The 56149-nt window shown below is 72.7% G+C and carries 47 protein-coding genes, 4 pseudogenes and 1 riboswitch (1 of these 52 cut by a window edge); of the genes and pseudogenes, 27 read left to right on the top strand and 24 right to left on the bottom strand.

Annotation, left to right across the window (positions count from 1 at the left end):
• The 3 genes from ABZ318_RS11420 to ABZ318_RS11410 form a co-directional block, all read right to left on the bottom strand.
• A protein-coding gene (locus tag ABZ318_RS11420) for a glycoside hydrolase domain-containing protein (RefSeq protein ID WP_356902244.1) crosses the window boundary here: on the bottom strand, positions 1-1718 show its 5' portion. Its footprint begins 34 nt before the window's first position; the window shows 1718 of its 1752 coding nt (coding positions 1-1718); it begins with the start codon at positions 1716-1718; the stop codon falls past the left edge of the window.
• A gap of 187 nt (positions 1719-1905) precedes the next feature.
• Positions 1906-2640 carry a D-Ala-D-Ala carboxypeptidase family metallohydrolase gene (locus ABZ318_RS11415; protein ID WP_356902243.1) on the bottom strand — a complete coding sequence of 245 codons (735 nt, stop codon included), beginning with the start codon at positions 2638-2640 and terminating at the stop codon, positions 1906-1908.
• Between the two features lie 128 nt (positions 2641-2768).
• Positions 2769-3041 carry a hypothetical protein gene (locus ABZ318_RS11410; protein WP_356902256.1) on the bottom strand — a complete coding sequence of 91 codons (273 nt, stop codon included), beginning with the start codon at positions 3039-3041 and terminating at the stop codon, positions 2769-2771.
• Between the two features lie 695 nt (positions 3042-3736).
• On the opposite strand from ABZ318_RS11410, the pseudogene ABZ318_RS11405 reads away from it, so the two are divergent.
• Positions 3737-3901, top strand: a pseudogene (locus ABZ318_RS11405) (IS5/IS1182 family transposase); the annotation flags it as partial.
• A gap of 1703 nt (positions 3902-5604) precedes the next feature.
• Positions 5605-5751: pseudogene (locus ABZ318_RS11400) on the top strand (HNH endonuclease); the annotation flags it as partial.
• A 433-nt stretch (positions 5752-6184) separates the two neighbouring features.
• On the opposite strand, the gene ABZ318_RS11395 reads toward ABZ318_RS11400, so the two are convergent.
• The 3 genes from ABZ318_RS11395 to ABZ318_RS11385 all read right to left on the bottom strand — a co-directional run bounded on the left by ABZ318_RS11395 (position 6185) and on the right by ABZ318_RS11385 (position 11060).
• Positions 6185-8605, bottom strand: coding sequence for an ABC transporter substrate-binding protein (locus ABZ318_RS11395; protein ID WP_356902242.1), 2421 nt, complete (start codon positions 8603-8605; stop codon positions 6185-6187).
• Between the two features lie 221 nt (positions 8606-8826).
• The gene (locus ABZ318_RS11390) at positions 8827-10047 is read right to left on the bottom strand and encodes a metallophosphoesterase (RefSeq protein ID WP_356902241.1); all 1221 of its coding nucleotides are present in this window, start codon (positions 10045-10047) and stop codon (positions 8827-8829) included.
• A 374-nt stretch (positions 10048-10421) separates the two neighbouring features.
• A complete protein-coding gene (locus ABZ318_RS11385) occupies positions 10422-11060 on the bottom strand; it encodes a TetR/AcrR family transcriptional regulator (RefSeq protein ID WP_356902240.1) in 639 nt (212 codons plus the stop codon).
• Between the two features lie 71 nt (positions 11061-11131).
• Between ABZ318_RS11385 and ABZ318_RS11380 the strand changes: the two genes are divergently transcribed.
• Positions 11132-12727 (top strand): FAD-binding oxidoreductase, encoded by a 1596-nt coding sequence (locus ABZ318_RS11380; RefSeq protein WP_356902239.1) that lies wholly within the window; start codon positions 11132-11134, stop codon positions 12725-12727.
• 337 nt (positions 12728-13064) lie between these two features.
• Here the strand turns inward: ABZ318_RS11380 and ABZ318_RS11375 are convergent, their stop codons facing one another.
• Complete coding sequence (locus ABZ318_RS11375; protein ID WP_356902238.1) at positions 13065-13475, bottom strand: hypothetical protein; 411 nt, start codon at positions 13473-13475, stop codon at positions 13065-13067.
• On the bottom strand, positions 13472-14059 hold the full coding sequence (locus tag ABZ318_RS11370) for a hypothetical protein (protein WP_356902237.1): 588 nt from the start codon (positions 14057-14059) through the stop codon (positions 13472-13474). Before ABZ318_RS11370 ends, ABZ318_RS11375 begins: the two co-directional genes overlap by 4 nt.
• A gap of 1042 nt (positions 14060-15101) precedes the next feature.
• Here ABZ318_RS11370 and ABZ318_RS11365 point away from each other — a divergent pair.
• From ABZ318_RS11365 to ABZ318_RS11355, 3 genes and pseudogenes are all read left to right on the top strand, one after another.
• Positions 15102-15229: pseudogene (locus ABZ318_RS11365) on the top strand (IS5/IS1182 family transposase); the annotation flags it as partial.
• Positions 15230-15318: 89 nt separating this feature from the next.
• Positions 15319-16317 (top strand): annotated as a pseudogene (locus ABZ318_RS11360) (HAMP domain-containing sensor histidine kinase); the annotation flags it as partial.
• On the top strand, positions 16314-16844 hold the full coding sequence (locus tag ABZ318_RS11355) for a hypothetical protein (RefSeq protein ID WP_356902236.1): 531 nt from the start codon (positions 16314-16316) through the stop codon (positions 16842-16844). The pseudogene ABZ318_RS11360 and the gene ABZ318_RS11355, both read left to right, overlap by 4 nt.
• A gap of 1517 nt (positions 16845-18361) precedes the next feature.
• On the opposite strand, the gene ABZ318_RS11350 is transcribed toward ABZ318_RS11355, so the two are convergent.
• Positions 18362-19885: an aldehyde dehydrogenase family protein gene (locus tag ABZ318_RS11350; RefSeq protein ID WP_356902235.1), complete on the bottom strand. Its 1524-nt coding sequence runs from the start codon at positions 19883-19885 to the stop codon at positions 18362-18364.
• A 44-nt stretch (positions 19886-19929) separates the two neighbouring features.
• Positions 19930-21279, bottom strand: coding sequence for a GAF domain-containing protein (locus ABZ318_RS11345; RefSeq protein WP_356902234.1), 1350 nt, complete (start codon positions 21277-21279; stop codon positions 19930-19932).
• A gap of 233 nt (positions 21280-21512) precedes the next feature.
• Positions 21513-21620: riboswitch (ZMP/ZTP riboswitch) on the top strand.
• A 28-nt stretch (positions 21621-21648) separates the two neighbouring features.
• Here ABZ318_RS11345 and ABZ318_RS11340 point away from each other — a divergent pair.
• A complete protein-coding gene (locus ABZ318_RS11340; protein ID WP_356902233.1) occupies positions 21649-22503 on the top strand; it encodes a tetrahydrofolate dehydrogenase/cyclohydrolase catalytic domain-containing protein in 855 nt (284 codons plus the stop codon).
• Positions 22504-22823: 320 nt separating this feature from the next.
• Positions 22824-23744, top strand: a complete 921-nt coding sequence (locus ABZ318_RS11335; RefSeq protein ID WP_356902232.1) for a hypothetical protein — start codon at positions 22824-22826, stop codon at positions 23742-23744.
• Here ABZ318_RS11335 and ABZ318_RS11330 read toward each other — a convergent pair.
• Together ABZ318_RS11330 and ABZ318_RS11325 are read right to left on the bottom strand one after the other, a co-directional pair.
• Positions 23725-25131, bottom strand: a complete 1407-nt coding sequence (locus ABZ318_RS11330) for an SWF or SNF family helicase (protein ID WP_356902231.1) — start codon at positions 25129-25131, stop codon at positions 23725-23727. The genes ABZ318_RS11335 and ABZ318_RS11330 overlap by 20 nt on opposite strands.
• Positions 25128-28160 carry a DEAD/DEAH box helicase gene (locus ABZ318_RS11325; RefSeq protein ID WP_356902230.1) on the bottom strand — a complete coding sequence of 1011 codons (3033 nt, stop codon included), beginning with the start codon at positions 28158-28160 and terminating at the stop codon, positions 25128-25130. The genes ABZ318_RS11330 and ABZ318_RS11325 overlap by 4 nt, the downstream gene beginning before the upstream one ends.
• Positions 28161-28410: 250 nt before the next feature.
• Here ABZ318_RS11325 and ABZ318_RS11320 point away from each other — a divergent pair, with 250 nt between their 5' ends.
• The gene (locus tag ABZ318_RS11320; RefSeq protein ID WP_356902229.1) at positions 28411-29499 is read left to right on the top strand and encodes an acyl-CoA desaturase; all 1089 of its coding nucleotides are present in this window, start codon (positions 28411-28413) and stop codon (positions 29497-29499) included.
• An 89-nt stretch (positions 29500-29588) separates the two neighbouring features.
• Positions 29589-30134: an MOSC domain-containing protein gene (locus tag ABZ318_RS11315; protein WP_356902228.1), complete on the top strand. Its 546-nt coding sequence runs from the start codon at positions 29589-29591 to the stop codon at positions 30132-30134.
• A gap of 172 nt (positions 30135-30306) precedes the next feature.
• On the opposite strand, the gene ABZ318_RS11310 is transcribed toward ABZ318_RS11315, so the two are convergent.
• The 3 genes from ABZ318_RS11310 to ABZ318_RS11300 form a co-directional block, all read right to left on the bottom strand.
• Entirely contained in the window at positions 30307-31119 is an 813-nt protein-coding gene (locus tag ABZ318_RS11310) for a hypothetical protein (protein ID WP_356902227.1), read from the bottom strand.
• A gap of 98 nt (positions 31120-31217) precedes the next feature.
• Positions 31218-31553 (bottom strand): hypothetical protein, encoded by a 336-nt coding sequence (locus ABZ318_RS11305; RefSeq protein WP_356902226.1) that lies wholly within the window; start codon positions 31551-31553, stop codon positions 31218-31220.
• 227 nt (positions 31554-31780) lie between these two features.
• The gene (locus ABZ318_RS11300) at positions 31781-32386 is read right to left on the bottom strand and encodes a methyltransferase domain-containing protein (RefSeq protein ID WP_356902225.1); all 606 of its coding nucleotides are present in this window, start codon (positions 32384-32386) and stop codon (positions 31781-31783) included.
• Between the two features lie 161 nt (positions 32387-32547).
• On the opposite strand from ABZ318_RS11300, the gene ABZ318_RS11295 reads away from it, so the two are divergent.
• The 10 genes from ABZ318_RS11295 (at position 32548) to ABZ318_RS11250 (ending at position 43035) form a co-directional block, all read left to right on the top strand.
• Positions 32548-33381, top strand: a complete 834-nt coding sequence (locus ABZ318_RS11295; RefSeq protein WP_356902224.1) for an MHYT domain-containing protein — start codon at positions 32548-32550, stop codon at positions 33379-33381.
• Between the two features lie 71 nt (positions 33382-33452).
• The gene (locus ABZ318_RS11290) at positions 33453-36578 is read left to right on the top strand and encodes a nitrate- and nitrite sensing domain-containing protein (RefSeq protein WP_356902223.1); all 3126 of its coding nucleotides are present in this window, start codon (positions 33453-33455) and stop codon (positions 36576-36578) included.
• Entirely contained in the window at positions 36575-37009 is a 435-nt protein-coding gene (locus ABZ318_RS11285; protein WP_030690181.1) for a roadblock/LC7 domain-containing protein, read from the top strand. Before ABZ318_RS11290 ends, ABZ318_RS11285 begins: the two co-directional genes overlap by 4 nt.
• A 13-nt stretch (positions 37010-37022) precedes the next feature.
• A complete protein-coding gene (locus tag ABZ318_RS11280; RefSeq protein WP_123458101.1) occupies positions 37023-37439 on the top strand; it encodes a DUF742 domain-containing protein in 417 nt (138 codons plus the stop codon).
• Complete coding sequence (locus tag ABZ318_RS11275) at positions 37420-38037, top strand: ATP/GTP-binding protein (RefSeq protein WP_030690179.1); 618 nt, start codon at positions 37420-37422, stop codon at positions 38035-38037. The genes ABZ318_RS11280 and ABZ318_RS11275 overlap by 20 nt, the downstream gene beginning before the upstream one ends.
• A gap of 174 nt (positions 38038-38211) precedes the next feature.
• Positions 38212-38625, top strand: a complete 414-nt coding sequence (locus ABZ318_RS11270; protein ID WP_356902222.1) for a roadblock/LC7 domain-containing protein — start codon at positions 38212-38214, stop codon at positions 38623-38625.
• 139 nt (positions 38626-38764) lie between these two features.
• Complete coding sequence (locus ABZ318_RS11265; RefSeq protein ID WP_356902221.1) at positions 38765-39967, top strand: DUF6397 family protein; 1203 nt, start codon at positions 38765-38767, stop codon at positions 39965-39967.
• Positions 39968-40016: 49 nt separating this feature from the next.
• Positions 40017-41564 (top strand): ATP-dependent DNA ligase, encoded by a 1548-nt coding sequence (locus ABZ318_RS11260; protein ID WP_356902220.1) that lies wholly within the window; start codon positions 40017-40019, stop codon positions 41562-41564.
• A 117-nt stretch (positions 41565-41681) separates the two neighbouring features.
• Positions 41682-42059: a hypothetical protein gene (locus tag ABZ318_RS11255; RefSeq protein WP_356902219.1), complete on the top strand. Its 378-nt coding sequence runs from the start codon at positions 41682-41684 to the stop codon at positions 42057-42059.
• Positions 42060-42249: 190 nt separating this feature from the next.
• Entirely contained in the window at positions 42250-43035 is a 786-nt protein-coding gene (locus tag ABZ318_RS11250; protein ID WP_356902218.1) for a polysaccharide deacetylase family protein, read from the top strand.
• A 324-nt stretch (positions 43036-43359) separates the two neighbouring features.
• On the opposite strand, the gene ABZ318_RS11245 is transcribed toward ABZ318_RS11250, so the two are convergent.
• The 3 genes from ABZ318_RS11245 to ABZ318_RS11235 all read right to left on the bottom strand — a co-directional run bounded on the left by ABZ318_RS11245 (position 43360) and on the right by ABZ318_RS11235 (position 45564).
• Positions 43360-44547 carry a globin domain-containing protein gene (locus ABZ318_RS11245; protein ID WP_356902217.1) on the bottom strand — a complete coding sequence of 396 codons (1188 nt, stop codon included), beginning with the start codon at positions 44545-44547 and terminating at the stop codon, positions 43360-43362.
• Positions 44548-44619: 72 nt separating this feature from the next.
• Positions 44620-45069, bottom strand: a complete 450-nt coding sequence (locus tag ABZ318_RS11240; RefSeq protein ID WP_356902216.1) for an Rrf2 family transcriptional regulator — start codon at positions 45067-45069, stop codon at positions 44620-44622.
• 93 nt (positions 45070-45162) lie between these two features.
• Positions 45163-45564 carry an SHOCT domain-containing protein gene (locus ABZ318_RS11235; RefSeq protein WP_356902215.1) on the bottom strand — a complete coding sequence of 134 codons (402 nt, stop codon included), beginning with the start codon at positions 45562-45564 and terminating at the stop codon, positions 45163-45165.
• Between the two features lie 79 nt (positions 45565-45643).
• Between ABZ318_RS11235 and ABZ318_RS11230 the strand changes: the two genes are divergently transcribed.
• Both ABZ318_RS11230 and ABZ318_RS11225 read left to right on the top strand, forming a co-directional pair.
• Positions 45644-45937 carry a hypothetical protein gene (locus ABZ318_RS11230; RefSeq protein WP_356902214.1) on the top strand — a complete coding sequence of 98 codons (294 nt, stop codon included), beginning with the start codon at positions 45644-45646 and terminating at the stop codon, positions 45935-45937.
• A complete protein-coding gene (locus ABZ318_RS11225; RefSeq protein WP_356902213.1) occupies positions 45937-46110 on the top strand; it encodes a hypothetical protein in 174 nt (57 codons plus the stop codon). The genes ABZ318_RS11230 and ABZ318_RS11225 overlap by 1 nt, the downstream gene beginning before the upstream one ends.
• A gap of 226 nt (positions 46111-46336) precedes the next feature.
• Here ABZ318_RS11225 and ABZ318_RS11220 read toward each other — a convergent pair whose 3' ends face one another.
• Entirely contained in the window at positions 46337-46786 is a 450-nt protein-coding gene (locus ABZ318_RS11220) for a peroxiredoxin (protein ID WP_356902212.1), read from the bottom strand.
• 62 nt (positions 46787-46848) lie between these two features.
• Positions 46849-47451: a PadR family transcriptional regulator gene (locus tag ABZ318_RS11215; protein ID WP_356902211.1), complete on the bottom strand. Its 603-nt coding sequence runs from the start codon at positions 47449-47451 to the stop codon at positions 46849-46851.
• Between the two features lie 159 nt (positions 47452-47610).
• Between ABZ318_RS11215 and ABZ318_RS11210 the strand changes: the two genes are divergently transcribed.
• The 3 genes from ABZ318_RS11210 (at position 47611) to ABZ318_RS11200 (ending at position 50035) form a co-directional block, all read left to right on the top strand.
• Positions 47611-48096, top strand: coding sequence for an SRPBCC family protein (locus ABZ318_RS11210; protein WP_356902210.1), 486 nt, complete (start codon positions 47611-47613; stop codon positions 48094-48096).
• Between the two features lie 135 nt (positions 48097-48231).
• Positions 48232-49584, top strand: coding sequence for an Ig-like domain-containing protein (locus tag ABZ318_RS11205; RefSeq protein ID WP_356902209.1), 1353 nt, complete (start codon positions 48232-48234; stop codon positions 49582-49584).
• A gap of 79 nt (positions 49585-49663) precedes the next feature.
• The gene (locus tag ABZ318_RS11200; protein WP_356902208.1) at positions 49664-50035 is read left to right on the top strand and encodes a CU044_2847 family protein; all 372 of its coding nucleotides are present in this window, start codon (positions 49664-49666) and stop codon (positions 50033-50035) included.
• Positions 50036-50060: 25 nt separating this feature from the next.
• Here the strand turns inward: ABZ318_RS11200 and ABZ318_RS11195 are convergent, their stop codons facing one another.
• Genes ABZ318_RS11195 through ABZ318_RS11180 form a run of 4 tightly spaced genes read right to left on the bottom strand, consistent with a single transcriptional unit; the run spans position 50061 to position 54113 of the window.
• Complete coding sequence (locus ABZ318_RS11195; RefSeq protein WP_356902207.1) at positions 50061-50876, bottom strand: ABC transporter permease; 816 nt, start codon at positions 50874-50876, stop codon at positions 50061-50063.
• Between the two features lie 22 nt (positions 50877-50898).
• Entirely contained in the window at positions 50899-51822 is a 924-nt protein-coding gene (locus ABZ318_RS11190; protein WP_356902206.1) for an ABC transporter permease, read from the bottom strand.
• 10 nt (positions 51823-51832) lie between these two features.
• Complete coding sequence (locus ABZ318_RS11185; RefSeq protein WP_356902205.1) at positions 51833-53032, bottom strand: ABC transporter substrate-binding protein; 1200 nt, start codon at positions 53030-53032, stop codon at positions 51833-51835.
• A 43-nt stretch (positions 53033-53075) separates the two neighbouring features.
• Positions 53076-54113: an ABC transporter ATP-binding protein gene (locus ABZ318_RS11180; protein WP_356902204.1), complete on the bottom strand. Its 1038-nt coding sequence runs from the start codon at positions 54111-54113 to the stop codon at positions 53076-53078.
• 131 nt (positions 54114-54244) lie between these two features.
• Between ABZ318_RS11180 and ABZ318_RS11175 the strand changes: the two genes are divergently transcribed.
• Both ABZ318_RS11175 and ABZ318_RS11170 read left to right on the top strand, forming a co-directional pair.
• Positions 54245-55090 carry a GntR family transcriptional regulator gene (locus ABZ318_RS11175; protein WP_356902203.1) on the top strand — a complete coding sequence of 282 codons (846 nt, stop codon included), beginning with the start codon at positions 54245-54247 and terminating at the stop codon, positions 55088-55090.
• Positions 55044-55829: a cache domain-containing protein gene (locus tag ABZ318_RS11170; RefSeq protein ID WP_356902202.1), complete on the top strand. Its 786-nt coding sequence runs from the start codon at positions 55044-55046 to the stop codon at positions 55827-55829. Before ABZ318_RS11175 ends, ABZ318_RS11170 begins: the two co-directional genes overlap by 47 nt.
• Positions 55830-56149 lie beyond the last annotated feature (320 nt).

The following is a 56149-nucleotide window of genomic DNA, read 5'->3' as shown; positions in this document are numbered from 1 at the left end:
GAGCCGACGATGCCGTCGGCCGTCAGAGCGCGTGAGGACTGGTAGTCGCGCACGGCCTGGTCGGTGCCTCGACCGAAGGCGCCGTCGATGGCCACCGTCCGGCCGAGCGCGGCGGTCAGGGCGCGCTGGAGCCTGGTGACGGCTTCTCCCGTCGAGCCGCTCTGGACGGTGGGGGTGGTTCCGCGGGACAACAGGGCGGTCCAGGTCTTCGGCCCGATCACCCCGTCCGCGGTGAGCCCCGTGCCGCTCTGGAAGTTCTGGGTGGCGGTGGTCGTGGCGGCGCCGAACGTCCCGTCCGGGGTCCCCGGGTCGTATCCGGCGGCTTCGAGCAGGCACTGGGCCGCCTTGACCTGGTCGCCGGTCGAGCCGCTCCGGAGAGCGGGGTACGAGGTGAAGTCGAGGTTCGCTCCGGAGCAGGTGGGCGTGGACGGGGTGCCGGTGCCCACGTCCAGGTGGTCGCGGTCGATGTTGATCGAGTAGCCGCCGTAGGACTCGGTGACCTCACCTGCGTACTGGTGGATGCGCTGGTGGCCGGCCCAGTAGGTGGACGGGACGTAGGAACCGGTGTCGGTGTCGGCGGCGCCGTTCCACCAGGCGTAGAAGATGTGGTCGACCCGCGTGTAGGCGCTGTTGCCGTACTCGCTCGCGGCGTCCTTGATGCCGGAGGACGCGCTGGAGTAGAAGCCCGACAGGTAGCCGCCGCTGTGCAGCCGCTCGGTCCAGCCGGACAGGTACGACAGCACGGCCGCCTTGCAGGAGGCCGTGGAGGCGTATCCCTCGATGTCGCTGTAGACGGCGCTGCCCGCGGGGATGCCGAGGTTCGCCGCGGCGGTGAGGGCGGCTGCCGCCGCCGCGACGCCCTGGGACTTGGCCGTGGCGGGGTCGGTCGACATCTTCAGGGAGAAGCCCGTGCACGGGGCCTGGCGGCCGACGTCGATGGGGATCAGCCGCCAGCCGTTGCCGGTCTGACCGGTCACCCAGCTCGCGGTCAGGTTCGGCTGCGCACAGCCGCGGAAGGAGCCGCTGATGTAGACGCCGACCGCGCTGTACGGTGAGCCGGCCTGCCAGGCGTTCATGGCGGCCTGGGAGGGCGCGGCGCAGGTGTCGAAACCCTTGCCCAGGTAGCTGCCGGGTTGCGGCCCGGCAGCGGTCAGGGGAGTGGCGTCGGGCCGCTGGACCGCGCGGGGCAGCTCGGTGCGCCTGGCGCCCGGGGTGAGTTCGGCCGAGGCCAGAACGCCCCGCACCAGGCTCTCGGTCGCCGGGGTGTGGGCGGCGGTGACGAGTACACCGGCGTCCTCGACCGCGATCTGGATGGTGTCGTTGCTGGACACGGCGGTCGGAGCGGTGGCCTTGCCGCGTGGGGTCCGTGCGGTCGCCGCCGTCGCCTGTCCGGCGGAGTGGGCGGTGAGGGGCTCCACGACGATGCCTGCCGTACGGCCCACGAGGTGTGCGGGGCAGTCGTTCTGCTCGGCGGGCTCGCCCAGGTAGACGGCGGGTCGGTCGAATCGGAGGCAGGCCTGGGGCCTTTCGGCCAGATCGACGACTTGCCAGTCGGCGGGGACCTCGATGCGGTAGCCGTGGTAGGTGACGGACTGTCGGCCCGTCCCGGGTGGGGAGGCGGCCGTGGCGGATCCGGGCGCGGCGAACGCCCCGATACCGGCGAGCACCGCCAGCGTGGCCGTTCCGGCACGGACGCGCCATGGGATGCGGGAGGACATCAGGGCACTCCTACTCGATGCGGGGAGGGGAGAGGGGGGTGCGGCAGATCTGTTCGCGGCAGGGATGGGCGGTGCCCGTCCGGAGGGCCGGAGTCTTGCCGGCCTCGCGCCTCGCGGGCGGTGCGGGCTCTCCCCCGGGCCGGAGCCGGCCCGGGGGAGAGCCCGTTGCCCGTGTCGTACGTAGGGGTCAGATGCCGCAGTTGGGCGCGGACCAGGATCGGCTGGTGCGTCCGTCCACGTGGGTGTGGTCGCCGTGGTCGGGGTAGCCGGGGCCGAAGATTCCGCCGAAGCCGTGGTAGCGGGCCCGCTGGGCCAGCGTGCACAGCGACGGGCTGCCGGTCAGGTCGGCGGCGTCACCGTACAGGTGCCGACTGTTCGAGGCGCCGCCCACCGCGCTGTTGCAGGCGTACGAGCGGAATCCGCTGGTCACGGTCAGCGGCACGTCACCCAGGGCGTGTCGCATGGCCTCCAGCTTCCACATCGTGCGCAGGCCGTTGGCCTTGGCCGTCAAGGTGCTGACCGCGCCGCCGGACCAGTCCGAGTTGCACTTGTTCAGCTCGGCGTAGGTGAAGTGGATCGGGGTGCAGTCCGGGTCCTGCAGGGCGTAGATCTTGCTGAACGTCTGGGAACCCGCGACGCCGTCCGCGGGCAGACCGTACGCCTGCTGGAATCGGGTCACCGCGGCCTTCGTGGCCGGGCCGAAGGCACCGTCGATGGCGATGACCTCGCCGTACGCCGCGTGTCCGGCCACGCGGATCTGCAGCTGCGTCACATCGGAGCCCGACATGCCCTCGGACAGGGTGCGGCCCCAGGTGTAGCACTCGTCGGCCTGGGCGGACCCGGCCGTGGACAGCATCCCACCCAGGGTTGCCATCATGAGCATGACAATAGAGAGGGTGAGTCGGATCGTGCGTCGAAGCATCGCGCCTCCGTCCTGAGTTCTGATTCCCCGTCGAGGGGCTGCGGCGAGTGTGATGCGCGTGAGCGGTGTGTGTCCATACCGTCACCATCCGCCACAGGACCAGACCTTCGAAACAACCCTTCTGGAGGTCACGGCCGTGGTGACGCCGGTCGCCCACCGGCCCGGACGCGCGCCGTTCCGCGGAATCTGACGCACGCTCGGCCCGGTGTGTCGCACCGGGCCCGGTGCTGCATCAGCTTCAGTTCCGCGCGCACCGCCTCCGCGACGGCCGCCGTCGCGTGCGCCGCGAACAGGCTCGTGTAGTGGTTGGTGTCGTCGACCCGGCGGCTGGTGATCCTCTCCGGGGAGAGACCGCCCGCGGCCAGCCGCCCCTCGTCGTAGAGCCCCTGGGGCTCGTTCATCCCTCCTCGCTCCGCCCACAGCAGGGTGCCGCGCACCTCCGGCCGGTGGCCGACGAGCAGTGCCTGACGCAGACCCAAGTGATCGAGGAGGGCGAGGACGTCCTCGACGTGCGCGTGGTCATGCGGACCTCTCCCATCTGATCGGTCTCCTGATGCCCGGCGCGGCGACACCGCCCGCGGCCATGGAGACGGCCGGCACGAAGAGCGTCCCGAGAACGGGCACGGGTTCAAGACCTCGGCCCCGGGCCGGCAGCCACGGGCCGAGGCGGGTGCGGATCACGCCGCCGAAGACCGGGCTCGGCATGCCACGCGTCGAGATCCGCCCGGTCACCAAACTCCGCTCCACCGCGGGCACCGGGTTCACCCATGCGACGCTCGCGGCCCAGCCGACGGACGCGAGCCGCTGGTCGGGGGCCGTGGTGGTCCTCGGCCGCGAAACCGCAGTCCCCGGAAGGGCTCCCTCGGTTCCGTCGCCGTCGGTCCGATGGAAGCCGCGTTCCGCTCGTGGGCCGGACAGGCTCGGGCGGGCGACGGGCCGCTGGCCTCGGTTCACTTCTCCGGTCAGAGTACGGGCCATTGGTCCCTCGGCCGGAGGAGCAGTGGCCCCTGCTCCGTACGACCCCCTGAACACGACTCTGGAATCGGGTTCCCCGACTCAGGAGGAGCGGAACGTGCGCACCCTCACCGTAGGACGTCTCAACCGCCTCGACGACGCCGGCCTGCTCGACCTGCCCCGGGCCGTCCTCGGCTCCGCCCATGTGAGGGCGAAGGGGGGCGAACTTACAGGACCGAGCCCCGTGGACCGGGGCAAGGCGGGTTCCAAGATGCACATCCTGTCGGACGCGAACGGCCTGCCGCTCCTTGACGAAGGCAGTGCTCTGCACGAGTCGAACGTACTGGTCCATCGGACAGCACAGGCGCCTGGTGCGTCTCGCCGAACGCGCTCAGAAGAAGCCGAGCTTCTTCGGGGAGTGGCTGACCAGCAGGTTCTTCGTCTGCTGGTGGTACAGCAGTTGCACCCACGCTCACCTGTGGAAAGGGCGGTTGGGGCGCCCGATGGCGGGGGCTGGTCCGGGAATGGTCCGGATCTTCGTCCGGCAGGGAGTTCAGCACTACGCCGACGCAACCGGGAAGGCGCTGCCCTGGCTCTGATCGGAGACGGTCGACGGAAACCGGCGGCTGCGCCTCATGGGCTACGACATCCACCGCTTCGCGGCCACGAGCTCGCTCGTCGTGATGCTTCCCGTTCTGCGCTCCTTCCGGCGCTGCACTCGGCTGTCCGGTCGGCTCCGGAGCGGTCTCGACGACGCTCCTCCCGCTGACACGGAGCCGCCGGCCGGTGTCAGCGGTGTGAGGAAGAATCCGCAGCCGTACGGCAAGCGCCGCAGAACGGAGCCGAGATGGGGGCGAAGCGGTGACGGAGAATGACATCCTCTACCGGGGGCCACTGGGGGATATGGCGCAGACCGAAGCAGGCGCCGCAGGAGTCCATCCCGCAGACCTCTACATGGCGGCGGTCAGCTGGTGGTCTGCGGCCGTGACCCCTGTGGTCTCGATCGTTTCGTGGCCGGACGCCCCGGTGACGGTATGGACGTCTGTGGTGCGGCGAGATGGTTCCGGGGGCGACTCGCTGCATGGTCTCCTGCACCGGCTTCTCAGCGAGTCGGCTCCATTGGCAGTCCACCACGATGTGACGAACCGCAGGCTGCTGGATGCGGCCTGCCACGCAACCCGCCGTGCCGAGAGGGCCGGCGTCGGAGCGCCCAGCTTCCTTCTGACGGGTTCACCGTTCACTACGGGTCGTGCGGGCTCCGGCATCAGCATGTCGCTGGAAGGTCCCATACGGCAGGCGTGGGACGGTCGGCACAGTCTGCAGACGCGTGGCGTCGGCCGCTACCGCACGGCGAGCAGACCCGAACCGCCACTGTTCGGATCGCTGTGGGAGGTGTCAGCACGGGAGTGGCGCGGCTTCCTGGCCACCGACGCGGCCACCTGCTCCCGCCTCCTGCACTTCTCCCGCCGGTCAGTGCCTGCCCGGTGCGCGGACCCGGAGCCGGGCAGCTGGCGTCACGAGCTGGCAACGGCATACGGCTGGGCCTTCAACACCCGGCCCGAACTGACCTACACCCGCCGTGCACTCCGGCAGTGGCAGACGATCCGCACGGCCGTACACCACTGGCAAGACCTTCCCGAGCAGCACGCCGACTTCTTCGTCCGGATCGGCGATCACGTCTCCCGCATCGCGGGAACACTCGCGGCCACCGAACGCACGGCCCTCCACAGTGCCCACGTGGAGTCCGCCTGGTCGCTGACCCGTCGTGCCGTCTTGGACACCGCGGACCTCGCCGCGATGGACCGCAGCGCGGTGGACCGGTTCGTCAGGGGCCTGGACGGGATGCTGTCCGACGTCGAACCGGAGGAAGGGCAAGCCGTGCCGATCCGCCCGGTCGAACTTGCACACAGCTCCTCGCGGCCACGGGGGAGCGGCCGGCACAGAGGGGAGACGGCGACCGGCAGCAGCACGGTGCGCAAACTCAAGGAGTGGTACCAGGACCAGTGCCAGATGTGCGGAGCTGTGTTGGCATTGCCCTCACCTCGGCATCGCTACAGCGAAGCCGCCCACATCCGGGCGAGGGAGGACGACGGCCCCGACGTGGTCGAGAACCTGCTGTGCCTCTGTCCCAACTGCCACGTCCTCTTCGACGCAGGGGCACGGATCCTCACCGACGACCTCACGGTCGTCGACACCGTGACGGGCCGGCTCGGGAATCGGATCAGGCTCCACCGGTGGCATTTCATCGACCTCGAGTTCGTGCGGCACCATCGTCGTCGCTGGATCGGCGAAGAGTCCCACGACGCTTTTCTGGCGCCCGCCCAAGACGTCGTACGGAGATGAGGGCAGCATCTCGTTACGGGCGATGTCGGTGCGCCAGCTGGTGCGCTTGCGCCGATCCCGGGGACGCGGGAGATCGTCAACCGGCGGACCTGGCCCGGAAGGCGGCGCGATCGGGGGAGCCGGCCGAGCGGTCCCAGACGGCGAAGGCGACGCGGACGAACGGGGCGAAGTCGAGGACGGCGAGGTGTTCGACGCCTTCGTCGATGAGGCGGCGGGCGGGCCCCAGCGGTGGCCGAGGAGCGCCCCGTCATGGGGTGGAAGATCCGGTCGTCCTGGCCTGCCAGCTTCCGCCGTCCACCTGGTACACCGTCAGTCGGCGGTTGACGATGTCGCCGCCGTCGAAGGCGACGGGGCCGGTGACGCCGTCGAAGGCCAGGTGCTCGACGGCCTGCGGCAGTTTCGCGCGGGTGTCGCCGGCAAGGGTGCCGCCGTTCGACTTCGCGACGGCCCTCACCGCCTCGATGAGGGCCCAGGTCGCGTCGTAGGCGTAGGGGCCGTACCAGCCGGGCGGCTGCGCGTAGCCCGCCTTCTCGTACCGGGCGAGGAAGTCGCGTCCTGCCGCCGACTCCGTGGCCGGTACGCCGATCTGGGTCGCGAGGTCGCCGTCGGCCCGGGGGTTCCCGGTGAGGTACGCCTGGTCGAAGATGCCGTCGCCGCCCATGAGGGGGATGGTCACGCCCGCCTGCTTGAGCTGCTGGGACAGCGGTGCAGCGGTGTCGTAGTAGCCACCGAAGTAGACGGCTTCGGCTCCCGAGGACCGTACCCTGAGGGCGAGGCCCGCGAAGTCGCGTTCCGCGGGATCGACCTGCTCGGTGCCGACGACGGTCCCCCCGAGCTTCTTCCATTCGGCGGTGAGACCGGAGGTGACGGCGGTTCCGTGGGGGCTCGCGTCGTCGACCACGTAGAGCTTGGTCTTCCCGGCGCCGTGCAGGTACCGGGCGGCGAACGGCCCCTGGTCGACATCCGTGCCGACCGTCCGGAAGTAGGTGGAGTACGGCCGGACGCGGGTGCCCGTGGCCCAGTCGGGGCCCAGGGTCAGGGCGGGGTCGGTGTTGCCCGGCGACACGTTGACCACGCCCGCGCGGGAGAGCACGGGCACCAGGGTGCGGGCGACGGCGGAGTTGAGCGGGCCGACGACGCCGACCAGCTTGCCGTCGGACACGAACCGGGTGGCGTTGGCCGCGCCCTTGGAGGGGTCGGCCCCGTCGTCCACGGCCGTGAGCTCGAAGGTCACACCGGGAACGTGTCCGGTCTCGTTGGCGGTCCGGACCGCGAGTTCGGCGGAGTTCCGGACACCGGTGCCCATCGAGGAGAGTCCGCCGCTGAGGGGCGCGTCCACCCCGATCCGCACCGTGACGGAGGAAGCCGTCGACCCGCTGCCGCCCGCCCCGCCGCCCGGCGGGTCGTCGTCGCGGGTGAGGGACCAGGTCAGGAGGGAGCCCGTGGCGAGCACGGCGAGCGCCGTCCCCAGGACCGCGGAGCGTCGGGTGAGGCCCCGCGGCCCCGTGGACGCCCGGTCGCCCTGCTCCGACGGAGTCGTCGCACCGAGTGCGGGCGGCGGCTCGTCCGGGGCCGCGACGACCGGCGGGGCGGTCGGCCGGTCGGGCACGCGGTGACGCGCGGGGCCCGCGCCGCCCCCGGAGGAGTCGGGGACGGTGGGGGTCGGCACGGACGGTGTCGACGAAGGGGCCCGCTTGGGCATGGTCGGGGCGGAGGAGGGTTCCACCGGCGCATCCGGCGTCGAAGCCGCCTTCGGACCGAGGGTGGGTTCCGGTCCCGGACCATCGCCCGGTTCGGCTTCCCGCGCGGGGCCGGGCACGCGGTCCGGGCCGGCGGGGGAGGGGGTGGAGCCCAGTACGGCCCCGAGCATCTCGGCCGCCTCCACGGCGCCCACGCGCTCAGCCGGGTCCTTGGTGAGCAGCGCGTCCAGCAGCGGGGCGAGCGGGCCCGCGTGGACCGGCGGCCGGTGCGGACGGGTGAACACGGCCACGGCGAGGGCGTGGAGGCCCTCCGCCTCGAACGGGGGGTGCCCCTCGACGGCGTGGTACAAGGTGGCGCCGAGCGCCCATAGGTCGTTGGCCGGAGTCGGGCGCTTGCCGTCGAGTTGTTCCGGCGGCATGTACTGCGGGGTGCCGATGACGATCCCGCTGTGGCTCAGCCTGGTCGTGGCGTCGGCGAGGTGGGCGATGCCGAAGTCGGTCAGGACGACTCGGTCCTTGGCCAGGAGCACGTTGTCCGGCTTGATGTCGCGGTGGACGATCCGCGCCGCGTGCGCCTCGGTCAGCGCGTCGAGCACGGCGGCGCCGATCTCCGCCACCCGCCGTACGGGCAGCCGGCCGTGGCTGCGGATCTCGGCGGCCAGGGACCGGCCGCGGACCAGCTCCATGACGATGACGGGGGCGCCGCGATGCTCCACGACGTCATGGACGGTGATGACTCCCGGGTGGCTGAGAGTGACCGCTGCGCGTGCCTCGCCGGTGAACCGCCTGAGCAGCGCCTCGCGGTCGGCCTCGTCCATGCCCGGAGGGAAGAGGATTTCCTTGATGGCGACTTCGCGTCCGAAGAGTTGCCGGTCAAGGCCGCGCCAGACCCTGCCCATGCCGCCTTGGCCGATACGTTCGACCAGTTGGTAGCGGCCGGCGATGAGTGCGTGGTTCTCCTCGGTCACGCGCACACTCTAGATCCTGATGAGCCGACCAGGTGACGGAAAGACGGCTTGATCACGCCCCCGGTGACGAGGAGGCGAAGGGCCGGCAGGAGGCGACCACGGTCGTGGCCGCCTCGTCGTCGAGACCCGGCTCCACGTGCCGCGCATCGGACGACGAGTGGCCGCCGGGCTTCGGCGTCGGATCACCGTCCACGCGGCGGAAAGGATCCCGGGAGGACGACTTACGGCGAGGTGGACCGCTCCGGGGAGCGGAGCACGAGCAAGGTGATCTCGCTGGGGGCGAAGACCCGGAAGGGCGGGCCCCAGAAGCCGGTGCCGCGGCTGGTGTAGAGGAGGGTGCGAGCGCCGTGGTGGCTGAGGCCGGCGACGGTGGGTTGGTCGAGGCGGACCAAGTGGTGGAAGGGCCAGATCTGGCCCCCGTGGGTGTGGCCGGAGAGCTGGAGGTCGATTCCGTGGGCCGCCGCCCGGTCGACGAACTTGGGCTGGTGAGCGAGCAGGAGGACGGGCAGGTCGGGATCGGCGCCCTGGAGGGCTCCGGCGAGGTGGGCTCGGTGACCCGCCAGTCCGGAGGACTCGGCGGTGACGTCGTCGACACCTGCGACCACGAGGGTGTCACCGCCGCGTTCGAGCAGCAGATGCCGGTTGCGCAGCGGCTCCCAGCCAAGCTCGTCCATCAGGTCGACCCAGCCCTGAGCCTCGCTGTAGTACTCGTGGTTGCCGGTGACGTAGACCAGGGCCCGCGTCGCCCGCACGGTGCCCAGGGGAGCGGCCTGGGCGCGACGGCGTTCGGCCGTGCCGTCCGCGATGTCACCGGTGTGGCACACCAGATCGGCTTCCAGGCTGTTGACCGTCTCGCAGACCCGTTCCGACCAGCGGGCGCGGTCGAGCGGACCGTAGTGGGTGTCGGTGATCAGAACGACTCGGGTGCCGTCCAGCCCGGCTCCCAGGCGCGGGAGCGGCACGTCGAGGCGGCGCACGCGTGGCACGCGTCGGGCCTCGGCGTACCCCCATGCGAGCAGTACGGCGGTTGTGCAGAGGACGGTCCAGGTGACGATGCGCGCCCGGCCCTGTCCGTCACCCACACCGGCCACGGTCAGGACAAGCCGCAGTGGGACACCGAGCAGAAGGGACCAGGTGAACAGGACCCAGATGCCGCCCAGCAGCGTGTCACCGACGATCGCCGCCCGGTCCTGCTGGCGGCGACCGTGGCCGCGTGCCATCGCGAGCGGCATTCCGGTCAGGCCGAGGGCGAAGAGCGCCGTGCCGGTCAGTGTGACGGGGAGCGGCCAGCGCTGACCGGTGTGCAGGAGGACCCAGCACGGCACGGCCCACAGCAGGAGGGGGGCGATCAGGGGGATGTAGCGCATCAGACGCCGCAGCCGGCCCGGTGATCTCCCCTGTGCCTCCTGGCCGGTTGATCGGGTGTCGCTGGTCTCTGTCACGCTTCCCCTCCTGAGGTCCTGTCCGGCGGACCGTGTGACGGCAGCGGCACGTTCGTCGCGCTGTCCGTCCGCCGGTGGCCTCGACACGAGCCGCCGCCCACGCCCTGATTCTGCTCCGACCTTGTTTGCCGGAGTCTCTCGGAGAGCCCATTGTCCGCCGTGGGGGAACGGGCTGCCCTCCAGACTTCGACGGGGCCGCTCGGGACGGCCGCCGAGCCGGCGGCCGTGTCGCTTCGACCGCGAGGACCGCCGGTGACGCCGCCCCGGGTTCGGGGTTCGGGACCTGGGTGTCGTCGCCTCCTGCATGACGAAACGGTGTCCGCGGCCGGATACGGGGTGGTCGAGGTGCTTTCCAGGTGGCGGGGCGGTCTGGCTCACGTGTTGTCGCCGCCGGCGGCGAAGATGATGTGGGCGGCCTCGGTGAGCCGGGCGCAGCGCCGGGTCATGGCCTCGGGCGACTGGTCGGGATGGCCGATCCACCAGCGGACCAGGGCGGTGCACAGGCCGCGCCAGGCGTGTTTGAGGGCGTCGGCGTCCAGGGGGTCGGCGGTTCCGGCCGTGCGCAGGAGTTCGGCGGTGCCGGTCGCGGCGAGGCCGTCGATGGCGTCGCGGTAGTGCACGGCGCGCTGGGCGGCGTCGCTGCCGGGCGGCAGCGTGGGGTCGTAGAGGACGAACCAGGCCTCGCGCTGCCCGTCGAGTGCGGTGAAGAGGGCGTTCAGGACGCGCAGGGGAGTGGGCGGCGCGTCGGTGCCGTGTCCGGCCATGGCGGTGCGGAGGGCGTTCAGCAGCCGGTCGCCGATCGGGTCGAGGCAGGCGAGGTAGAGGCCCTGCTTGCTGCCGAAGTACTGGTGCAGCAGCGGCTTGGTGACGCCGACCCTCACGGCGATGGCGGCCACGGTGGTCGCCTCGTAGCCGTGGCGGCCGAACTCCTCGGTGGCCGCGGCCAGGATCTGTTGTTCGCGGTCGGCTCTCGGCACGCCCTTGGTGCCGGCCTTGGAGGAGGGCGTTGTCATGGAAACGAATCTTACCCTAAGGTAATTTACCACTGGGTAAGTTCAATCGGACCCCAACTGGGAGCACTCTCATGTCTGCGATCCCATCTGTGCCCCGCTCCGCCCGGACCCGTTCCTGGTGGGGCTGGGGCTATACCGACGCCCACCCCGACGACGCCGAATGCGCTGCGATGGGGGCCCTGCTTCCGGGCACCCTGGCCCGCCCGCTGCCGATACCCCGCATTGCCGACCTGCCCATCGCCCGGCCCGCCGTGACGCCCCCACCTTCCCTGGCGCATCTGGTCACCGGCGACCCGCGGGCGCGCGCCGCCCACGCCATGGGCAAGGCCTACCGCGACGTCATCCGGGCCCTTCGCGCCCGTCCCGGCCGGATCCCCGACCTCGTCGCCCACCCCACCGGCGACCGGGAGGTGGCCGACCTGCTGGACTGGGCCGGCGAGCACGACGTGGCCGTCATTCCCTTCGGTGGCGGCTCCTCGGTGGTCGGCGGCGTGGAGTACCGCGGCGATGCCCACCGCGCCGTGCTGTCTCTCGACCTGACCTCGATGGGCCGCGTTCTGGAGGTCGACACCGCCGGCCGCTCGGCCCGCATCCAGGCAGGAGCTCTCGGCCCCGTGCTGGAAGCGCAGTTGCGGCCCCACGGCCTGACCCTGCGCCACTTCCCGCAGAGCTTCGAGTTCTCCACCCTCGGCGGTTGGCTGGCCACTCGGGCCGGTGGCCACTACGCCACCGTCCGCACCCACATCGACGACTTCGTGCAGTCCCTGCGGGTGATCACACCCGCCGGAGCCGGTACGTCCTGGCGCCTGCCCGCCTCCGGCGCCGGTCCGTCGCCCGACCGGCTCTTCCTCGGGTCCGAGGGCGCGCTCGGCGTCATCACCGAGGCATGGATGCGCTTGCAGGAACGCCCCTGCCACAAAGCCTCCGCGTCCGTGGCCTTCACCGACTTCCACCGCGCGCTGGACGCCGTGCGCGCCATCGCCCAGTCCGACCTCGCCCCGGCCAACTGCCGCCTGCTCGACGCCGGCGAAGCCCTCCTCTCCGGCGCCTCCCACGACGGCTCCTCCGTCCTGGTCCTGGGCTTCGAATCCGCCACCGGACCCGTCGGGGACCGCCTCGCGAGCGCGGTGGACCTGGCCCGCGCCCACAGCGGCCGAGCCGAGACGCCCACGGCGGACCGTGACGCCTCGGCCGTGAGCGCCTGGCGTTCGGCGTTCCTGCGCATGCCCTACCTGCGTGACGGTCTGGCCCGCATGGGCGCCGTCGTCGAGACCTTCGAGACCGCCGCCACCTGGGACAGGATCCCCGCCTTGATCGACGCCGTCCGCACCGAGGTCGGCGCCGCCGCTCTGAAGATCACAGGACGCCCGGCCACCGTCAACTGCCGCCTGACCCACGTCTACCCCGACGGGGCCGCCCCCTACTTCACCGTGGCCGTCGCCGGCCGACCCGGCGACGAGGTCGAGGTCTGGGACGACATCAAGGCCGTCGCCGGCGAGATCCTGCACCGCAACCGCGCCACGATCACGCACCACCACGCCGTCGGCCGCGACCACCGCGCCGGCTACGACCTCCAGCGCCCGGAGCCCTTCGCGCTGGCGCTGCGCGCAGCCAAGGACGCCCTGGACCCTCACCGCATCCTGAACCCCGGCGTCCTGCTCGACTGACCGCACCGGTGGTGGGACGGCGGTGGGGCCGTGCTGCCACGTGTGCTTCGCCTTCGTGGTGCGGGGCCTCCGCGAGGGCGGGTGGCCGGCACTCGACGCCGCAGTTCGCCGTCGTGCATCCGCCCCGGACGTTGGAGTGGCGCGGGGGAGGACGGGCGGCGTGGTTCCCGTGTCTTCCGGCGCCACTTCCCATGGTCGGCGCAGGCACGGCAAAACACCACGATCCGGCGCCTTCGGTCTTGGCCGCTCCGGGGCCGGTCGTCCGAAGGCACGGGCAAGGGCGGCCCACCCGCCGAGGGCCGGGGCGGGTGGGCCGTGGAGGGGCTCCGACAGGGATTCAGTTCCGGGCGTTCAGTTCCGCGACGATCGAAGCCGGTGCGTGGCCGCTGCCGTCGGACACCCGGTGGAAGTCGACCGAGACGAAGTTCGGATCGCGACCGCCGGCCGCCGGTCGGCACTGCCGGTCGATGCGGTCGCGCAGCCTGCTTCCGTTGTCGAGGGCGGCGTTGATGACCGTGGGTACGTTCCGATGGTGGCTCATGGTGAAGAGCCGCCGGAAGCCCGGCTCCTCACGGTCCAACGGCACGTCGGGCCACCGGCTGACGCAGGAGAGGTCGTTGCCGAGGTCTCCGAGGCTCCAGAAGTTGCTGACGGTCCAGGCCCTGTCGTACATGACACCCAGGTATTCACGGTCGGGCTCGTCGCTGAAGATCAGCAGGCGCTTTCCGGAGCCGACGAGGTCGCTCATCCTCGGCCACCCCTGCCGGCGTACGTTCCATGCGTCGGGCCGGAAGAGCAGCTGGTCGAGGCCGCGTACCCGGCCGAGCGGTTGCCGAGCTGCTGGGCGCTGACGTAGTCCTCCAGGAAGACGGTCACGACTTCTTGGGGGTTCGCTGCGAGGAAGTCCACCACGGTCTGCATGCTGCTCCGGAGGGACTGTCGGGGCAGTGTGTACGTGACCCCGGCGAAGGTCTTGCACTCGCCGGGGCAGAGGTGGACGTCGCTCGGGTGGCAGTCGCTGCCGAAGCTGACGACGCAGAGCCACGTGCTGCGCTCGTACCAATGGGTGTCCAGGCTGAGGGCGCGCACTCCGTTGTCGAGCTGGTGACGTACGGACTCGGACTGGGCCGCTGAACTCCAACGGGAGTCCTCGTAGTTGGTGAACGCGTTGTGGGCACCGAGGAAGGGGACCTCGTCGAGCCGCCGGTCGCCCCAGCGTGCCCGGGCCCGGGCCACGGCCGTGTCGTTCGCGTTCGACGCCACCACGAACGTGCGGGTCGATGCGGAGAGCGGCGCGGCACTGGCCAGGGCCGGTATTCCGAGGAGGCTCACCAGAAGGAGGAGGACCACGGAAAGTCGTCCGGCTCTCCGCGACGAAGCGGTCCCGACCGAGCGCGGTCCGAAAGTGCCGAGCCTGGGCGAGCGTCCTGGGATGGCATGTCCACGATTGACATGCGGGGAGCGTGACGGTTCGACGGTTGATTCGACCCTGTTGGGAACATAATAGTCGGCATTGCGTGACGTGCTCGTGCTTCATCGTGGCCGACGAGTGGCCGCGCGGCCGACCCGCGTCGAGTCTCGTGGAGTGACTTCTTTTTGGAATGCCGTCGAAATTGTCGGACGGGTTTGCTCAGGCCGTGCACGGCCAGGGCGTGTCCCTTCGGTCATCGAGCGCCGACCAGGAAGACGGGCCCGGCGGGGCGGCCGTGACCGTCCGGTCTACGATTTCCGCTTCGGACCAGGCGGTGCGTCGGCGAGGGAGGCGGGGCGAGTGACCGAGGCGGATGTCCCCGGGCGGAAGCCGATCTGGTCGGTGGCGGCGAACGTCGTGGCCTGGCGTCGGTGCGGAGTCGGCGGCCAGGAACTGCGCCCGGGGACGAAGTGCTTCAAGGGCGGGGCGAAGGTCTACGTGGCCGGCGTGTACTGGGGTCCGGGGGATGATCGGGTCACGGTGGTCGGACGCGAGCGGCACACCAGCCGGTGGATCGTCATCGATACGGCGACACGCCATCTTCACGGCTTCCGGCCGAAACTCGTCCACACCCCACGCCTCTTGGAGCGGCTGTGTGAAACAGGACGCGGAGGCGGGCTCGGCGCGGACTACGCGGCGGACGTCTCCGCGACGCTGGAACGGAACGCACGCCGGTACCGCGTCGAGATCGCGCCGTACCGTCCGCATCCGGACCGCTGCCTGTGCCACGCCTGCCTCACCGGCGAATCAGGGGGAAGCGTGTCCCTTCGACGGGCCACTCAGCTCGTTCCGGACCGCGCGCAGACGGCTGATCAGACGGGCCGTCGACGGGACCTGGGAACGGATCCTCGCAGCAGTCCGGCCGCGGTGGACGCCGACGGGGACATCGACTGGACCGTATCGGTCGACTCCACCGCCGTCAGAGCCCATCAGCATGCCGCCGGAACACTGGAAGAGGGGCGGTCGGACGCCGCGAACCTGCCGATCACGCCCTCGGGCGCTCTCGCGGCGGCCTCAGTGCCAAGGCGCACCCGGCGGCCGTCCGCCCGGCTTGGATCGTGAGGTCTACGAGAAGTACGCCGGGGTCCCGGGCGGCTTCGGCGCGGAACCCCCCGCGCCGTCGGGCCTGACGGTCTACGCCTCCTTCCGGCTCGACGACGACGAGGCGGACATCGCGGCCCTGCTCACCGCCGCCCGGGCGGCGGCCGTCCCCGCTCTCGTCCTCGCCCTCGTGCCCGCCCTCGTCGCGGCCCGCCGTGTGCTGCGACCCGTGCGCCGGCTGCACGACGGCGCCGAACGCATCGCAGCCGGCGAACTCGGCACCCGCCTGGAGGCGGAGAGAGGCGACGAACTCGCCGACCTGACGAGGACGTTCAACACGATGGCGGCAGCCCTGGAACGCGACGACGCCGAACTGCGCCGCATGGAGGCGGGCGCACGCCGCTTCGCCGCCGTCGTCGCCCATGAACTCCGCACTCCGCTCGCCGCCATGACCGCGGTCACCGAGGTCCTCGACGAGGACGCGGCCTCCGGGACCCTGCCGCCCGACACCGCCGACGCCGTACGCCTCATCAGCGACGAGACGCGCACCCTCGCCCGCATGGTCGAGGACCTGATGGAGGTCTCCCGCTTCGATGCCAAGACCGCGCCGCTGCGCGCCGAGGACGTCGACCTGTGCATCCTCGTCGCCAAGACCCTCCACCTGCGCGGTTGGGACGACGACGAGAGCGTCACCGTCGATCTCGCCGGGCCTGTTCCCGTCCACGCCGACCCGAGGCGCGTCGACGTGATCCTCGCCAACCTCGTGGGCAACGCCCTCCGCCACGGCCGCCCGCCGGTCACGGTCCGCGCACGAGCGGAGGACGGCACGGCCGTCCTCACCGTGACCGATCATGGCCCCGGCATTCCCGACCATGCCCTGCCCCACGTCTTCGACCGCTTCTACAAGGTCGACACCGCCCGCACCCGCTCCGAGGGCAGCGGCCTCGGCCTCGCCCTCGCCCACGAGAACGCGCTGCTGTACGGCGCCACCCTGACCGCCGCCAACGCCCCGGGGGCCGGAGCCGTGTTCACCCTCACCCTCCCGCTCGCCACCTCACCCCCGTCGGAACCACGATGACCCGCCACAACACCGCACGTACCGCCGCAACCGCACTGCTCACCGTCCTGACGGCCGGCGGCTGCGGGATCACCCCGACCGACACGGTTCCGGCCGGAGCCCCGGCCTCCGGCATCCAGCGACCGGGGACGGAAGCCCGGACGGTGCAGCTCTACTTCGCCGGCCCGTACGGCATCCGTGCGGTCGACCGTCCCACCGACCGACCGCTCAGCCCCCAACAGGCCCTCGACCTGCTCCTGGAGGGCCCCACCCCCGCCGAACGGGAACGCGGCCTGGTCACCCAGGTCCCGCCGATGGCCGGCCGACTCACCGCGACCGCCACCGACGGTGCCGTCGACCTCTACGTGCCCCGCGCCGTCGGCAGCGGCGACCTCGACGTCACGGCCGTCACCCAACGGCCTGCACCGCCGCCCACGCCCACGTGCCGGGAGCCCGCGCCGCGACACGGGTCGACATCCGCATCCACGAGAACCTCACACCCTCCGGGAGCCCGTGGACCGTCCGCTGCGGCCCGAACGGCACGGTGACCCCGGTGACCGGCTGACCGCCCCCCTGCCGGCAGGCGCCGGTGGCATCGGCCGTCGGTTTGCCGAAGGCCATGTCACCTCTGAGAGGAGCGGTCAGAAGAATCCGAGCTTCTTGGGGCTGTAGCTCTGGAGGACGTTCTTGGTGTGCTGGTGGTACAGCCTCGCATGGCCGCTGACCAGCGGAAACGGCCACGATTCGGCCAAGCTGCAGGCGGCTGGTCCGCGTATGGCCCGGATCTTGGTCGGTACGGAGTGGGCCCCTGATCGACGGCCCGGAGGGGGCGAGCCGGCACACAAACGAGTGGCGGTGCCGACAGAGCTCCACGGAGCATGCCTCGATCCAACGCTGAGGCTGATGCCCTGGTGGCCTTCGCGCGCGAAAGATCAGACCTCCGTGACCACGCCACTGCCACGTGCTTCTACAGCGTGGCCGCCGCTGCGAAGCACTCGAAAGGTCCCAAGCGGATGTCATGGCACAGCGAAGGACGAGGTCACCATCAGGGCGCCGCGGACCTGGCACACGCAGCAGCGGCGGCCGGAAATAGCCGCGCCCTGCACGGGCTCGCTCAACTGGGATTCTTCAAAGGCGAGCGTCTCAACCGTGCCGCTGCACTTGCAGGGTCAGCAACAGCCCGGGAGCGGCTGATTCGTAGGGGGCCCAGCCATGAGTTATGTCGTCGTTGTCAATGACGTCTGGCATGCTGAGAGCGGAAGCTGCTATTCGCCGTGCCCAGCTGGACTGGTCAGTCACCTGCTGTGCCATCAGATCCAGGCGGCCTCGCCTACTCACGACCTCGGCACATACGTCATGAAGTTGTCTACCGGGATGCCCTGACCTGCGGTGATGGGATCATCGCTGTCTCTGACCTGCGCAGACGAACCTTTCGGTGTCTTTCAGGGCTGCCTGCTTCGTGTAGCCGATTCTCCCCAGGCGCTCCCCAGAGCCGCTCGTACTCCCCAGATTCTCCCAGCAAGACATTGAGATCGAGAGCCCCGCAATGCCGTGGCCGACCCAGCAAGTGCGCGCGAATGTTACAGAGGGCTACCGAGTCGATCGCCGAGTACCTACATGAGCATGGTGGCTTCGATCCTTGGCAGCCTTCACGGGTGACCGCCGAGTTGACTTTGTTCGCAGTCCTGCGTGATCAGGGTATTGGGACCCTCAGTCACTCCAGCGAGTGACGGCATCTGGGCCAGGATGACGCGATCCCAGGAACATCCCCACTCGCGTGGGGACCAACCTTGCGGGTAGCGCACGGAACACCCTCGCTCGCGCGGGGACCACGGGGAGGTTCGGGGCGAAGACGCCGCGCTGTGGAAGCTGCACCGTCCCGCTACATCTGCTACCACGCCTGTCAGAGGGTTGCCGGCTGGCTCGCCGGACGGAAATCTGGTCCGTGACTGGTCCGCAGGTGTGAGCTGGGCGGCCGATTCGACTACGTGACGTGACGAACCAGAGCAGTTATCTCGGCCGGCCCTGGTGAGCAATTTCCGTGTCGGCATCCAGACTTGGGACGCTAGAAGAACCCCACTGCCTTCGGGGAGTAGCTACAAAAGATGTTCTTCGTCTGCTGGTAGTGCTCCAGCATCATCTTGTGGGTCTCGCGGCCGATGCCCGACTGCTTGTAGCCGCCGAAGGCAGCGTGGGCCGGGTAGGCGTGGTAGCAGTTCGTCCAGACGCGGCCCGCCTGGATCGCGCGGCCCGCGCGGTAGGCGGTGTTCGTGTCGCGGGTCCAGACGCCGGCGCCGAGGCCGTAGAGCGTGTCGTTGGCCGTGTGGATCGCGTCGTCGAAGTCGGTGAAGGAGGTCACCGCCACCACCGGGCCGAAGATCTCCTCCTGGAAGATCCGCATGCGGTTGTCGCCCTCGAATACGGTCGGCTGTACGTAGTAGCCGCCCGCCAACTCGCCACCGTGTTCGACGATCTGGCCGCCCGTCAGGATCTTCGCGCCCTCCTTCTGGCCGATCTCCAGGTAGGAGAGGATCTTGCGGAGCTGGTCGGCGGAGGCCTGCGCGCCGATCATCGTGTCGGTGTCCAGGGGGTGGCCCGGGACGATCTTCTCCGTGCGGGCGATCGCCGCTTCCAGGAAGTCGGCATAGTGGCCGCGCTGGACGAGGGCGCGCGAGGGGCAGGTGCAGACCTCGCCCTGGTTGAGGGCGAACATCGTGAAGCCTTCGAGGGCCTTGTCGCGGAAGTCGTCGTCGGCCGACGAGACGTCGTCGAAGAAGATGTTGGGTGATTTGCCGCCGAGTTCGAGCGTGACCGGCTTCAGGTTCTCGGAGGCGTACTGCATGATCAGTCGGCCTGTCGTCGTCTCGCCCGTGAAGGCGATCTTCGCCACGCGCGGGCTGGATGCCAGCGGCTTGCCGGCCTCCTCCCCGAAGCCGTTGACGACGTTCAGTACACCCGGCGGCAGCAGGTCCGCGACCAGGCTCAGCCAGAAGTGCACCGAGGCCGGGGTCTGTTCGGCCGGCTTGAGGACCACCGCGTTGCCCGCGGCCAGCGCCGGGGCCAGCTTCCAGACCGCCATCAGGATCGGGAAGTTCCACGGGATGATCTGCGCGACGACGCCCAGCGGCTCGTGGAAGTGGTACGCCACGGTGTCGTCGTCGATCTCGCTCAGCGCGCCCTCCTGGGCCCGCAGCGCCCCCGCGAAGTAGCGGAAGTGGTCGATCGCGAGCGGGATGTCCGCGGCGAGCGTCTCCCGGACCGGCTTGCCGTTGTCCCACGTTTCGGCGACCGCCAGCGCCTCGAGGTTGCTCTCCATGCGGTCCGCGATCCGCAGCAGGACGGCCGCCCGCTCCGCCGGCGCGGTCCGCCCCCATGCCGGGGCCGCCGCGTGCGCCGCGTCGAGGGCGCGTTCCACGTCCTCGGCGGTGCCGCGCGCGACCTCCGTGAAGGGGCGGCCGTCGATCGGGCTGGGGTTCTCGAAGTAGCGGCCGCCCGCCGGGGCGACGTACTCGCCGCCGATCCAGTGGTCGTAGCGGGCCTGGTACGACATGAGCGCGCCCTCGGTACCGGGTGCGGCGTAACGGGTCATGGGCATGGCCTCCCTCGGACGCGCCGGCCGTCCCTGACCGGCGTTCACGTCCGAGTGTGATGAACCGTACGTTGCAAGTCCGTTGCACCGGCGGACAGTTCCGCCTCCAGGGAGTCGAGCCTCGCCCGTACGGGAGGAAGCTGCGGCGCCGGCACCGCCGCGCACAGCGCCCGCCAGACCACCACGTCGTCCTCGCCCCACGCGCTGTACGCCCAGTCGGCGAGCAGCCCGGGATCGGCCCGGTCCACCAGCGCCGCCCGCAGCCGGTCCGCGAGCCGCTCCCGCAGCCGTACGACCCCGGGCGCGGTCGACGCGGGGAGCAACGGGCCCGCGTACTCCCCGGCCGCCGCCGCGACGGCCCCCGACGCGAGCTTCCGGTCGACCGTCGCGAAGTCCGCGTCCACGGGCGCGGCGAGCCGGTACGGCCGCGATCGCAGCACGTCGGGACCGAGCAGCGCGCGCAGCCGGGACAGCTCCGCCCGCAGCGTCACCGGCGTGACCGACCCGTCCTCGTACAGGAGGGTGAGGAGTTCGTCGCCGCCCACCCCCTCCGGCCGGTGTGCGAGGACCACCAGGATCTCGCTGTGACGACGGCTCAGCCGCAGCCGCCGCCCGCCCACCGAGAGCACCGCCTCGTCCCGGCCGAGCGCCGACAGCCTGACCCGCTCCGGGTCCGGGGCCGGTCCGAGCAGGGCCAGCTGGGACTCGGCCGCGCGGGCCACCGCCTGGACGAAACCGAGGCTGTGCGGGTGCGCGAGTCGCTCCCCGCCGGTGATGTCGACCGCGCCGATCACGCGCCCGCTGTGCGGGTCGTGCACGGGGGCCGCGGCACAGGTCCACGCCCGCACCGGACGCCGGAAGTGCTCGGAGGCGACGACCTGCACCGGCCGGTCGACGGCCAGGGCGGTGCCCGGCGCGTTCGTCCCGGCCGCCGCCTCCGACCAGCGGGCCCCGGCGACGAAGTTCATCCCCCGGGCCCTGCGCAGGGTGCCCGGGTGCCCTTCGACCCAGAGCATGCGTCCGGCGGCGTCGCAGACCGCGAGAAGATGCTCGCCGTCCGTCGCGTACGCCCCCATCAGCTCCCGGATCACCGGCATCGCCGCGGAGAGGGGATGGGCTTCCCGGCACGCGGCGAGCTCGTCCTCGTCCAGTTCCACCCGCGCCGCCCCGTCAGGGCTCACGCGCGCGCGTACGGACCGGCGCCAGGACGCGGCCACCAGCGGGCGGGCCTGCCGGACGGGCAGGTCCGCGTCCGTGCCCCGGTGGGCGTCCGTGCGTGTGCCCCCGTTGGCGCCCGTGCGTTCGTCGGCGCCTCGGCCGGTGCCCGCGTGTCCGTCGGAGCCTCGGCCGGTGCCCGTGCCCCGGTCTGCCGGTGCACTCCCGGTGGTCGTCACACCCCGGCCCACCTTCGGGCGGGGAGTCGCTTCCGCTCCCGGACCCGCCGCCGGTGCCCGTTCCGGCCGTGGCTCCACGGCCATCCACGCATCGCTCAACTCGGCCTCCTCGTCGAGGTCGTCCCGGCCCGTCGCGCTCATCGTGGTGCGCCCGCGGGCGCCCGACAAGCCACCTCGCACCACGGCATGCGCACCCTGTCCGGGACCGGCCCCCCGCCGCTCACGTAGAGTGGGGTCCGGGCCGTGACTGGCGCTTGAGGTGGATCACCACCGGGGAGCGGCCCGGCGGAGCGTGCCGCAACGGCGCGACCGTGCCGATGCCGTGCGCCTGGGCGAACCACCGGTCAGAGACGACGCCCAGGAGTTTCCATGTCCACCAGCACCGCCACCCTCATGGACGGCACGGCCCTCGCCCGCCGTACGGTCGAGGAGACCGCCGCCCGAGCCGCCGAGATCACCCGCCGCACCGGCGTCACGCCGTGCCTCGCGACCGTCCTGGTCGGCGCGGACCCGGCCTCCGTCACGTACGTGAAGATGAAGCAGAACCGCTGCGCGAAGGCCGGAATCCGCTCCAAGCACGTCGAACTGCCCGCCGAGACGACGACCGAGGAGCTCGTCGCCGCGGTCACCGCCCTGTCCGAGGACCCCGAGGTCCACGGCATCCTGCTCCAGCACCCGGTCGGCCCCCACATCGACGAGCGCGCCGCCTTCGAGGCCATCGCCCCGGAGAAGGACGTCGACGGCGTCACCATGGCCTCCTTCGCCGCCATGGGCTTCGGGCTGCCCGGCTTCGTCTCCTGCACGCCCGGCGGCATCATGCGCCTCCTCGACGCCTACGACGTCGAACTCAGCGGCAAGCGCGCCGTCGTCGTGGGCCGCAGCGCCATCCTGGGCAAGCCGGCCGGACTGCTCCTCCTCGGCCGCGACGCCACCGTCACCTACTGCCACTCCCGCACCCAGGACCTCTCCTCGGTGGTCCGTGGGGCCGACGTCCTCGTCGCCGCCGTCGGGAAGCCGAACTTCATCAAGGGCGAGGACATCAAGCCGGGCGCCGTCGTCATCGACGCCGGCTACAACCCGGGCAACATCGGCGACGTCGACTTCGCGTCGGCCGCCGAGCGCGCCTCCCTCATCACCCCGGTCCCCGGCGGTGTCGGCCCCATGACCATCGCCGTGCTCCTCGCCCAGACGGTCGAGGGCGCGGAGCGCCAGCTCGGCCTGTAGACGGCTGTGACCGGGCGGTGGCGATGACGGTGGAGCGGTGGGGGTGCGAGCGCGCGCGGTCGGCGATCGTCACGATTCTGTACAGGTCGAGCCCGGCGGCCGGTGAAAGCTGGCCGCGCCGCCGCCGAACGGCGAACCTGATCCCTGTGTCCCACCCGCCGACCGCCACTCCGCCGCCCGGACCGGGCAGCCCGGGCCCGTCCCGTCCCACCGATACCGATACGGGCTCGTCGACTTCCACCGATACGGATCCGACTGAGACGGATCCGACTGAGACGGATCCGACTGGGATGGATCCGACTGACCCGGGTCCCACTGGCATGGTCTCTTCGACGAGTCCGAACCCGACCGGCTCGACCGCACCCGGCTCGACCGCACCCGACTCCGCCCTGCGCCGTCCGATCGAGTCCCTCGCGGTCGAGCGCCTCGCGACCGCTGCCGAGTCCGCGTGGTCGGCCCGCTTCGTGCGGCTCGGCGCGGCCCGGCCGGGACCGGCGGCGCGGCGCGCCCGCTGGTTCGGCGTGCCGCTCGTGCCGCTGCTCACGGCCGCCCTGGTGGCCGGCGCATTCCTGACCGCACGGGGCGGGGCGGCAGGCGGCGGACTCGCCGACGGCCCACCGGGCGGGGACCCGGTCGGCACGCCGTCCCCCGTCGTCACCGGCGAGCCGGGACAGTCCGCCCCCACCGCGACGGCCGGAGCGGGGGAGGCCGACACGCCGAGCGTTGGAACGCCCGCGAACTCCACGACGACGAGCGCCACGCCGCAGCGAACGGCAGCCGGGGACCGAGCCAGGCATCAGCAGGGCAGTACGTCACCGGTCCCTTCCCGGTCCCGGAGCACCGCCCCCGCCCCCGGCGCCACCCCGTCCGGTCGCCCGACGGGCGCTCCGGCGCCCGAGCGACCCGTCTCCTACGAGGCGCTGCGCGTCGGCGACTGCTTCGACATCGACCGCGACGCGCCCGGCACCGCCCTCCGGCGGCGCTGCGACACGCCGCACCAGGGCGAACTCGTTGCCCGCCCCCGTCTGGTCGGCGCCTTCGCCACCGATGAGGCGGTACGCGAGGCGGCCACCGTGCTCTGCCGCGAACCGCTTCGCCGCAAGGCCGCCCGGCAGCCGCTCGGCACGCGCTGGACGACCTTCGTCCAGTACCCGTACCGGACGAGTTTCCTCCTCGGCGAGGACACCGTCGCCTGCAGCCTGGCCGCCACCAGCGGCACGCTCAGCCACCGGCTCCAATAGCACCGGGCCCGGGGGCACCGGCTTCACCGGCACCAGCGGCGAGCGCCGTCGCCAGGGCCGCCGCCGGGTCGTGGTCCGGCGGGCCGGCCGGGGACCAGCGGGCCCCGGCCTTCAGGTACGGCCACCAGCGCCCGTCCTCGCCGAGCCGCAGCTGCGCATCGGCGCCCACGGCCGTCCACCGTGCGCCGCCCGCGCGCCGCAGCGCCGGGCGATCGTCCTCCGCCCACGCCCCGGCGAGCCGGACCGCGGCCCGTTCCAGTGCCTCGGCGTCCGGCGTCCATTCCTCGTCCAGTACGGCGAGGGCGGCGGCGCCGCCGAACCGCCACGCGCGCGTGGCCGGCTCCAGCTCCGCCCGCGACCTGCCCGAGCCGTCGGCGAGCCGTGCCGCGATCGAGGGAGCGGGGGCGCCCGCCGCGAGTCGTACCGCGTCCTGAGCGACCGTCAGGAGGGGCAGACGCGGCAGGCTCGCTCCGCCCGGAGCGGCCGTGCCCCCGCCGCTCGTCAACTCGCCGAGCAGCCGGTGCGCGCGTGCCGCCGCGTCGGCCGCGAGGAACTCGAGGGCCGCGGGGTCGACCCCCGGTTCCGGCGGCGTGTCCGTGTCCAGGGACGGCGGCCGACCCGGCACGGCCGGGGCGACCGGAGGGGCGGGCAGCGGCGGCACGAGGAAACCCGCCGCGAACGCCTCCTCGGCCGACACGCCGGGCATCCCGCCGGCTTCTTCGGTCCTGCCGCCCGGCGCGCCGCCGGTCCCCGCCCCGCCACGCGCGGACGGCGCGGCCGCCCGTGCGGCACTGCGCGCCTGCAGCTGCTCCAGAAGGAGGCGCTCGCCCCGTCCGCGCATCAGCAGGAGCACGAAGGGGTCCTCGTCGAGGAGGCGGGCGACCTGATAGCAGAGCGCCGCCGTGTGCGGACAGTGGTCCCAGGCCTCGCAGCCGCACTCCGCGTCGAGGTCCCCGATGCCCGGCAGCAGGTCGAGCCCGGCCGCCGCCGCGTCCTCCACCAGGTGCGGCGGCATCTCGCGGTCGAGGAGCGCGGCGATGTGGCCCGCGCTGCCCACGGCGAGGTCGAGGAGCCGTTCCCACTGCTCCTCGGAGAACTCCCGCACCAGCACGTCGCCGCGGTACGCCGTGCCGTCGCGGTCCTTGACCATCGCGGTGATCCGGCCGGGCCGCACCGAGACGGCGCCCACCGCCCCCGCGCGCGCGTGCCGGCGTCCCGCCTTGAGCTGTCGCCCGTCGAGCGCCGTGTCCTCCAGGGCCTTCAACCAGGCCCGTCCCCACCAGGTGCGGGTGAACCCGCCGCCGTGCGCCGGTGGGAGCGCCTCGAAGGTCCGCTCGTCGTCCCCGTGCCCGTGCCCGTGGCCGCGTCCTCGTCCGTACTCGCTCATCGTCCGTCCCCTCGCAGCCGCACCAGCTCCGCCAGTTCGGCATCGGTCAGTTCGGTCAGTTCCGGCGGGGTGTCCCCGCCGGTGCCGAGGACGGTGTCCGCCAGCTCGCGCTTGCGGTCGAGCATCGCGGCGATCCGGTCCTCGATCGTGCCCTCGGCGATGAGCCGGTGGACCTGCACCGGCCGGTCCTGCCCGATCCGGTACGCGCGGTCGGTGGCCTGTGCCTCCACGGCCGGGTTCCACCAGCGGTCGTAGTGCACGACGTGTTCGGCGCGGGTCAGGTTGAGCCCCGTCCCGGCGGCCTTCAGGGAGAGCAGGAAGACCGGGACGTCCCCGCTCTGGAAGCGGGCGACCATCGCTTCGCGTTCGGCGACCGGGGTGCCGCCGTGGAGGAACTGCGTCCGCACGCCCCGCGCCGCGAGGTGCGCCTCCAGGAGCCGGGCCATCCCCACGTACTGGGTGAAGACCAGGGTGCACGCGCCCTCGGCGAGGATCGTGTCGAGGAGTTCGTCGAGCAGCTCCAGCTTGCCCGAGCGGCCCTCGATCGTCGGCCGCTCCTCCTTGAGGTACTGGGCGGGGTGGTTGCAGATCTGCTTGAGCCCCGTCAGGAGCTTCACGACGAGGCCGCGGCGCTCCATACCGTCGGCTTCGGCGATCGCCGCGAGGGTCTCCCGCACCACCGCCTCGTACAGACCGGCCTGTTCGGGCGTGAGGGAGACGGTCCGGTCGGTCTCGGTCTTCGGCGGCAGCTCGGGGGCGATCCCGGGGTCGGACTTGCGCCGGCGCAGCAGGAAGGGGCGCACGAGGGCGGCGAGCCGCGCGGCGGCGGCCGGGTCCCGCCCGCCCTCGACGGCGGCGGCGAACCGGGTCCGGAAGGCGCCCAGACCGCCGAGGAGCCCCGGGGTGGTCCAGTCGAGGATCGCCCACAGTTCGGAGAGGTTGTTCTCCACCGGCGTGCCGGACAGTGCCACGCGTGCGCGTGCCCCGATGGTCCGCAGCTGGCGGGCGGTCGCCGAGTACGGGTTCTTGACGTGCTGTGCCTCGTCGGCGACGACGAGCCCCCAGCTCCGGGCGGCGAGCCGCTCGGCGTCCAGCCGCATGGTGCCGTACGTGGTGAGCACGAAGCCGCCTTCGGCGACCTCCTCCAGGTCACGGGCCGCGCCGTGGAAACGGCGCACCGGAGTGCCGGGCGCGAACTTCTCGATCTCCCGCTGCCAGTTGCCCATGAGCGAGGTCGGGCAGACGACGAGGGTCGGCCCGGCGGACGCCGGGTCGACCTGCCGGTGCAGGTGCAGGGCGATGACCGTGATCGTCTTGCCGAGTCCCATGTCGTCGGCGAGGCAGCCGCCGAGGCCGAGCGAGGTCATCCGGTGGAGCCAGTCGAGACCGCGCAGCTGGTAGTCGCGCAGGGTCGCGGCGAGCGCCGCCGGCTGTGAGATCTCCGGGCGGCCGCCTTCGGGTTCGGCGAGCCGCTCCCGCAGGCGCTCCAGCCAGCCCGTCGCGGCCACCTCGACGGGGTGCCCGTCGACCTCGGTCGTGCCGGTGAGGACGGCCGAGAGGGCGTCCACCGGGGTGACCTTGCGGTCCTGGTGGGCCCGGGCCCGGCGCACCTCGGCCGGATCGACGAGGACCCAGCGGTCGCGCAGCCGTACGAGCGGCCGTCCCGCCTCGGCGAGCCGGTCGAGCTCGGCCCGGGTGAGCTCGTGGTCGCCCACGGCGAAGCGCCAGTTGAAGGCGAGCAGGGAGTCGGCGGCGAGGAAGGAGGGCAGCGCGGAGGTGCGGGCGGCGCCGGTGACGTCCGTGGAGTCCGAGTCGCCCGTGGGGTCCGCACCGAGACCGACGTCGTACCCGAATCCGGAGCCTTCGAGTCCAGAGCCTCCGCGCCCGGAGTCCCCGGCGCCGACTTCGGCCTCCTCCGGGCCTATCACCGCGCGGGCGGTGAGCCGGTCGGCCAGCTCACGGGGCCAGTGGACCTGGACGCCCGCCGCCGCGAGGGCCGTGGCCGCCGGGCCCAGGAGCTCCGCGACCTCCTCGTCGGCGAGTTCGACGGTGTCGGGCACGGCCGCCGACAGGAGCGGGGACAGCGGAGGCCAGGCGCGGGCGGCACGCCGGAGGGCGAGGAGGGCGTCCATCCGGGCCCGGGGCCCGAACGCGGCCCCGGCGCGGCCGGATCCCGCCCACACCTCCGCCGCGTCCGCGACCAGGGTCGGGTCGGCGACCCCGTGCAGCTGGAGCACCGCCCGGAATGCGGGCGCCTCCCGGGATTCCGTGGTGAAGCCGGGCAGTTCGAGCCGGAGCGAGAGCCGTACGCCGGCGTCGTGCACGGCCGCCACGTCGGCGGCCCATGCCCGCTGCTCGGGAACGGTCTGCGGTGCGTCGGCCGCGAAGGCGGGCCCACCGGCGGCCAGCGGGGCCGCCGGGGTACGGGGCAGCGTGTCGGCCACCGCGTCGGCGAAGGCACGCAGCAGCGCCTCGGGCTCGGGCAACAGCAGCGGTTCGTCGTCGGACAGGGGCGCGTCGTCGGACGGCGGTACGGGGGCGGGCAGGGGCACGGCGTGTGCGGCGGGCGGCATCGACGCGGCGAGCGTGCGGAGTTCGGCCAGTTCTCCCGGGCCGAGCGGACCGACGCGCCACGCGTCGTGGTCGCCGGGGGTGAGGCCGGGCAGCAGCAGGCCGCGCGCGACGAGGTCCAGGGCGAAGAGGGACGCGGCACCCCAGAACGCGGTCGCGGGGGAGGCGGCGTCCGAGAACCGGGCGCGGGCGAGGACCGGCAGGGCGTCCCGTACGGACAGGGTGCGGGCGGCGACGGTCACGGCCTGGAGCGGGTCGCCGTCGACGACGGTGATCCCGGTGTCGCCGGGGGAGGGGTCGTCGGTGACGGGCAGGGGCTCCCCGTCCGGTGACCAGAAGGCGATCCGTCCGGCGCGGGGCGGGTCGGCGGGCAGGAAGACGGCGGAGTGACGGAAGAGTCGGGAGGCTTCGGGGGCGGGTTCGCGGGCCGGGTCAGCGGGTCCGTACGAGAGCGACAACGCATTCCTCAAATTTGACTACCTGGAGACCGAGCCGCCGAGGATACCCGACGGGACCGGCCGGCGCGCACCTGTCCTGAGTGACGTGCGTCACGGGGCCTGAGGGGGTGGGGACTGCCCCACCCCCGCACCCCGGCGCGCCCCAGGCCGTGGACGGGTGGTGACGCCATGGCCCCGGACGATCACGGATCCGTACGTTCTCGGTAGGCGCCCAAACCTCGCGCAAGACCGACAGAAACCGGAGCCCGCCATGTCCCAGGCCACCGTCCTGCCCCCGGCCGCCGCCCCCGTCGCGGCGCCCGCCCGCGCCCGGGGCGGCAGCGAGTTCAGCCCCCTCCTGCGGACGGTCAGGGAACAGGGCCTCCTCGAACACCGCCCCGGCTGGTACGCCCGCGGCATCGTCGTCAACCTCCTCGGCATCGCCGCCGTGGTGGCCGGGCTCGTCCTGACCGGGCCCTCCTGGTGGGCGTTGCTCCTCGCCGTCCCCCTCGCCCTGTTCTCCGCACGCGCCGCCTTCGTCGGACACGACGCCGGCCACGCCCAGATCACTGCCAACCGCAGGGCGAGCCGCATCCTCCAGCTCGTCCACGCGAACCTCCTGCTCGGCATGAGCCGGGAGTGGTGGAACGACAAGCACAACCGCCACCACGCCAACCCCAACCACCTCGACAAGGACCCCGACGTCGCCGCCGACGTCCTCGTCTTCGCCGAGCACCAGACGGCGGGCCGCACGGGCCTGCGCGGGTTCCTCACCCGCCACCAGGCCTGGCTGTTCTTCCCGCTGACCACCCTGGAGGGCATCGCGCTCAAGGTGTACGGAGTCCAGGCCCTGCTGGCGAAGGACGGCCCGTGCCGCAACCGGCGCGAGCGGCTCGTCGAAGGCGCCCTCCTCCTCGCTCACTTCGCCGGATACGCGGCGCTGCTCCTCACGCTCCTGACGCCCGCCCAGGCCCTCGTCTTCGCCCTCGTCCACCAGATGCTCCTCGGCGTGCACCTCGGCATGGCCTTCGCCCCCAACCACAAGGGCATGGAGCGGCCGGACGAGCACGCGGACGGCGACAGCTGGGGCCATCTGCGCCGTCAGGTCCTCACCTCGCGCAACATCCGGGGCGGCGCCCTGACCGACTGGTTCCTCGGCGGGCTCAACTACCAGGTCGAGCACCACCTCTTCCCGAGCATGCCGCGCCCGAACCTCCGCCTGGCCCAGCCCGTCGTCCGGGCCCACTGCGCCGCGCTGGGCGTCCCGTACACGGAGACCGGTTTCGTGGACTCGTACCGCCAGGCCCTCGGCCATCTGCACGAGGTGGGGGCGCCGCTCCGCGGCGAGGGCGCGGAGTAGGGTCGTACATCGAGGCGCGATGTGACCATCGGTCCGGAAGGCGGCGGGGAGCCGCTCCCCGGGCCGGAAGAGAAGGGGGAGCTCTCACCATGACCAGCGGCACCGTCACCACGGTCAGCAGCAACGGCACGTATTCGTTCACCAAGCCCAACCGGGAGGGCATCACCCTGCTCGCGGGGCTCGGTGTGGAGGGCGACGTCCACGCGGGCGTGACGGTGAAGCACCGGTCCCGCGTCGCGCAGGACCCCACCCAGCCCAACCTCCGTCAGGTCCACCTCATCCACGCCGAGCTCTTCGACGAGGTCGCGGGCGCCGGCTTCCAGGTCGCCCCCGGCGACCTCGGCGAGAACGTCACGACCCGGGGGATCGACCTCCTCTCCCTGCCCACCGGCACCCTCCTCCACCTCGGGGCGGAGGCCGTCGTCGAGGTCACCGGACTGCGCAACCCCTGTGCGCAGATCGACGACTTCCGGCACGGCCTGCTCAAGCAGGTCCTCGGCCGAGACGAGAACGGCGAGATCGTGCGCAAGGCGGGCATCATGGGCGTCGTGCTCACCGACGGGGAGGTGCGGCCCGGCGACCCGATCCGGGCCGAACTGCCGCCGGAGCCGCACCGCCCGCTGGAGCGGGTCTGAGGCGCCCGAAGCCCCTGATCAGCCCTCAAGGGCGCAGGAGTCGACCACGTCACCGCTCGCGGGCCGCGCGATCGTACGGTCCGAGGGCAGCGCCGTACCCTCCTCGACCCAGCGCGCCAGGGACGGGCGGGGCCCTCAGGAGGAGCGGACGGCCATCGCGTCGAGGGGGTCCTCAGGAGGAGCGGACGGCCATCGCGTTGAGCGCTTCGAGGAGAGCGGGCAGCTGTGGCCCCCGTGTGACGGGCAGCACCTCGCGCGGCAGCTCGTCGAGGAGGACGAACGCCATGTCGTCGGCCTTGGCCACGAGCGACCAGCCAGGACCGTCGGCACGCAGCATCCCGGAGGCCGACCGCACCCGGCCCACCGGCGGCGGCTCCTCCAGATAGCCGCGCAGCTCGTGCAGGGCCTTCCTGACCCCGGTGTACGGGCCGGAGGCCGTGGTGCCGGCCTCCGCGCCGGAGGCCGCCGACGACGGCCCTCCGTCCGTGCCCTCGTCGTCCACCCGGGCCCGCCAGGCGTCCCACTGGAGCGCCACCTCGTCGGCGCCCAGCCGGCGCTGCGCCGGCCCCCACTCCTCGCCGGAGGGCGGGACCAGAGGCGCGGGATCGCCCTCTTCGGGCTCCGGGTCGTGCGGGGCGGGGACGCCGGGGGCGACGGTCGCCACGGGGAGCGGCCAGCCCGGCAGTCCCGCGACCACCGAACGCTCGTCGGGGGACAGGTCGTAGGCCATGCCGCAGTCCCAGGAGGAGATGGCCACCGCGACGAGCGACACGTCGTCGACGACGACCGTCCAGCGGGCCCCGTGCCCGTCCTGGCCGAACACCAGCCCGTACCCCTCGGCGTACGGCCGCAGGCCCAGCGCGGCGCAGGCCGCCGGGTAGTCGTCACCGAGCACGCTCGGGAAGCGCCCGGGTGTCAGCAGTGCCGCGGTCAGCACAAACAGCGCGTCGGCGTCGGCCTCGGCGATCGGGTCCGTCCCAGCCACGGTGTCCTCCCCATCTGGTCGTCGGCGCACCTTAACCAGTGGGTAACCCGCGCGTCGAGGGTCTCCGCCCCGGAACCTCGCGCCTTCGGGGCGCCCCGTCACGCGTCGCCGGCCTGCCGGGCGGTCGACTGGTCACGCAGGCCGAGCAGTGAGCGGGCCACGGTGCGGGGGGACTGGTTCCGTTCCCGCGCGAGGGTGATCAGGGCGCGGCAGGCCAGTTCGTTCACGCCGAAGGAGAGCATGCCGGGGGAGACCCGGCTCGCCGCCTCCTCCGCCCGCGCCGGGTCGTCCTCGGCGCAGGCGGCCACGTACTCGGCGGCCGCCTCGAAGAGGTTGTGCCCCTGGCGGGGGTGCGGTGGCGCCGGAGCGGCGGCCTCGGGCGCCTTCCGGCCGGAGGGGAGGAGTCTGCGCAGTCTTTCCGGAACTCGTGCCACGGCCCGCCGCCTTTCCCGGGCACGACTGCCCGGCATCTCCACGGTAGACAGTGAAGTGCCGGTAAAGAAGGGGGCGTTGGCATCGGTGATGGGCATGTGGGGGCCTGCGCCCGGTGGGCTCGGTCGGTGAGCGGGGGCGGGGCGGCGCGCAGGCCCGTGAGGATCCCGCGTCCCGGCGCCGCCGCCTCGCCGGGCGCGTACAGGCCCTTTCGCCCGCGGCGGAGGCTTCAGGCCTCGCGGACCGCGAGGGCCAGGTAGCGCGCGTCCTCGTCGACGTAGTCGACGAGCCGCCAGCCGGCCTCGGCGAGCAGGGGGCGCAGCCGGGGCTCCGCGCGCAGGTCGTCCGGGGTGACCTGTCGGCCGTGACGGGCCGCGAGGGCGGCTCGCCCGATCGGGTGGAAGAGGGCGAGGCGACCTCCGGGCCGTACGACGCGGGCGAGTTCCCGCAGCCCGGCGACGGGGTCCGCGAGGTGCGAGACGAGCCCCGCCCCGAACACGGCGTCGAGCGCGCCGTCGCGCACCGGGAGCCGGCCGACATCGGCGAGCAGCAGCGTTCCGCCTTCCGCGCCGCCGCGTCCGGCGGCGACGGCCCGTTCGATCATCTCGGGAGTGAGGTCGGCGCCGAGCACCGTGCCGGAGGGGCCGACGGCGGTCCGGAGCGGCGGGAGCGCCCGGCCGGTCCCGCAGCCGGCGTCCAGCACCGCGTCGCCGGGCCGCAGGCCGAGCTCGCCCACGGCGGCGGCGTATGCGGGACCGTCGTCGGGAAACCGGCTGTCCCAGTCGGCGGCGCGGGCGCCGAAGAATTCTCGTACCTGCGTGGGGTCATCGCTCATGCGTTCATGATCTCGCAGGATTCGATACCCGGAGGGGTGAACGTTCTGCGTGCCCGTTCGAACTCGGCCTGATCGTTCGGGATCATCTCTCTGTCATATTCCAGCAGCTTTCGAAATGCGCCCCCAGTGCGCCCCCCGATGCGCACTAGCGTCCCTGGGCCATGGGACACCTGGACCACGCCACCTTCGGCTGGCTGACACCCGCGCTGTCGTACGCGATGGCCTGCATCGGCGCCGCCCTCGGGCTGCGCTGCACCGTGCGAGCGCTCGATGCGACCGGCCGGTCACGGCGCAACTGGCTGATCACAGCCGCCTCCGCGATCGGCACCGGCATCTGGACGATGCACTTCGTGGCGATGCTCGGATTCGGCGTGACGGGCACCGACATCCGCTACGACGTTCCGCTCACCCTCCTCAGCCTCGTCATGGCGATGGCCGTCGTCGGGGTCGGCGTCTTCGCCGTCGGCTACGGACGCGACCGGGTCCGTTCGCTCCTGATCGGCGGTCTGACCACGGGCGTCGGCGTGGCGAGCATGCACTACATGGGCATGGCCGCACTCCGGCTCCACGGTCAGGTGCGGTACGACCCGCTCCTCGTCGGACTCTCCGTCCTGATCGCCGTCGTCGCCGCCACGGCAGCCCTCTGGGCTGCCCTCAACATCCACGCGCCCGCGGCCGTGGCCGTCGCCTCGCTCGTGATGGGCGCGGCCGTCACCAGCATGCACTACACCGGCATGTTCGCCGTGCGGATCGAGGTCGTCCCCTCCGGCGCCCCTCTCCCGGGCGCCATGCTCATGCAGTTCATCTTCCCCCTGGCCGTCGGCCTCGGCTCGTACCTGTTCATCACCTCCGCCTTCGTCGCCCTCACCCCGACGGCCGGCGAACGCGCCGCGTACGCCTCGGCCGGACGTCTCACCGAACCGGACGAACGCGCGGTCGACGTCGCACCGCCCGGCTTCCGCGCCGGGGAAGCGGCCCACACGCCCATGACCTGATCCGACCCCTGGCGTACCCCACGCCACGCCCTACCGCACCAGAGCACAGACGCAGCCGGAACGAGGAGGCCATGCGAACTCCCCGCAAGACCAAGGACGCCGAGGCGGCCACGCCGCCACCGGCGGCCGTGCGCGGGCGGCGCGCACACGCCGGCCCGCCCGCCGACGAGCCGGGGGAGCGGACCCCCGAGACCCCGCCGACCACGGGGCACGCGGGCACCTCGACGCCGGGCGCCACCGGGGGCGCCGATGCGCCCGCAGGGCCCTCGGCACCGATCTCCGGACGGCCTTCCGGACGGTCCTCCGAACGGCTCGGGGCCCCCGCCGGGCCTCCGCCACCCGACGGGCACCGTGTCCGTCCCACGTTCCACGGGCTGCGCCCCCGCTCGGTCCGCGCCAAGATCGTCTCGCTCCTGATGGTCCCGGTCGTCTCGCTCTTCGCGCTCTGGGGCTTCGCCACCGTCACCACCGCGCAGGACGTCGCCGGCCTCCGTCGGCTCCAGCGCGTCGACGCCGAGATCCGCGAGCCCGTGACGGCCGCCCTCACCGCGCTCCAGGCCGAACGACGCGCCGCCGTACGTCAGGTCGCGGCGCCCGGCACCGCCCGGGCCGCCGAGCTCGAGGACCGGATCCGCCGGACGGACGAGGCCGTCGCCCGGCTCCGCCTGGACGGCTCGCACACCGTCGGCGACACCGGAGACCTGCCCGGCGACGTCGCCGTCCGGGTGAGCGCGTTCGTCGGCAAGGTCGAGGGCCTCGCCCGGCTCCGTACCGCCGCGGCCGACGGGCGCGCCGACTGGGACCAGACGTACGAGGAGTACACGGACACCATCTCCGCCGCCTTCGCGGTCGACGGCGCCCTCACCGGCATCCAGGACGCAGAGCAGGGGGCCGACGCGCGCGTACTCCTCGAATTCGGCCGGGCCGGCGAGATGCTGTCCCGCGAGGACGCCCTCCTCACCTCCGCCCACCTCACCGGCAGGCTCTCCGCCGACCGGCTCCGCGACTTCTCCGGGGCCGTCGAGACCCGGCGCACCCTCACCGACTCGGCCGCCGCCGACCTGCCCGCCGCCGCCCGCGCCGCCTGGGCCCGCCTCTCCGCCGGCGGCGACCACGCCCGCCTCACCCGGGCGGAGGACCGGGTCAGCGCCGCCGACCCCGGCCGCCCCGCCGCCCAGGCGGTCACCTCCACCGAGTGGGACGACGCCCTCGCGGCCGTACACGGCGGACTCGCCGCGATCGAGACCGACGCGCGCCACGCGGCCGCCGACCGCTCCGACCCCTTCGCCGGCGTCCTCACGGCGAGCGGTGCGGCGGTCGTCCTCGGTCTCGCCGCCGTCGCCGCCTCGCTCGTCATCTCCGTACGGATCGGCCGCGGCCTCGTCGTCGAGCTCATCAGCCTCCGCAACACCGCCCTCGGCATCGCGCGCCGGAAACTCCCCGCCGCCATGCGCCGGCTCCGCGCGGGCGAGGAGATCGACGTCCAGGCCGAAGCGCCGCCCGGGCCCGTCTCCCAGGACGAGATCGGCCAGGTCGGCGAGGCACTCACCACCGTCCACCGCGCGGCGCTCTCCGCCGCCGTCGAACGCGCCGAACTCGCCAGCGGCATCTCCGGGGTGTTCGTCAACCTCGCCCGCCGCAGCCAGGTCCTCGTCCACCGCCAGCTCAACCTCCTGGACAGCATGGAACGGCGCGCCGACGACCCCAACGAGCTCGGCGACCTCTTCCGGCTCGACCACCTCACCACCCGTATGCGGCGCCACGCGGAGAGCCTGATCATCCTCTCCGGAGCCGCCCCCGGGCGCGCCTGGCGCATGCCCGTCCCCCTCACCAACGTCGTCCGCGCCGCCGTCTCCGAGATCGAGGACTACACGCGCGTGGAGGTGCGCCGACTCCCCGAGACGGCCGTCGTCGGCGGAGCCGTCGCCGACCTCACCCACCTCCTGGCCGAACTCATCGAGAACGCCGCCCAGTTCTCCCCGCCCCACACCAAGGTCCGGGTCAGCGGCGAACCCGTCGGCAACGGCTACGCCCTGGAGATCGAGGACCGGGGGCTCGGCATGGGCAAGGAGACCCTCGCCGAGGCGAACGCCCGTATCACGCGGTCCGAAGCCCTCGACCTCTTCGACAGCGACCGGCTCGGCCTCTTCGTCGTCAGCCGTCTCTCCTCCCGCCACGACATCAAGGTCCATCTGAGAACGTCCCCCTACGGCGGTACGACCGCCGTCGTCCTGCTCCCGACCGCCCTGCTCCAGGGCGGGCTGCCACCCGGCCGCGGCACGCCGGCGGCCGACTCCGACACGCCCCACGACGGAACCCCGCGCGTGGGGAGCCCCCGTGCCCACACGTCGGGCGGACCGGGTGCCGACGCCGCACGGAGCGGGCTCCGACCCGAAGGAGCCCCGCGCAGCGACGACGAGCGCGCCGCGCGGGAGCGCGAGGAGGCGCACCGCGCCGAAGCCCGCCGCTTCGGCCGGCCCCAGATCGCGCAGCCCGCCCCGCCCGCCATCCCGACGAATCCCGCGCTCCCCGGGAACCGGGCCTTGCCCGCCGCGTCCGGACGCCGGGCCGTCCCGCAACCGCAGACGGGAACGCGCCCCGCGAGCCCGCCCCGGCAGACGGACGGAACGCGGCGCCCGGGCCCGCCGCAATCCCCTCCGGCCTCCCGCCCGCAGCCGCCGGCGCGCCCGGCCGCCGTGCCCGCGGTCGCCCCCTCCTCCGCACCTGCTCCCGCCTCCGCCTCCGCCTCCGCCTCCGCTCCCGCTCCCGTCTCCGCTCCCGTCTCTGCTCCCGCTCCCGCCTCTGCTCCCGCTCCCGTCTCTGCCGGAGTGACCGAACTCCGCCGCCGCGGCCCCTCCGTACCGAAGCCTCCGGCGGAGCAGCCGCCCGCCACACCGGCCGACCGGGCCGATACGGGGAGCGAACTGCCCCGACGCGTACGACAGGCGAGTCTCGTTCCGCAGCTGCGCGAGGCACCCGCCCCGACACCGGTGCCCGCACCGGTCGCACCCGGCACGGACGCGCGCACCCCGGAACAGGTCCGGGACCGCATGGCGGCGTACCGGGACGGCTGGCAGCGGGGCGGCGGCGCCGCCCCGGGGGCCAGGCGGCCCCTCGGCACGGGCTTCGGAACCGACACGGGCCCCGGCCACGGCACCGCACCTCTCGACCCTCGCTCCGAAGGAGACGACGCATGATCGACCACGAGCGGATCTCGCACCACCGGTCCGGCGAACTGGACTGGCTCCTCGACGACCTCGTCATGCGGGTCCGCGAGGTCCGCCACACCGTGGTGCTCTCGAACGACGGGCTCGCCGTGGGCGCCTCCAACGGGCTCAGCCGTGAGGACGCCGAGCACCTGGCCGCCATCGCCTCCGGCTTCCACAGCCTCGCCAAGGGCGCCGGACGGCAGTTCCACACCGGCGGAGTCCGCCAGACGATGGTCGAGATGGACGACGGCTTCCTCTTCGTCGCCGCGGCGGGCGACGGCTCCTGCCTCGCCGTCCTCAGCTCCGTGAGCGCCGACATCGGCCTCATCGCCTACGAGATGGCCCGGCTCGTGAAGCGCGTCGGCGAGCACCTGCACACCCCGCCGCGCCTCACGGTGACCCCGCCGGCCGCCGGCTGACCCGGAGAGACCCATGAACGACGACAGCACCGGCGACGGCCCGCCCGTACCGGGCAGTCAGTGGTACGACGCCGACGCGGGACCGCTCGTACGTCCGTACGCGATGACCGGCGGACGGACCAAGCCGGGCCCCAGCAACGTACGGTTCGACCTCATCGCCCTCGTCGTCGTGGACGACGAGCCGCCCGGACCGGCAGAGGAAGCACTCCTCGGCCCCGAGCACCGGTCCCTGCTGACCCTGTGCCGGGCCGAGACCCAGTCGGTGGCCGAACTCGCCGCCGACGCCGACCTGCCCGTCGGGGTCGTCCGGGTCCTCCTCGGCGACCTCCTCGAATCGGGCTTCGTGCGTGTCAGCCGACCCGTACCGCCCGCTCAGCTCCCTGACGAAAGAATCCTGAGGGAAGTAATCGATGGCCTACGAGCGCTCTGAGAGCACCGGCGCGGGCGACGACGCGGACACCTCCGCCCTCGCGCTGAAGATCCTGGTCGCCGGCGGATTCGGCGTCGGGAAGACCACCCTCGTCGGCGCGGTCAGCGAGATCCGGCCCCTGCGCACGGAGGAACGGCTCAGCAGGGCCGGGGAACTCGTCGACGACACCGGAGGCGTCGACCAGAAGACCACCACGACCGTCGCCATGGACTTCGGCCGCATCACGATCCGCTCCGGGCTCTCCCTCTACCTCTTCGGCACGCCCGGCCAGGACCGGTTCTGGTTCCTCTGGGACGAGCTGTCGCAGGGCGCGCTGGGGGCCGTCGTCCTCGCCGACACGCGGCGCCTGGAGGACTGCTTCCCGGCGGTCGACTACTTCGAACACCGGAAGATCCCCTTCGTGGTCGCGGTCAACTGCTTCACGGGCGCGCGTACGTACGGGGCGCACGACGTGTCCCGCGCCCTCGACCTGGACCGCGGCACGCCCGTCGTGCTGTGCGACGCGCGCGACCGCGACTCGGGGAAGGAAGTGCTGATCCGCCTGGTCGAGTACGCGGGACGGATGCACACCGCCCGGCTCCTGGACACGGTCGGCTGAGGTGGCGTCACCGCGTCCGCGGCACGCGCGGGCGTGGTGTGGTGCTTGCCCTGTCCACGACAGTGCGTAAGGCTTGCGGCGATACGCGGACCACGACGGGACGGACCACGCAGGCCTTGAGGACCACCAGGGTCCGGGCCGAGGGGGACGCAACCGCTAGGGGGAGGACCACTGATGGCGTTGGACAAGGAACTGGACTGGCTCCTGGACGACCTGACGCAGCGGGTCGGATACATACGGCACGCGCTGGTGCTGTCGAACGACGGCCTGGTGACGGGCGCGAGCAGCGGACTCGCCCGTGAGGACGCCGAGCACTTGGCGGCCGTCTCCTCCGGCCTGCACAGCCTCGCGCGGGGCTCGGGCCGGCACTTCAGGGCGGGCCGGGCACGGCAGACGATGGTGGAGTTCGACGACGCGTTGCTTTTCGTGACGGCGGCGGGCGAGGGCAGCTGCCTGTGCGTCCTGAGCGCGGCGGAGGCGGACGTCGGTCAGGTGGCGTACGAGATGACGCTGCTGGTCAACCGGGTCGGCGAACACCTCGGCGTGGCGGCGCGGCAGCCCGGCCTCCCGGGCGGCGGAGTGCTCTGACGCCGCTGCCCGGGAGAGTTGTCCACAGGCCGCTGTCCACAGGTGGTGCGCCTGTCGTCACTCTGCGTTACGTTCTTCTGCGTGGGCCCGAGAGGCCCGCTGTCTAAGGAGAACAAGGACGCAGGGGGAGGGCCGCGAAATGACGGTGGACGAAGGGGCGCGCACGGTGGCGCCGGGGCGGGCCGCGCAGGAACTGGAGCTGAGGCGCGACGAGTTCCGGCTGGCGGTCCAGCTCGGCCTGGTGAGGACGGTGCGGGTCGGCGAAGGGGAGCGGCGGCGGGTCGAGCGATGCGAGCTCGACCGCCTCAGGGCCGCCCCGGACTTCCCCGCCGGCCTGCGCGAGCGGGTGCGCGCGGTCGGTACGGGGGAGGCCGCCGCCCTCCTCGGAATCACCGCCGACCGGTTCACCCGGTTGGCCCGGACGGGGCACATCAGCCCCGTGCGGTTCTCACTGAACCGCTACCGGACGGTGGTGTGGCTGTATCTGGCGCAGGAGGTCGTCGAGTTCGGCCTCACCTGCCCGGCTCTCCTCACCGGGCGCCTGCCGCTGCACCTCCGCGAGCTTCTCGCCGCGCACGAGGACCGGCGGGCGAGGAACTGGCGGGCGCGGCGGCTCGCCCTGTTGCTCCGAGCCGCCGAAGACCCCTGGGCGCGGGCCGCCGCCATCGCCTCCCTGCTCGACCCGGTCCAGGTGGCCGAGGTCGTCGACGATCCGTACGAGCGCACGCACCTCGACCGGTTGCGCCCGCCCCCGCCGCCCGGGATGCCAATGCCGCCGGTCGCGCGTGAGATCGCCGAACGGCTGACGCTGGCCGACGACCCGGACGAGATCCTCTGGCACCGACTGAGCCTCGCCCTGGCACTGGACGAGGCACGTGCGGAGCGCCAGGCCCCGCATCCCGGCGAGACGCGTGGGCGCGGAGTCGGCGCGCCGGCATGGACGACGCCACCGGCTGGGCCGGTTCGGGCGGAGACGGTTCCGAGGGCGCCGGTCGGCGGGGAGGCGGTTCCGGAGGCGCCGGTCCACGGGGTGCCGGTGACGACGGCCTCGGGTCCTGCGGGTCCGGTGCCGACGGCCTCGGGCCCCGCGGCTCCAGTGCCGGCAGCGCCTGTTCCTGCGGTGCCTGTTCCGGCAGCGTCCGTTCCCGCGGTGCCTGTTCCGGCAGCGCCCGTTCCGACGGCGCTCGTTCCGGCAGCACCCGCCCCCGCGGGGCGGCCCGTGGCGGTCGAACGGCCGGTGGGTCGTCCGGTGCGTGCGAGGTTCCTGGAGCGTTTCCGACGGGGGAGGGCGGCGGGCGCGGCGCGGTCCCGGCGGCGGAGGCGTCCGGTGGCCTGGCCCTGACGGGGCGCTCCGGCATGCGCCCGGGGCACGCGGTGGAGAGGATGGGCCCATGCTGCTGGCGCGTGTCGCGGAAGTGTCCCGGGAGGTCACCGCCGCCTCCGCGCGTTCTCGCAAGATCGCGCTGCTGGCCGAGCTGTTCGCCGAGGCCGAGCCCCACGAGAGCCCGCTCGTCATCGCGTATCTGTCCGGGCGGCTGCCGCAGGGACGGATCGGGGTCGGATGGAGCATCCTCAAGGACGTCGTCCCGCCGGCCGTTCCGCCCGCCGAAGGTCCCGCCCTCACGCTCGGGCAGGTCGACACGGCGATGGCGGAGCTCGCCGCCGTGACGGGCTCCGGAGCCCGCGCCGAGCGGAGCCGGCTCGTCCACGGACTGTTCTCCGCCGCCACCCGCGACGAGCAGGAACTCCTGGTGCGGTTGCTGACGGGAGAGGTGCGGCAGGGGGCTCTCGACGCCATCGCCCTGGAAGGCGTCGCGCGGGCCGCCGGGGTGCCCGCCCTCGAACTGCGGCGCGCCGTGATGCTCGAAGGCTCGCTGTCGTCGGTCGCCCAGGCCGTGCTGGCCGAGGGGGCCTCCGCGCTGGACCGGTTCACCCTGCGGGTCGGCAGTCCCGTGCAGCCCATGCTCGCCCACACCGCGGCTTCCGTCGCCGGGGCGGTCGCCGACCTGGGGCCGTGCGCGGTGGAGGAGAAGCTCGACGGGATCCGCATCCAGGTGCATCGGCGCGGCGACGACGTCCGGGTGTACACCCGCTCGCTCGACGACGTCACCGACCGCCTCCCCGAGGTGGTCGCGACGGCCCGCGCGGTCGCCGCCGACGGGTTCATCCTGGACGGCGAGGTGATCGCGCTCGACTCCGGGAGCGGGAGGCCCGTGTCCTTCCAGACGATCTCCGCCCGGGTCGGCTCCCGGATCGACGTGGCCGGTGCGCGTGCCGTGCTTCCTCTCACGGCGGTCTTCTTCGACGTCCTCGCGATGGAGGGGGAGGAACTGATCGACCGGCCGGGCCTGGAGCGGCACACCGTCCTCGCCCGTCTGCTGCCGGAGTCGCAGCGGGTCCGCCGTACCGTCGTCACCGACCCGGCCGATCCCGCGCAGACCGAGGCCGCCGAGCGGTTCTACGCGGACACCCTGGCCCGGGGACACGAGGGCGTGCTCGTCAAGGCGCTGGAGGCGACTTATGTGGCCGGTCGCCGGGGGCGCACCTGGCTGAAGGTGAAACCCGTCCACACCGTCGACCTCGTCGTGCTCGCCGTGGAGCGGGGGCACGGCCGCAGAACCGGGCTGCTCTCCAACCTCCACCTCGGCGCGCGGACCGCCGACGGCGGCTTCGTCATGCTGGGGAAGACCTTCAAGGGGCTCACCGACGAGATGCTGCGCTGGCAGACCGAGCGGCTCCGGGAGCTCGCCGTGTCGGACGACGGATTCACCGTACGCGTACGGCCCGAGCTCGTCGTGGAGATCGCGTACGACGGGCTCCAGGTCTCGACCCGCTACCCGGCGGGCGTCACGCTCCGCTTCGCCCGGGTCGTACGGCACCGGCCCGACAAACGCGCCTCGGAGGCCGACACCGTCGAGCGCGTCGTCGAAGGCCGTTGACCGAGGGCGACGGCCCTCGCGGGGTGGCGGTCCGCGAGGGATGCTGGAGGCGTGGCACGACGAGTGCCCGGCACGAGGAGCGCGTGGCATCACGACAGGCCGGCGGGCCGCGAGGAGATGAGCGACGTGTACGACTTGCACATCGACACCGACGTCACCGTGCAGCTCAACGACTGCTGCAAGGAGGACGCCCAGGCCGTGTTCGACGTCCTCGACCGGGTCTATCAGATGGAGGACACGTCGACCCCGAACCCCCAGGCGGCCGCGGGACCGGCTCCCACCGTCTGGACCGCCACGTTCGACACGGCCGGCGGACGGCACGAGGAGGTGGGCCCCGTCCACCTGACCGCCCCGGTCGGAGTCACGCTCAACGGCGGCTACCGGGCCGTCGACGAGGTCGAGAAGGTGCTCGCCACCGGCTTCGACATCCAGTCCCTGCAGTCCGTCTCCGGTGACCAGGAGACCGAGGCCCGGCTGTTGCTCGCGTCCCGCTGAGCGGGACGCGTGAACGCTCCGGGCGGCGCGGACGGGCGCCGCCCGGGGTTCTCGTGCGCCCGTGAACGGTCGGCGGACCCCGCCGACAACCCCGGTATACACCGTGTGTAGAGTGCCTTCCGGCTGCGTGCACCGCCCTGACCAGCGGTGACGTCCGTACCGAAGACACCACGGGGAAAGCGGGTCCACCATGTTCCGATCCAAGCCTGGCCGCGGCAAAGCGGCGGGCACGGCACTGCTCGCCGCGGTGTCTCTGATGCTGACCCTGGGTGCCTGCGGAGTCGATCCGGTCACCCCGCAGGACGCCCGGCAAGAGGGCGGCACGGACGACAAGGCGGGTGGCACGGCCCGCCGCGTCGACTGCGCCGAGGTCAAGTGCATAGCCCTGACCTTCGACGCGGGACCGGGCAAGGACACCCCCCACCTCCTCGACGTCCTCAAGGAGAAGCAGGTGCCCGCCACCTTCTTCCTCCTCGGCAGCAAGCACGTCGACCGCTACCCCGACGTGGTCAAGCGCATCGCCGACGAGGGCCACGAGGTCGCCAACCACACCTGGTCGCACCGGATCCTGACCGACCTCGACGAGTCCGAGATCCGCGAGGAGCTCTCCCGCACCCAGGACGCCATAGAGAAGATCACCGGCCGGAAGCCCACCCTCATGCGCCCGCCGCAGGGCCGCACCGACGGCACGGTGTCCGACGTCAGCCGGGACCTCGGACTCGCCCAGGTCCTGTGGAGCATCACGGCCAAGGACTACTCCACCACCGACTCGGCGCTCATACGGCAGCGCGTGCTCGACAACGCGCACCGCGACGGGATCATCCTGCTCCACGACATCTACGACGGGACGGTGCCGGCCGTGCCCTCGATCATCGACGAGCTGAAGCGGCGAGGCTTCACGTTCGTGACGGTGCCCGAGCTCCTCGCGCCCGGCAAGGCCGAGCCCGGCACCGTCTACCGCCCCGAGAGGGACTGACGGACCCGGCGAAAAGGGGTGAGGTGGCTCACATCGCCCACCTGGGATGCCCCGGAACATTCGGGAAAGGTTTACCGTTCATATGTACGTGACTGCGAAGGGGCCTGGTCCCCAAGGTCCCCCCCGAGAGGTGACCGCCCTTCGCCCCGTCACGGCAATCGGCCCCGGTTGGAATCCCCCGTCCAACCGGGGCTTTGTCGTTCCCCCACGTCGGATCGCAGGGCGCCGCCGCCGGTCACCGGGACGCCGGAGAAGGCGGAGCTGGGAATCGGGATCGATCACCCGGCCGCACCGCACCGGGCCGCAAGAAACGGGGAAGGCGGGTCAGCCCTCGGCGCCGAGCCACAGGTCGGGGCCGAACACCTCGTAGTGGACGTCCGCCGCCGCGACGCCCCGGCCGAGGAGGTCGCCGCGCACCGAGCGCAGGAAGGGCAGCGGCCCGCACAGGTACGCGGTGGTGCCCGCCGGAAGGTCGAGGAGCGCGACGTCCGCCCGGCCCGGCCGGGCGCCGGACTCGCCCGGCTCCTCGTACCAGAGGTGCAGCGTCCCCTGCGGCAGCGCGTCCACCAGTCGCCGCAGTTCCTCGGCGTGCGCGTGGGAAGCAGGGGTGCGGTCGGCGTGCACCACGACGACCGGGCGGTCCGATCCGGTGGTGACCAGGTGGTCGAGCATCGCCAGCATCGGGGTGCTGCCGATTCCGGCGGAGGCGAGCAGCAGGGGGCTCTCGCCGTCGGGCAGGACCAGGTCGCCGAAGGGGGCCGAGACCTCGACGGTGTCGCCCACGCCGACGTGGGCGTGCAGCCAGGAGGAGACCTCGCCCGCCGGGTCGCCGTCGACCCGCTTCACCGTGATCCGCCACTGCGGGTGTCCGGGGGCGGCGGACAGGCTGTACTGGCGGATCTGCCGGGCGCCGTCGGGCAGGGCGACCTGGACGCTCACGTACTGGCCCGGCCGGAAGGCGGCCGTGGGGGTCCCGTCGGCGTGCCGCAGGGCGAAGGACGCCGTGTCGGCCGTCTCCTCCCGCCGCTCGGCGATCTCCATGGGCCGCCAGACCTGGCCCTCGGCGACACCGGCCTCCTGGTAGAGGCGGGCCTCCACGGCGATGAGCGCGTTCGCCATCAGCCAGTACACCTCGTCCCATGCCTGCGCGACCTCGGCGGTCACCGCGTCGCCGAGCACCTCCACGATCGCGGCGAAGAGATGTTCGTGCACGATCTTGTACTGCTCGGAGGTGACGCCGAGCGAGGCGTGCTTGTGCGCGATCCGGGACAGCATGGCGTCGGGGCGGCTGTCCGGGTTCTCCAGCAGGGCGACGGCGAAGGCGGCTATGGAGCCGGCGAGCGCCTTCCGCTGGTCGCCGTTGGCCTGGTTGCCCCGGTTGAACAGGTCGCGCAGCAGCTCGGGGTGGGCGGCGAAGAGGCGACCGTAGAAGCGCTCGGTGATCTCGTCGAGCGCGCCTCCGACGGCGGGCAGGGTGGCACGGACGACCGGAACGGCCTGCTCGGACAGCATGAGAACTCTCAATCTGGTAGATGATCTACGTATTAAAGGGCATGCGAATGATCCCGATGGGAGTGGACGCCGTCAGGGGGATCGCACGGGGCGCGGGCCGAGGGTCAGCAGCAGCGGACCGGTCGGCGACTCCACGAGCTCCGCCACGGTCAACGGATCCAGTACGCGGTAGAAGGCCTCCTGCGCCTCGCGCAGCGCTCCGCGCAGCCGGCACGCGGTGCGCAGCGGGCACGGCGGATCGCCCTCGCAGGCGACGACCTCCTCCTCGCCCTCCAGGGTCCGGGTCAGCCAGCCCACGGAAGAGCGCCGCCCCAGCTCCGTCAGGGCCAGGCCGCCGCCCCGGCCGCGCCGTGCCTCGACCACGCCGAGGTGCTGGAGCCGGGTGACCACCTTCGCCATGTGGGCGTAGGGCACGTCCATCGACTCCGCCACCTCGCGGGTGGTGACGGACTCCTCGGGTGTGGTGACCGCCAGGTGCATCACGGCACGGAGCGCCAGGTCGGTGAACTTCGTCAGCCTCACGCCCCGACCGTATCAAAGTGGTATTTCCGGTTCGCATTAAAGGGGTGGTTCTCGTCTCCGGCGCCGCCGGAGCCACCAGCCGCCTCCGGAGGCTCAGGACAGGACCTTGGCCTTGGCCTTCTCGAACTCCTCGGCCGTGATGGCGCCCTTCGCCTTGAGGTCGGCGAGCCGGGCCAGTTCATCGGTCGCGCTGCCTCCGCCCCCACCCTGTGTTCCGGCGGTCTTGCGGATGTACTCCTGGAACGCCGCTTCGCTCTCCTTCGCCTGCTTGATGTCCCGCTGCCCCATGCCTTTGCCGCGTGCGATGACGTACACCAGCACGCCGAGGTAGGGGAGCACGATGCAGAAGATCAGCCAGCCGGCCTTGGCCCAGCCGCCGAGCGAGTGGTCCCGGAAGATGTCGGTGACCACCTTGAACAGCAGGAAGAGCCACATGATCCAGAGGAAGAACCACAGCATCGTCCAGAAGAGGTCGAGGAGGGGGTAGTCGTCCATTCCTGCGCACTCCGTTCCCGCGCGGGCCGGTGGGAGGCCCGGCGATGCAGCGAGTCTCACCCGGACCCCGCATGTCCGCATGTCGTGGCCGCCCCGCGTGCGGGCCCCCGCCGCCGTGCTCGGATGGAGGCCGTGGACCGCCGGAGCCGATGCACCACACGCCCGCGCGGAGCTGCGCAGAGCGGGACAGGTACGGCTGATCGACTCGCTCGTCGTCGTCAAGTCCGTCACCGGAGAGGTCTCCACCTCCGAACTCGTCGAGTACGAGGAGTACGACGGGGCCACCGCCGAGATCGGCCCCGAGGCCAACCTGCTCGGCCCCGAGGACGCGGCCGAGGCCGCCAGACGCTCGAACCGGGTTCGTGCGCGCTGATGCTGTTCGTCGAGCACGTCTGGGCCGCGCGGGCGGCGGACGCGATTCGCGAGGCCGCCGGCGGGGCACCGTCGATCACCGACCAGCCGGCCCGGCTCGGCGAGCTCGCCCGGCAGGGCCAGCTCACATCGGAGGAGTTCGCCGCGGCCAAGGCGAAGCTGCTCGGCATCTGACCGAGGGCGAAGCCCTTCGGCACCCGAGGGTCCTGCCCGGGGCGGGAGCGCGGCGCGGGAGGGGGCCGACCTGGTCGGGCGCGGCGCGGGAGGGGCCCGGGCCGATCAGGCGCGGCGCGGGAGGGGCCCGAGGTGATCAGGCGCGGCGCGGGAGGGGCCCGAGGTGATCAGGCGCGGCGCGCGAGGGGCCCGAGGCGATCAGGCGCGGCGCGGGGAAAGGCCCCGGTCAGGCGCTGCGCAAAGCGGCCAGTGCGCGGTCCGCGTGCACGCTCATCCGCAGTTCGCTGCGGACGACCTCCCGGACCCGCCGGTCCTGGCCGATCACGAAGGTGACCCGCTTCGTCGGGGCCAGCGAGAACCCGCGCTTCACGCCGAACCGCTCCCGTATGGCACCGTCCGTGTCGGACAGCAGGGGGTAGCCGAGCGAGTGCCGCTCGGCGAACTCCTGCTGCCGCTCCACCGCGTCGGAGCTGATGCCGACGGGCAGGGCGCCGACGGTGCGGAACTCGGTCGCGAGGTCACGGAAGTGACAGGCCTCGGCGGTGCAGCCCGGCGTGAGGGCCGCCGGATAGAAGAAGAGGACGACAGGGCCTTCGGCGAGCAGGCCGGTCAGCGAGCGCGGAGCACCCGTCTCGTCCGGAAGCGTGAAGTCCTCGACGAGGTCACCGACGTTCATTTCAGGCCCACCCGATCCGTCGCTGTGTCGCCCCCGGTGCCTCCGGCGGCCGGGCGGTGACGTTACCGCAGAGTAGAGGCGGCGTCATCCCTCCGCGGGACCGCGTCGCGTGCGGCGGCGCGCCGGTCGAGCACGGCGAGGGCGCGCTCGCCCCAGCGCAGGTTCTCCTCCTCGAAGAACCGCCCGCGCATCAGCGTGAGGTACGGGCCCACCCGCTCCGCCTCACCCAGATAGGTGTCCTCGTCCCGGCCGTCGAGCATCCGCTCCCGCAGCCGGTCGTAACGGGCCAGCTTCGCCCGGGCCGTCTCCATCCGCCGGGCCACGAACTCGCGGACGGCCGCGGTGTCGCCCTCGTCGCAGGCCTGCACCTGCACCAGCAGTTCGTCGCGGACGGCGCTCGGGCGCGGCGGTGTCGTCGTGTAGGCGACCAGATCCTGTCTGCCGGACTCGGTGAGGCTGAACATCCGCTTGTTGGGGCGCCGTTCCTGCTCCACCACGCGGGCCGTGATCAGACCGGCCTCGGCGAGCCGCTCCAGCTCGCGGTAGAGCTGCTGCGGGGTGGCGGCCCAGAAGTTTGCGACGGACACGTCGAAGATCTTGGCCAGGTCGTATCCGGAGGCCTCGCCCTCCAGGAGAGCTGCGAGGACGGCGTGCTTGAGGGACATCCGGACACGCTAGCAGCACGTTGAATAGTTTCCTCCGCACCTAATCAACCGGCGGAGCACCCCGTGCCGGACGGGGGTTCTTCGCTGGCACGTCCGTCCGGCGCCTGCCTAGGGTGGAGAGGGGCAGGCCGCGGGGGAGCAGATCCGAGGGGCAGCACGATGGACAGCGACTCGTTCGTCTACACCACCTACATCCGGACCACCCCCGAGGAGCTCTGGCAGGCGCTCACCGACCCGGAGCTCACGCGCCGCTACTGGGGCGTCGCCTTCGAGTCGGAGTGGACCCCGGGCGCGCCGATGGTCTGGGACGAGAACGGCCGCAGGACCGAAGACCCCGAGCAGGTCGTCCTCGAGGCGGAGCCCGGCCGCCTCCTCTCGTACACCTGGCACACCTTCACCCCGGCCTGGGCGGAGGCGGTCCGTCTCGAAGACGAGGCGTACGAGCGCCTCGTCCGCGAGCGCCGCTCCCGGGTCACCTTCGTGATCGAGCCGTCCGGCGACATGGTCAAGCTCACGGTCACCCACGGGGACCTGGAGCCCGACGGCACCATCAAGGAGTTGATCGGCGAGGGCTGGCCCGCGCTGATCTCCAGCCTCAAGTCCCTTCTGGAGACCGGTGAGGAGCTTCCGGAACCGACCCGCTGACCCATTCGAGTCGTCTCGCCCCCGACTCCGCCGCCACGCCCGGCGCCTTGATCATCTTTTTCTCCTTTCATCCGCTTTGATGCTGGGGTCGGCGCCGTCCGCCGACGTCACCGCATGAAGGAGAGGGTGTTCGACGTGCCGTCACGCCGATACGCACGGGGGTGGGGTGCCCTCTCCCTCGCCGTCGGAGCCGTCCTCGTCAGCACGGCGGCCCAGTCACCGGACCGGGACTCCGAGAGCGAGCAGCGGGCCGCCACCTCCCGCGACGCGACCGCCGTCGTCGCGGTGGACGGCTGTGCCGCCGGCGGAGGACTGTGCTCCGACCCGCGCCACTCGGTCGTCCTCGGCGGCGACCGCGTCCTCACGGGCCGCCCGTTCACACTCGGTCCGAAGGCCACCGGGCCCGTGGAGCTCGCGCTCCGCACCCCCGGAGTGCTCGCCGACGTCAATATCACCGACCAGCGCGGCCGCCGGATCGCCGGAGCGCAGAGCGCGGACCACACCCGGTGGACCAGCGCCGCACCCCTGCCGGCCGGAGCCCGGTACGCCGCCCGGCTCGTCGTCGACGGGGCGGGGGCGGGCGGCGCGCGCCGCGCCCGCCTCGACTTCCGGACGGCCCCGATGCCCACCGGGGAGCGGCTGACCGTCACCTTCGGACCCGAGGACGGCGGCACGTACGGGGTGGGCCGGCCGGTCACCGCCGAGCTCAGCCGGCCCGTACCGGAGGACGACACAGACGCCCGCCGCGCCGTGGAACGCGCCCTCGACGTGCGGTCCGAACCCCACGTCGACGGCGCCTGGCACTGGGTCGATTCCACTACCCTCCACTACCGGCCCCGCACGTACTGGCCCGCCCACGCCACGGTCCGCGTCCACAGCGGCCTCGACGGGGCCCACATCGGCGGCGGCCTCTACGGCGGCCCCTCACGCCCCCTCACGTTCACCACGGGCGCCCGGATCGAGGCCGTCACCGACGTCTCCGCCCACCGGATGGCCGTCTTCCGCGACGGGGAACTCCTGCGCTCCCTCCCGGTCACCACCGGCAAGGCCGGCTACCGCACCCGAGGCGGCATCAAGGTCGTCCTCGGCAAGGAGCCCCTCGTCCGCATGCGCGGCGACTCCATCGGCATCAAGCGCGGCAGCACCGACTTCTACGACCTCAAGGTCCACTGGGCCACCCGGGTGACCTGGAGCGGCGAATACCTGCACGCCGCGCCCTGGTCGCTCGACTCCCAGGGCAACGAGGACGTCAGCCACGGCTGCACGGGCATGAGCACCGAGGACGCCGCCTGGCTCTTCCACACGGTGCGCGAGGGAGACCTCGTACGGGTCGTCAACGGGTACGGGAAGCCCATGACGCCCTTCGACAACGGCTTCGGCGACTGGAACCTCAGCTGGCCCGAGTGGCTCCGGGGCAGCTCCCTCGCCCCGTACGCCGCCGGTCCCGCTCCCAGGTCGCTCGCGGGTGCGCTGGGCCCGACACTCTGAACGGACCGGTCCGTCCCTCCCGACCGCCCCTCGGTGATACTGACGTCCTGCCCGTTCCCGCCGACCTCAGGGAGCTTCGATGCCGGACGTCACCAAGGTCGAGGTCGGGGACGCGACGCTCTTCGTGGAGACGCGTCGCCTCGGCCCGCAGCGGGACCTCGAAGAGCCCGGTCCGGGCCTGGACGGACCCGGTCCGGGCCTCGACGGACCCGGTCCGGGCCTCGAAGGGCTCGGCGGTCGTCTGCCCGACCTGTCGAGCGTCACCGAGGCGCTCTCCTCCTTCGCCGGACAGATCGGCGAGGCGCTCCATCAGGCGGCCCCCGACCGCGCGACCGTCGAGTTCGGCTGCCAGCTCGGCCTGGACGCGGGCGGGCTCACCGCGCTCGTCGTGCAGGGCGGTGCGAACGCGAGCCTGCGCGTGACCCTCGAATGGGTGAAGGCGCCCCGCTGACGGATCGGGGCCGGCGGGAGCCTTCTCACACCCGTCCGCCGCCCGGCGTGTCCGCGGAGAGCCGCTGTGCGGCGTAGATCGGGATCACCGAGAGCAGGACGAGCGCCGCCGCCACCACGTTCACCACCGGGGCCTGCTGAGGGCGGGTCATGTTGTTGAAGATCCACACCGGCAGGGTCTGCACCCCGGGCCCCGCCGTGAACGTCGTCACCACGATCTCGTCGAAGGACAGCGCGAAGGCGAGCAGCCCGCCCGCGAGCAGCGCCGAGCGCAGCAGCGGGAAGGTGACGTCCCGGAAGACGCGGAACGTGTGCGCCCCCAGGTCCATCGCCGCCTCCTCGTACGAGCCGGGGAGCCGTCGCAGCCGCGCCACCACGTTGTTGAAGACGACCACGATGCAGAAGGTGGCGTGGCCCACGACCACCGTGAACATCCCGAGGCCGACGCCGAGGGGTTCCAGGACCGTGCCGAAGGCCGAGTTGAGCGCGATGCCCGTGACGATGCCGGGCAGCGCGATCGGCAGCACCACCGCGAAGGAGACGGCCTCCCGTCCGAAGAAGGTGTACCGCTGCACCGCGAAGGCGATGAGCGTGCCGAGCACCAGGGCCACCGCCGTCGCCGCGAGCCCCGCCCGGACCGAGGTCCACAGCGCCTCGCGGGCGCCCTCGTTGTCCCAGGCCGCCGCCCACCAGTCGAGCGTGAGCCCGGGCGGCGGCCAGCCCGCCGAGCGGTCCGGGTTGAGCGAGCCGAGCAGGACGAGCAGCAGCGGCAGGTAGATCGCCGCGAAGCCGAGGCCGGCCGCGGTGCGCAGCGCGATCCGCGCGGGACGGGAGAGGTTCATCGGTCGCGGTCCTTCCGGCCGTTCACAGGCTGCGCAGCGCACCGGAGCGCCGCACCGCGAGGAGGTACACCACGATGACGGCGACCGGCACGGTGCCGAGCGCGGCCGCCAGCGGCAGGTTCAGGGTGACGTTGGAGTAGACGAGGTTGCCGATCAGCTGGGTCTTGCCGCCGACGATCTGCACGGTGATGTAGTCGCCGAGGCTCAGGGAGAAGGTGAAGACGGACCCCGCGGCCACCGCCGGCCACACCAGCGGCAGCACCACCGAGACGAAGGTCCGCCAGGTCCTCGCCCCGAGGTCCGCCGAGGCGTTCAGGAGGTTGTCGGGGAGCTGGGCGAGCGCGGTGTGGATCGGCAGCGCCATGTACGGCAGCCAGAGGTACGTCAGGACGAGCACCGTCGCCGTGAGCCCGTACCCCGGCCCGCTGAGGCCGAGCGGCCGCAGTGCCCAGTCGAGCGGCCCCCCTTCGGAGAGGATGAGCCGCCACGCGTACACCTTCACGAGGTAGCCGGCCCACAGCGGCATGAGCAGCGCGACCACGAACAGCGGGCGGCGGCGCGGGTGCGCGACGCGCGCCGTGTAGAAGGCGAGGGGGAAGGCGATGACGGCGCAGAGCGCGGTCACGGCCAGGGCGACGCCGATGGTGCGCAGGGCGACCGTGCGGTAGACGGGAGAGGTGACGAGCTCCTCGAAGTTCTGCGAGGTCCAGACGCGGACGACCTCGGAGGTGAAGCTGTCGGTCGTCCAGAAGGCGGAGAGGAACAGGGCCGCGAGGGAGCCGAGGTAGGCGAGGACCAGCCAGAGCAGCGGGGCGGTGAGCAGGGCGGCGAGGCGCAGCCGGGGCCGCCGGTGCAGGGCTCCGGCGAGCCGCCGGACGGCACCGCTGCCGGGGCCGGCGGCTCGCTTCGCGGACTCGGGGGAGAGCCCGGGGGTGAGTGCGGTCATGGCGCCGGGATCAGCCCTTGATCTCGGTCCAGGCCTGGACCCACTGGGCGTACGGCACGCAGCGGACGTCCGTCCGGCCGTCCAGGCACTGCTCGATGGGCGTGGTCCAGAAGTGGACCTGCTTCCAGTACGCCTCGTCGGTGGCGTGGAAGACGGCGCAGTGGTTCTTGTCGGCGGTCTCGGCGCACGACTTCGCGTTGGCCGGGGCCTCGCCGAAGTACTCGGCGACCTGCGCGTTGGTCTTCGGCGAGACGATCCAGTCGAGCCACTTGTAGGCGCAGGTGGGGTGCTTGGCCTTGGCGGAGACCATCCAGGTGTCGGACCAGCCGGTGGAGCCCTCCTTCGGCAGGACCGCGTCGATCTTCGCGCCCTCGGACTCGGCGAGGTTGGCGATCACCTGCCAGCTGGTGCCGACGACCGAGTCGCCGCTCTTGAAGGCGGAGATCTCCTTGAGGTAGTCGCTCCAGTACTCGCCGATGTGCGCGTTCTGCTCCTTGAGCAGGGCCACGGCGGCGTCGAACTGCTTCTTGTCGAGGGCGTAGGGGTTCTTGATGCCGAGCTCGGGCCTGGTCGCCTTGAGGTAGAGGGCGGCGTCCGCGAGGTAGATGGGGGAGTCGTAGGCGGTGACCTTGCCGCTGTGCGCCGAGGCCTTGTCGAAGACGGCGGACCAGGAGTCGGGGGCCGGCTTGACCTTCTCCGTGTCGTACATGAGGAGGTTGGCGCCGCGGCCGTGCGGGATGCCGTAGGCGACGCCCTTGACGGAGTTCCACTCCTTGTTCTTCAGCCCGGCGAAGACGTCGGCGTAGTTCGGCACGAGCGCGGTGTTCACGGGTGCGGCGTCGCCGGAGGCGATCAGGCGGAGGGAGGCGTCGCCGGAGGCGGAGACGGCGTCGTACGCGCCGGTTTTCATCAGCGAGACCATCTCGTCGGAGGTCGCGGCGGTCTTGGCGTTGACCTGGCAGCCGGTCTGCTTCTCGAAGGCGCTGACCCAGTCGACCTTCGGGTCGTTCGAGCCGTCCTCGACGTATCCGGCCCAGGCGATCAGATTGACCTCGCCCTCGGCCTTGCCGAGCGCCGTCGGTGCCTTCAGGTCGGGCGGGTTGAGGCCGCCGGACTTCCCGGACCCCGCCGGGTCGGCCGATCCGCAGGCGGTGACGAGGAGCAGCCCGGAGAGGGCGGCTGCGGTCAGGAGGGAGCGGTGCGGGCGCACGTGGTTCTCCGTTGCGTGAGGGGACGGGGGTTTCGACGGTGCTTTACGCGTTGTCCGGGACGCGCACGGCGTGGTCCGGGTGCCACTGGAGGCCGATCCGGGCGCCCCGGAAGGCGGCGAGGTCGGCGGAGGAGGTCTCCAGGTTCTGCTGGAGTGCGGTGAGCCGGCCGCCGCCGTCGAGGTCGACCAGGAAGCGGGTGGAGTCGCCGAGGTAGACGACCTCCGCGACGGTGCCGGCGGCGGTGGCGTGCCCGGGGTCGCCGGGCGCCTTGTGGTCGGGGAGGATCCGGATCTTCTCCGGGCGGATGCTGTACGTGCCCGCCGTCCCGACCACCTGCCGGGCGTTCTCCCCTGTGAGCAGGTTGGAGGTGCCGACGAAACCGGCCACGAAGGGGGTCGCGGGGCGCTCGTAGATCTCGGCGGGGGCGGCGACCTGCTCGATCCGGCCCTGGTGGAAGACGGCGATCCGGTCGCTCATCGTCAGGGCCTCCTCCTGGTCGTGGGTGACGAAGACGAAGGTGATGCCGACCTCCCGCTGGATCTCCTTGAGTTCGACCTGCATCCGCTCGCGGAGCTTGAGGTCGAGCGCGCCGAGGGGTTCGTCGAGGAGCAGGACGCGGGGGCGGCCGACGAGCGCGCGGGCCAGGGCGACCCGCTGGCGCTGGCCGCCGGAGAGCTCGGCGGGCCGGCGCCTGCCGAGACCGTCGAGGCCGACCTGTGCGAGGGCGGCCCGGGCGCGCACCAGGCGCTCGGCGCGGGGCACGCCGCGGACCTTGAGGCCGTAGGCGACGTTCTGTTCGACCGTCATGTGCGGGAAGAGCGCGTAGTCCTGGAAGACGGTGTGCACGTCCCGCTCGAAGGGGGCCAGCCGGGTGACGTCGCGGCCGGCCAGTTCGACGGTCCCGGCGGTCGGTGCCTCGAAGCCGGCGATCATCCGCAGCACGGTCGTCTTTCCGGAGCCGGAGGGGCCGAGCATCGAGAAGAACTCGCCGTCCGCGATCTCCAGGTCCACCCCGGCCACGGCCTCGGTCCGGCCGTAGGCCTTGCGCAGTCCCGTCAGCCGGATCGCCATTCCCTCCATGGGCGGGAACCTTTCTGGTGCGGTGGAGCGTTGCTCGGACGTGGGCGTAAACATATGAAGTCATAGTTCAAATCTCAAGACCCCTTTAAGGTAAAGCCTGAGTCAACGCTCGACGCGCGAGGTGGTTAACCGTGAGACCGAACGGCAGGCCGGACGAGGCAGACGGCGCGGCCGGAACCGGCGCGGCCCGCAGGGCCGTCTTCACCCCCGTCGACACCCGGGCCCGGGTCGACACCGTCGTCCGCCGCATCGGCGACGCCATCGAGCTCGGACTCCTCGCCGACGGGGAGCAGCTGCCCGGCGAGACCGAACTCGCCGGACAGCTCGGCGTCTCCACCGTCACCCTGCGCGAAGCCCTCATGGCTCTGCGGCAGCAGGGTCTCGTCACCACCCGCAGGGGCCGCGGCGGCGGCAGCTTCGTCACCCTGCCCGACAACCCGCCGCAGGAGCGGCTGCGCGCCCGCCTCGCCGACTGGTCCACCGAGGAACTCCGCGACCTCGGCGACCACTGGGCCGCCGTCTCCGGCGCCGCCGCCCTGCTCGCCGCCCGCCGCACCCAGCCCGGAGACCTGCGCCCCCTCACCCGTACGGTCGAGGAACTCGCCGCCGCCGGCGACCCGGCGACCCGCAGCAGGCTCTACGGCCGCTTCCACGTCGAACTCGCCGCCGCCGCCCAGTCCGCCCGCCTCACCCGCGAGGAGATCGCCCTCCAGACGGACCTCGGCGCACTCCTCTGCCTCGTCCTCGACGACCCCGCCCATCTCGGCAATGTGTCGGATCGTCACCGCGCCGTGATCTCCGCCGTGCAGGATGAGGCCGACGAGCGGGCCAGAACGCTCGCCGAGACATGCGTACGGGAGTCAGTGGGGCGGCTGATCGCGCTGCGCCTCGGCACCCCCGGCCGCGCAACCGAGCCCGAGGAGGACACGCATGGGCAGGAGCACCGGGCTCGCGGGCCCCGCGGGGGCCGTCGCTGACACGGACCCGGTCGACGTGGTCGTCGGCCGCGTCCGGGACACCCTCGAAGAGGTCTTCGCCGCCGTCGCCGAGACCGGCGCCGAGACGAGCGCCCTGCTCGCCGAGACGACCGGAGCGGGCCGCGCGCCCGTCGCCGCCGACCTGACCGGACTGCGCCCCGGACTGCACGCCCGGCTCGCGGCCCACCCGCTGGTCTCGGGTGTCGGCTTCGTCGCCGCCCCCGGCCTCCTCGCCGACGTACCCGGCTGGCTGGAGTGGTGGCAGCGCGGCCCCGGCGGAGCCGTCCGGCCGCTCCTCCTCGACCTCGACCCGGAGCACTCCGCCTACTCCGACTACACCCACTGGGACTGGTACACCCTGCCCCGCGAGACCGGGCGCCGGGCCGTCGCCGGGCCCTACGTGGACTACCTGTGCTCCGAGGAGTACAGCCTCACGCTCTCCGCGCCGGTCGCCCTCGGCGGCCGGTTCGTGGGCGTGGCCGCCGCCGACGTCTACCTGCGGCACTTCGAAGCGGCCGTCCTCCCCGTGCTCCAGCGGCTGCCCGGACCGGCCCGGCTCGTCAACGCGCGCGGCCGGGTCGCCGCCTCCACCGACCCGGCCCATCTCGCCGGATCCCTCACCAAGGGCCCCGACTTCGCCGCAGCCCTCGCAGGCCCGCCGACCGAACACCGCGCCGCCGGCCTGCGCCTGCTGCCCTGCGGGGGAACGCCGCTCGTCCTGGTGACGGCGGACGGCTGAGCCGTCGAGGCCTCGGCGCCCCTTCCGACGCGGGTGGACCTGACAGAAGTCACGGGCTGCCGAAACCGTTCGTCACGAAGGCTCCGTCTGCCGGTGCGGGGCCGCTCGGCCTCCTCACGCCCCGAACCGGCAAGGAACGCACCTGTGTTCACCGCGATCTTCCAACAGCACTACGGCTATCTGGCCGGCTGCGCACTCGTCGCCCTCGCCCTCGCGGCGGCGGCGTGGTGGACGGCCCACCGGCTGGGCAACCCCCGTGGCAGATGGTGGGCGGGACTCGCCGCCACCCTCACCGCCATGATCGGCGTCACCTTCATGGG

This window comes from Streptomyces sp. NPDC006197, from assembly GCF_040613865.1.
GTDB lineage: Bacteria > Actinomycetota > Actinomycetes > Streptomycetales > Streptomycetaceae > Streptomyces.
The sequence above is the reverse complement of the archived record's forward strand: the minus strand, read 5'-3'. Positions and strand labels throughout refer to the sequence as shown.

What these genes read in the sequence shown, in the direction of transcription:
- ABZ318_RS11210 (WP_356902210.1), top strand. Translation starts at nt 47,611, where the DNA reads ATGGACAGCGACTCGTTCGTCTACACCACCTACATCCGGACCACCCCC.
- ABZ318_RS11270 (WP_356902222.1), top strand. Translation starts at nt 38,212, where the DNA reads ATGGCGTTGGACAAGGAACTGGACTGGCTCCTGGACGACCTGACGCAG.
- ABZ318_RS11180 (WP_356902204.1), bottom strand. Translation starts at nt 54,113, where the DNA reads ATGGAGGGAATGGCGATCCGGCTGACGGGACTGCGCAAGGCCTACGGC.
- ABZ318_RS11350 (WP_356902235.1), bottom strand. Translation starts at nt 19,885, where the DNA reads ATGACCCGTTACGCCGCACCCGGTACCGAGGGCGCGCTCATGTCGTAC.
- ABZ318_RS11280 (WP_123458101.1), top strand. Translation starts at nt 37,023, where the DNA reads ATGAACGACGACAGCACCGGCGACGGCCCGCCCGTACCGGGCAGTCAG.
- ABZ318_RS11340 (WP_356902233.1), top strand. Translation starts at nt 21,649, where the DNA reads ATGTCCACCAGCACCGCCACCCTCATGGACGGCACGGCCCTCGCCCGC.
- ABZ318_RS11300 (WP_356902225.1), bottom strand. Translation starts at nt 32,386, where the DNA reads ATGAGCGATGACCCCACGCAGGTACGAGAATTCTTCGGCGCCCGCGCC.
- ABZ318_RS11170 (WP_356902202.1), top strand. Translation starts at nt 55,044, where the DNA reads ATGGGCAGGAGCACCGGGCTCGCGGGCCCCGCGGGGGCCGTCGCTGAC.
- ABZ318_RS11320 (WP_356902229.1), top strand. Translation starts at nt 28,411, where the DNA reads ATGTCCCAGGCCACCGTCCTGCCCCCGGCCGCCGCCCCCGTCGCGGCG.
- ABZ318_RS11355 (WP_356902236.1), top strand. Translation starts at nt 16,314, where the DNA reads ATGACCCGCCACAACACCGCACGTACCGCCGCAACCGCACTGCTCACC.
- ABZ318_RS11190 (WP_356902206.1), bottom strand. Translation starts at nt 51,822, where the DNA reads ATGACCGCACTCACCCCCGGGCTCTCCCCCGAGTCCGCGAAGCGAGCC.
- ABZ318_RS11315 (WP_356902228.1), top strand. Translation starts at nt 29,589, where the DNA reads ATGACCAGCGGCACCGTCACCACGGTCAGCAGCAACGGCACGTATTCG.
- ABZ318_RS11290 (WP_356902223.1), top strand. Translation starts at nt 33,453, where the DNA reads ATGCGAACTCCCCGCAAGACCAAGGACGCCGAGGCGGCCACGCCGCCA.
- ABZ318_RS11375 (WP_356902238.1), bottom strand. Translation starts at nt 13,475, where the DNA reads ATGAGCGACCTCGTCGGCTCCGGAAAGCGCCTGCTGATCTTCAGCGAC.
- ABZ318_RS11295 (WP_356902224.1), top strand. Translation starts at nt 32,548, where the DNA reads ATGGGACACCTGGACCACGCCACCTTCGGCTGGCTGACACCCGCGCTG.
- ABZ318_RS11275 (WP_030690179.1), top strand. Translation starts at nt 37,420, where the DNA reads ATGGCCTACGAGCGCTCTGAGAGCACCGGCGCGGGCGACGACGCGGAC.
- ABZ318_RS11230 (WP_356902214.1), top strand. Translation starts at nt 45,644, where the DNA reads ATGTCGTGGCCGCCCCGCGTGCGGGCCCCCGCCGCCGTGCTCGGATGG.
- ABZ318_RS11220 (WP_356902212.1), bottom strand. Translation starts at nt 46,786, where the DNA reads ATGAACGTCGGTGACCTCGTCGAGGACTTCACGCTTCCGGACGAGACG.
- ABZ318_RS11195 (WP_356902207.1), bottom strand. Translation starts at nt 50,876, where the DNA reads ATGAACCTCTCCCGTCCCGCGCGGATCGCGCTGCGCACCGCGGCCGGC.
- ABZ318_RS11285 (WP_030690181.1), top strand. Translation starts at nt 36,575, where the DNA reads ATGATCGACCACGAGCGGATCTCGCACCACCGGTCCGGCGAACTGGAC.
- ABZ318_RS11200 (WP_356902208.1), top strand. Translation starts at nt 49,664, where the DNA reads ATGCCGGACGTCACCAAGGTCGAGGTCGGGGACGCGACGCTCTTCGTG.
- ABZ318_RS11260 (WP_356902220.1), top strand. Translation starts at nt 40,017, where the DNA reads ATGCTGCTGGCGCGTGTCGCGGAAGTGTCCCGGGAGGTCACCGCCGCC.
- ABZ318_RS11215 (WP_356902211.1), bottom strand. Translation starts at nt 47,451, where the DNA reads ATGTCCCTCAAGCACGCCGTCCTCGCAGCTCTCCTGGAGGGCGAGGCC.
- ABZ318_RS11265 (WP_356902221.1), top strand. Translation starts at nt 38,765, where the DNA reads ATGACGGTGGACGAAGGGGCGCGCACGGTGGCGCCGGGGCGGGCCGCG.
- ABZ318_RS11385 (WP_356902240.1), bottom strand. Translation starts at nt 11,060, where the DNA reads ATGACAACGCCCTCCTCCAAGGCCGGCACCAAGGGCGTGCCGAGAGCC.
- ABZ318_RS11255 (WP_356902219.1), top strand. Translation starts at nt 41,682, where the DNA reads ATGAGCGACGTGTACGACTTGCACATCGACACCGACGTCACCGTGCAG.
- ABZ318_RS11235 (WP_356902215.1), bottom strand. Translation starts at nt 45,564, where the DNA reads ATGGACGACTACCCCCTCCTCGACCTCTTCTGGACGATGCTGTGGTTC.
- ABZ318_RS11225 (WP_356902213.1), top strand. Translation starts at nt 45,937, where the DNA reads ATGCTGTTCGTCGAGCACGTCTGGGCCGCGCGGGCGGCGGACGCGATT.
- ABZ318_RS11410 (WP_356902256.1), bottom strand. Translation starts at nt 3,041, where the DNA reads ATGAACGAGCCCCAGGGGCTCTACGACGAGGGGCGGCTGGCCGCGGGC.
- ABZ318_RS11330 (WP_356902231.1), bottom strand. Translation starts at nt 25,131, where the DNA reads ATGAGCGAGTACGGACGAGGACGCGGCCACGGGCACGGGCACGGGGAC.
- ABZ318_RS11335 (WP_356902232.1), top strand. Translation starts at nt 22,824, where the DNA reads ATGGTCTCTTCGACGAGTCCGAACCCGACCGGCTCGACCGCACCCGGC.
- ABZ318_RS11250 (WP_356902218.1), top strand. Translation starts at nt 42,250, where the DNA reads ATGTTCCGATCCAAGCCTGGCCGCGGCAAAGCGGCGGGCACGGCACTG.
- ABZ318_RS11415 (WP_356902243.1), bottom strand. Translation starts at nt 2,640, where the DNA reads ATGCTTCGACGCACGATCCGACTCACCCTCTCTATTGTCATGCTCATG.
- ABZ318_RS11245 (WP_356902217.1), bottom strand. Translation starts at nt 44,547, where the DNA reads ATGCTGTCCGAGCAGGCCGTTCCGGTCGTCCGTGCCACCCTGCCCGCC.
- ABZ318_RS11380 (WP_356902239.1), top strand. Translation starts at nt 11,132, where the DNA reads ATGTCTGCGATCCCATCTGTGCCCCGCTCCGCCCGGACCCGTTCCTGG.